This window comes from Hydrocarboniphaga effusa AP103 (assembly GCF_000271305.1).
GTDB lineage: Bacteria > Pseudomonadota > Gammaproteobacteria > Nevskiales > Nevskiaceae > Hydrocarboniphaga > Hydrocarboniphaga effusa.
In genome coordinates this window covers 1195514-1251336 of sequence record NZ_AKGD01000001.1, presented here as the reverse complement: position 1 = coordinate 1251336, position 55823 = coordinate 1195514, and the positions used below count along the sequence as shown (strand labels likewise).

The 55823-nt window shown below is 64.9% G+C and carries 56 protein-coding genes and 1 tRNA gene (2 of these 57 running past the window's edge); 39 read left to right on the top strand and 18 right to left on the bottom strand.

Translation table 11 applies throughout. The annotated features are described in order from the left end of the window. From WQQ_RS05490 to WQQ_RS05465, 6 genes are all read right to left on the bottom strand, one after another. Positions 1-136: the start of an outer membrane beta-barrel protein gene (locus WQQ_RS05490; RefSeq protein WP_007184091.1), read on the bottom strand. 920 nt of this gene lie to the left of the window's left edge; only the first 136 of its 1056 coding nucleotides appear in the window; its start codon is at positions 134-136; the stop codon falls past the left edge of the window. 483 nt (positions 137-619) lie between these two features. Beyond that, positions 620-1681, bottom strand: coding sequence for a S1 family peptidase (locus tag WQQ_RS05485; protein ID WP_007184090.1), 1062 nt, complete (start codon positions 1679-1681; stop codon positions 620-622). Between the two features lie 387 nt (positions 1682-2068). Then, complete coding sequence (locus WQQ_RS24695) at positions 2069-2545, bottom strand: c-type cytochrome (RefSeq protein ID WP_007184089.1); 477 nt, start codon at positions 2543-2545, stop codon at positions 2069-2071. 256 nt (positions 2546-2801) lie between these two features. Then, a complete protein-coding gene (locus WQQ_RS05475; RefSeq protein ID WP_007184088.1) occupies positions 2802-3752 on the bottom strand; it encodes a carboxypeptidase-like regulatory domain-containing protein in 951 nt (316 codons plus the stop codon). Between the two features lie 72 nt (positions 3753-3824). After that, a complete protein-coding gene (locus tag WQQ_RS05470; RefSeq protein ID WP_007184087.1) occupies positions 3825-6146 on the bottom strand; it encodes a bifunctional acetate--CoA ligase family protein/GNAT family N-acetyltransferase in 2322 nt (773 codons plus the stop codon). A 22-nt stretch (positions 6147-6168) separates the two neighbouring features. Beyond that, entirely contained in the window at positions 6169-7092 is a 924-nt protein-coding gene (locus tag WQQ_RS05465) for a histone deacetylase family protein (protein WP_007184086.1), read from the bottom strand. Positions 7093-7448: 356 nt separating this feature from the next. On the opposite strand from WQQ_RS05465, the gene WQQ_RS05460 reads away from it, so the two are divergent. From WQQ_RS05460 to WQQ_RS05445, 4 genes are all read left to right on the top strand, one after another. Then, positions 7449-9152 (top strand): DUF1302 domain-containing protein, encoded by a 1704-nt coding sequence (locus WQQ_RS05460; RefSeq protein ID WP_202800610.1) that lies wholly within the window; start codon positions 7449-7451, stop codon positions 9150-9152. A 14-nt stretch (positions 9153-9166) separates the two neighbouring features. Beyond that, positions 9167-10522 (top strand): DUF1329 domain-containing protein, encoded by a 1356-nt coding sequence (locus WQQ_RS05455; protein ID WP_007184084.1) that lies wholly within the window; start codon positions 9167-9169, stop codon positions 10520-10522. 121 nt (positions 10523-10643) lie between these two features. After that, positions 10644-11624, top strand: a complete 981-nt coding sequence (locus tag WQQ_RS05450) for a WD40/YVTN/BNR-like repeat-containing protein (RefSeq protein ID WP_157534518.1) — start codon at positions 10644-10646, stop codon at positions 11622-11624. After that, positions 11621-14059 (top strand): efflux RND transporter permease subunit, encoded by a 2439-nt coding sequence (locus WQQ_RS05445; RefSeq protein ID WP_007184082.1) that lies wholly within the window; start codon positions 11621-11623, stop codon positions 14057-14059. The genes WQQ_RS05450 and WQQ_RS05445 overlap by 4 nt, the downstream gene beginning before the upstream one ends. Here WQQ_RS05445 and WQQ_RS24610 read toward each other — a convergent pair. Then, positions 14052-14348, bottom strand: a complete 297-nt coding sequence (locus WQQ_RS24610) for a hypothetical protein (protein ID WP_192812972.1) — start codon at positions 14346-14348, stop codon at positions 14052-14054. The genes WQQ_RS05445 and WQQ_RS24610 overlap by 8 nt on opposite strands. On the opposite strand from WQQ_RS24610, the gene WQQ_RS05435 reads away from it, so the two are divergent. Genes WQQ_RS05435 through WQQ_RS05425 form a run of 3 tightly spaced genes read left to right on the top strand, consistent with a single transcriptional unit; the run spans position 14293 to position 16434 of the window. Further along, the gene (locus tag WQQ_RS05435; protein WP_007184080.1) at positions 14293-15225 is read left to right on the top strand and encodes a catechol 2,3-dioxygenase; all 933 of its coding nucleotides are present in this window, start codon (positions 14293-14295) and stop codon (positions 15223-15225) included. The two genes, WQQ_RS24610 and WQQ_RS05435, sit on opposite strands and share 56 nt — an antisense overlap. A gap of 9 nt (positions 15226-15234) precedes the next feature. Next, positions 15235-15987: an SDR family NAD(P)-dependent oxidoreductase gene (locus tag WQQ_RS05430; RefSeq protein ID WP_007184079.1), complete on the top strand. Its 753-nt coding sequence runs from the start codon at positions 15235-15237 to the stop codon at positions 15985-15987. Between the two features lie 15 nt (positions 15988-16002). Further along, a complete protein-coding gene (locus tag WQQ_RS05425) occupies positions 16003-16434 on the top strand; it encodes a tautomerase family protein (protein WP_007184078.1) in 432 nt (143 codons plus the stop codon). Here the strand turns inward: WQQ_RS05425 and WQQ_RS05420 are convergent. Beyond that, positions 16417-18171, bottom strand: a complete 1755-nt coding sequence (locus tag WQQ_RS05420) for a sigma-54-dependent Fis family transcriptional regulator (RefSeq protein WP_007184077.1) — start codon at positions 18169-18171, stop codon at positions 16417-16419. The two genes, WQQ_RS05425 and WQQ_RS05420, sit on opposite strands and share 18 nt — an antisense overlap. A 339-nt stretch (positions 18172-18510) precedes the next feature. Here WQQ_RS05420 and WQQ_RS05415 point away from each other — a divergent pair, with 339 nt between their 5' ends. The 6 genes from WQQ_RS05415 to WQQ_RS05390 are packed head-to-tail and all read left to right on the top strand — an operon-like array spanning position 18511 to position 23200. After that, complete coding sequence (locus WQQ_RS05415; protein ID WP_007184076.1) at positions 18511-18780, top strand: phenol hydroxylase subunit; 270 nt, start codon at positions 18511-18513, stop codon at positions 18778-18780. Positions 18781-18821: 41 nt separating this feature from the next. After that, positions 18822-19817 carry an aromatic/alkene monooxygenase hydroxylase subunit beta gene (locus WQQ_RS05410; RefSeq protein WP_007184075.1) on the top strand — a complete coding sequence of 332 codons (996 nt, stop codon included), beginning with the start codon at positions 18822-18824 and terminating at the stop codon, positions 19815-19817. Positions 19818-19825: 8 nt separating this feature from the next. Then, positions 19826-20110, top strand: a complete 285-nt coding sequence (locus WQQ_RS05405; RefSeq protein ID WP_007184074.1) for an MmoB/DmpM family protein — start codon at positions 19826-19828, stop codon at positions 20108-20110. Between the two features lie 39 nt (positions 20111-20149). Continuing rightward, positions 20150-21748, top strand: a complete 1599-nt coding sequence (locus WQQ_RS05400) for a YHS domain-containing protein (RefSeq protein WP_007184073.1) — start codon at positions 20150-20152, stop codon at positions 21746-21748. A 28-nt stretch (positions 21749-21776) separates the two neighbouring features. Beyond that, positions 21777-22136: a phenol hydroxylase subunit P4 gene (locus WQQ_RS05395; RefSeq protein WP_007184072.1), complete on the top strand. Its 360-nt coding sequence runs from the start codon at positions 21777-21779 to the stop codon at positions 22134-22136. Positions 22137-22138: 2 nt separating this feature from the next. Beyond that, positions 22139-23200, top strand: a complete 1062-nt coding sequence (locus WQQ_RS05390; RefSeq protein WP_007184071.1) for an NADH:ubiquinone reductase (Na(+)-transporting) subunit F — start codon at positions 22139-22141, stop codon at positions 23198-23200. 7 nt (positions 23201-23207) lie between these two features. Here WQQ_RS05390 and WQQ_RS05385 read toward each other — a convergent pair whose 3' ends face one another. Next, complete coding sequence (locus tag WQQ_RS05385; protein WP_007184070.1) at positions 23208-24119, bottom strand: LysR family transcriptional regulator; 912 nt, start codon at positions 24117-24119, stop codon at positions 23208-23210. A gap of 153 nt (positions 24120-24272) precedes the next feature. Here WQQ_RS05385 and WQQ_RS05380 point away from each other — a divergent pair, with 153 nt between their 5' ends. The 8 genes from WQQ_RS05380 to dmpG are packed head-to-tail and all read left to right on the top strand — an operon-like array spanning position 24273 to position 30419. After that, positions 24273-24617, top strand: coding sequence for a 2Fe-2S iron-sulfur cluster-binding protein (locus WQQ_RS05380; protein ID WP_007184069.1), 345 nt, complete (start codon positions 24273-24275; stop codon positions 24615-24617). After that, positions 24614-25054 carry a GlcG/HbpS family heme-binding protein gene (locus WQQ_RS05375; protein ID WP_007184068.1) on the top strand — a complete coding sequence of 147 codons (441 nt, stop codon included), beginning with the start codon at positions 24614-24616 and terminating at the stop codon, positions 25052-25054. Before WQQ_RS05380 ends, WQQ_RS05375 begins: the two co-directional genes overlap by 4 nt. Beyond that, positions 25051-26535: a 2-hydroxymuconic semialdehyde dehydrogenase gene (locus tag WQQ_RS05370; protein ID WP_007184067.1), complete on the top strand. Its 1485-nt coding sequence runs from the start codon at positions 25051-25053 to the stop codon at positions 26533-26535. Before WQQ_RS05375 ends, WQQ_RS05370 begins: the two co-directional genes overlap by 4 nt. Before the next feature lie 11 nt (positions 26536-26546). Further along, a complete protein-coding gene (gene dmpE / locus WQQ_RS05365) occupies positions 26547-27341 on the top strand; it encodes a 2-oxopent-4-enoate hydratase (protein WP_040453600.1) in 795 nt (264 codons plus the stop codon). Further along, a complete protein-coding gene (gene dmpH / locus WQQ_RS05360; RefSeq protein WP_007184065.1) occupies positions 27338-28126 on the top strand; it encodes a 2-oxo-3-hexenedioate decarboxylase in 789 nt (262 codons plus the stop codon). The genes dmpE and dmpH overlap by 4 nt, the downstream gene beginning before the upstream one ends. Positions 28127-28186: 60 nt before the next feature. Continuing rightward, a complete protein-coding gene (locus tag WQQ_RS05355; protein ID WP_007184064.1) occupies positions 28187-28435 on the top strand; it encodes a tautomerase family protein in 249 nt (82 codons plus the stop codon). Beyond that, on the top strand, positions 28432-29343 hold the full coding sequence (locus WQQ_RS05350; protein WP_007184063.1) for an acetaldehyde dehydrogenase (acetylating): 912 nt from the start codon (positions 28432-28434) through the stop codon (positions 29341-29343). Before WQQ_RS05355 ends, WQQ_RS05350 begins: the two co-directional genes overlap by 4 nt. Beyond that, positions 29343-30419 carry a 4-hydroxy-2-oxovalerate aldolase gene (gene dmpG / locus WQQ_RS05345; RefSeq protein WP_007184062.1) on the top strand — a complete coding sequence of 359 codons (1077 nt, stop codon included), beginning with the start codon at positions 29343-29345 and terminating at the stop codon, positions 30417-30419. The genes WQQ_RS05350 and dmpG overlap by 1 nt, the downstream gene beginning before the upstream one ends. A 14-nt stretch (positions 30420-30433) precedes the next feature. Here dmpG and WQQ_RS05340 read toward each other — a convergent pair whose 3' ends face one another. The 5 genes from WQQ_RS05340 to WQQ_RS05320 form a co-directional block, all read right to left on the bottom strand. Beyond that, entirely contained in the window at positions 30434-31123 is a 690-nt protein-coding gene (locus WQQ_RS05340) for a Crp/Fnr family transcriptional regulator (RefSeq protein WP_192812948.1), read from the bottom strand. Between the two features lie 128 nt (positions 31124-31251). After that, positions 31252-31884 (bottom strand): response regulator transcription factor, encoded by a 633-nt coding sequence (locus tag WQQ_RS05335; protein ID WP_237715014.1) that lies wholly within the window; start codon positions 31882-31884, stop codon positions 31252-31254. A 62-nt stretch (positions 31885-31946) separates the two neighbouring features. Then, positions 31947-33320 (bottom strand): oxygen-independent coproporphyrinogen III oxidase, encoded by a 1374-nt coding sequence (gene hemN, locus WQQ_RS05330; protein ID WP_007184058.1) that lies wholly within the window; start codon positions 33318-33320, stop codon positions 31947-31949. Next, the gene (locus tag WQQ_RS05325) at positions 33317-33667 is read right to left on the bottom strand and encodes a TraR/DksA family transcriptional regulator (RefSeq protein ID WP_007184057.1); all 351 of its coding nucleotides are present in this window, start codon (positions 33665-33667) and stop codon (positions 33317-33319) included. Before WQQ_RS05325 ends, hemN begins: the two co-directional genes overlap by 4 nt. 87 nt (positions 33668-33754) lie before the next feature. After that, entirely contained in the window at positions 33755-34780 is a 1026-nt protein-coding gene (locus tag WQQ_RS05320) for a 2-hydroxyacid dehydrogenase (RefSeq protein WP_007184056.1), read from the bottom strand. A gap of 249 nt (positions 34781-35029) precedes the next feature. Between WQQ_RS05320 and WQQ_RS05315 the strand changes: the two genes are divergently transcribed. From WQQ_RS05315 to WQQ_RS05305, 3 genes are all read left to right on the top strand, one after another. Beyond that, complete coding sequence (locus WQQ_RS05315; RefSeq protein ID WP_007184055.1) at positions 35030-35647, top strand: OmpW/AlkL family protein; 618 nt, start codon at positions 35030-35032, stop codon at positions 35645-35647. An 87-nt stretch (positions 35648-35734) separates the two neighbouring features. Beyond that, positions 35735-36826: a fatty acid desaturase gene (locus WQQ_RS05310; protein WP_007184054.1), complete on the top strand. Its 1092-nt coding sequence runs from the start codon at positions 35735-35737 to the stop codon at positions 36824-36826. Between the two features lie 82 nt (positions 36827-36908). After that, positions 36909-39080, top strand: coding sequence for a putative bifunctional diguanylate cyclase/phosphodiesterase (locus WQQ_RS05305; RefSeq protein ID WP_237715049.1), 2172 nt, complete (start codon positions 36909-36911; stop codon positions 39078-39080). A 51-nt stretch (positions 39081-39131) separates the two neighbouring features. Here WQQ_RS05305 and WQQ_RS24235 read toward each other — a convergent pair whose 3' ends face one another. Next, positions 39132-40289 carry a two-component system sensor histidine kinase NtrB gene (locus WQQ_RS24235; RefSeq protein WP_040453053.1) on the bottom strand — a complete coding sequence of 386 codons (1158 nt, stop codon included), beginning with the start codon at positions 40287-40289 and terminating at the stop codon, positions 39132-39134. A 127-nt stretch (positions 40290-40416) separates the two neighbouring features. Here WQQ_RS24235 and ccoN point away from each other — a divergent pair, with 127 nt between their 5' ends. The 11 genes from ccoN (at position 40417) to WQQ_RS05260 (ending at position 48599) form a co-directional block, all read left to right on the top strand. Continuing rightward, positions 40417-41862: a cytochrome-c oxidase, cbb3-type subunit I gene (gene ccoN, locus WQQ_RS05295; protein ID WP_007184051.1), complete on the top strand. Its 1446-nt coding sequence runs from the start codon at positions 40417-40419 to the stop codon at positions 41860-41862. Then, positions 41859-42533, top strand: a complete 675-nt coding sequence (ccoO, locus tag WQQ_RS05290) for a cytochrome-c oxidase, cbb3-type subunit II (RefSeq protein WP_007184050.1) — start codon at positions 41859-41861, stop codon at positions 42531-42533. The genes ccoN and ccoO overlap by 4 nt, the downstream gene beginning before the upstream one ends. Continuing rightward, on the top strand, positions 42530-42694 hold the full coding sequence (locus tag WQQ_RS23585; RefSeq protein ID WP_007184049.1) for a CcoQ/FixQ family Cbb3-type cytochrome c oxidase assembly chaperone: 165 nt from the start codon (positions 42530-42532) through the stop codon (positions 42692-42694). The genes ccoO and WQQ_RS23585 overlap by 4 nt, the downstream gene beginning before the upstream one ends. Further along, a complete protein-coding gene (gene ccoP / locus WQQ_RS05285) occupies positions 42691-43602 on the top strand; it encodes a cytochrome-c oxidase, cbb3-type subunit III (protein ID WP_007184048.1) in 912 nt (303 codons plus the stop codon). Before WQQ_RS23585 ends, ccoP begins: the two co-directional genes overlap by 4 nt. Beyond that, entirely contained in the window at positions 43599-43841 is a 243-nt protein-coding gene (locus WQQ_RS05280) for a hypothetical protein (RefSeq protein WP_007184047.1), read from the top strand. The genes ccoP and WQQ_RS05280 overlap by 4 nt, the downstream gene beginning before the upstream one ends. After that, positions 43838-45226 (top strand): cytochrome c oxidase accessory protein CcoG, encoded by a 1389-nt coding sequence (gene ccoG, locus WQQ_RS05275; protein WP_007184046.1) that lies wholly within the window; start codon positions 43838-43840, stop codon positions 45224-45226. The genes WQQ_RS05280 and ccoG overlap by 4 nt, the downstream gene beginning before the upstream one ends. After that, positions 45223-45387: a hypothetical protein gene (locus WQQ_RS24230; protein ID WP_007184045.1), complete on the top strand. Its 165-nt coding sequence runs from the start codon at positions 45223-45225 to the stop codon at positions 45385-45387. Before ccoG ends, WQQ_RS24230 begins: the two co-directional genes overlap by 4 nt. A gap of 2 nt (positions 45388-45389) precedes the next feature. Continuing rightward, positions 45390-47585 (top strand): heavy metal translocating P-type ATPase, encoded by a 2196-nt coding sequence (locus WQQ_RS05270; protein WP_007184044.1) that lies wholly within the window; start codon positions 45390-45392, stop codon positions 47583-47585. Then, positions 47582-47722, top strand: coding sequence for a cbb3-type cytochrome oxidase assembly protein (locus WQQ_RS23580; RefSeq protein ID WP_007184043.1), 141 nt, complete (start codon positions 47582-47584; stop codon positions 47720-47722). Before WQQ_RS05270 ends, WQQ_RS23580 begins: the two co-directional genes overlap by 4 nt. A gap of 7 nt (positions 47723-47729) precedes the next feature. Next, complete coding sequence (locus WQQ_RS05265; RefSeq protein WP_050997575.1) at positions 47730-48398, top strand: urease accessory protein UreH domain-containing protein; 669 nt, start codon at positions 47730-47732, stop codon at positions 48396-48398. Positions 48399-48522: 124 nt separating this feature from the next. Continuing rightward, positions 48523-48599, top strand: a tRNA-Arg gene (locus WQQ_RS05260). 214 nt (positions 48600-48813) lie between these two features. Here the strand turns inward: WQQ_RS05260 and WQQ_RS05255 are convergent. Continuing rightward, on the bottom strand, positions 48814-50346 hold the full coding sequence (locus tag WQQ_RS05255) for an IS3 family transposase (RefSeq protein WP_040453051.1): 1533 nt from the start codon (positions 50344-50346) through the stop codon (positions 48814-48816). A 26-nt stretch (positions 50347-50372) separates the two neighbouring features. Beyond that, positions 50373-51017 carry a TetR/AcrR family transcriptional regulator gene (locus WQQ_RS05250; RefSeq protein WP_050997574.1) on the bottom strand — a complete coding sequence of 215 codons (645 nt, stop codon included), beginning with the start codon at positions 51015-51017 and terminating at the stop codon, positions 50373-50375. Between the two features lie 48 nt (positions 51018-51065). Between WQQ_RS05250 and WQQ_RS05245 the strand changes: the two genes are divergently transcribed. Beyond that, positions 51066-51899 carry an oxidoreductase gene (locus WQQ_RS05245; protein ID WP_007184039.1) on the top strand — a complete coding sequence of 278 codons (834 nt, stop codon included), beginning with the start codon at positions 51066-51068 and terminating at the stop codon, positions 51897-51899. 110 nt (positions 51900-52009) lie between these two features. On the opposite strand, the gene WQQ_RS25395 is transcribed toward WQQ_RS05245, so the two are convergent. After that, positions 52010-52363, bottom strand: coding sequence for a hypothetical protein (locus WQQ_RS25395; protein ID WP_007184038.1), 354 nt, complete (start codon positions 52361-52363; stop codon positions 52010-52012). A gap of 187 nt (positions 52364-52550) precedes the next feature. Between WQQ_RS25395 and WQQ_RS05235 the strand changes: the two genes are divergently transcribed. The 3 genes from WQQ_RS05235 to WQQ_RS05225 form a co-directional block, all read left to right on the top strand. Further along, positions 52551-52964 carry a DUF2946 family protein gene (locus WQQ_RS05235; RefSeq protein ID WP_341916806.1) on the top strand — a complete coding sequence of 138 codons (414 nt, stop codon included), beginning with the start codon at positions 52551-52553 and terminating at the stop codon, positions 52962-52964. Positions 52965-53305: 341 nt separating this feature from the next. Further along, complete coding sequence (locus WQQ_RS05230; protein ID WP_007184037.1) at positions 53306-55540, top strand: TonB-dependent receptor; 2235 nt, start codon at positions 53306-53308, stop codon at positions 55538-55540. 3 nt (positions 55541-55543) lie between these two features. Beyond that, a protein-coding gene (locus WQQ_RS05225; RefSeq protein WP_007184036.1) for a PepSY-associated TM helix domain-containing protein crosses the window boundary here: on the top strand, positions 55544-55823 show its 5' end (the start). Its footprint extends 1133 nt past the window's final position; 280 of the gene's 1413 nt are visible here — the first part of the coding sequence; its start codon is at positions 55544-55546; its stop codon lies off the right edge, out of view.

Here is a 55823-nt window from a genome sequence, read left to right as displayed (position 1 = left end):
CGTTGAAGTTGTAGATGTAAGAGCCGCTGACCCAGCCGCTGGCTTCGACGTTGGAAGCGAGCTCAGCCAGCGTCGCAGCGGAAGCGGACGTGCAACCGAACGCCGCGGCAGCGGCGACAAAAAGTTTCAACTTCATTCGAATCACTCTCCTTTGAGATGAAGCGGCTGCAACCTTGCAAGCCGCTCCGAAAGCGCAGACCGCACAGCGAAGCACGAGGTAAATCTCGACCCTGTTTTCTCCCTGAGGACTCGTGCCGACTGGAGGTGCGGAACTCCAGGCAGATGGCATTGCTCACTGAGCAAAAATTTTGGAAATGACCGTACGCAAGGCCGGTGCCAATGTCGTCATGAGCCGCTGTCAGTGTCAGCTACCGGTGCGCTAAGTCTCTATTCGGATTGAAGTAAATCGGCGTAAAAAACGCGTAAACGAAGCCGCGGGAGGTCCTCGATCGGGACCGTTGGGGAGCCGCGCGCCGACATCGTCGGGCGAAGCCGGCCGGAGTGTTTGGGCGAAGGAGGAAAAACGAAAAAGGCGGATCGGATTCACGTTCGTCGAACGCGATCCGACCCGCCTGAGAGGCCCCGGCGGCTGTGTGCCGGGGCGGTACCGCGTGTGGCTTTACTTGCCGAGTGCGCTGCGCACGTCGCCGAAGGTGCTTCTGATCACCGACTCCTCGCTGCGCGAGACGTTGTGCCGGCCTTCACCGGCGGTCGCCACGACCTGGTTGGTATCGAGGTCGGCCACGGTGACCTTGAAGTCGCCGAAGCGCGGATGCTTGTCGGCGAAGGTCGTGTAGTCAACCGTCGCGACCAGGCGCGGCTTGTCCTGGCTGCCGTCGGCGACCACGCCGCTCTTGACCTTGGCGACCGCGCGGGCGGCCTGCTCCATCGACCCGGAGCGATCGAAGCTCAGCTCGCCGAAAGTGTCGGCGCTGACCGTGCGCACGTAGTCGGTGAGCTGTTCGCCGCGCAGGGCCAGATGATGCGCATCGGCGTCGCGACCGCGGGCCGACGCCTTCTGCACCATGCCGATCACCGCGCCGTCGGCGTTCAGCAGCGGGGCGCCGCTGCTGCCGAGGCGACGATCCGACGAGAACTGCACGTGGCGGTCGCTGCCGTCGTGGCTGGCCAGGGCGCTGACCATGCCCTTGCTCAGGCGGGCGCTCTCGGCGCGCGTGCCGGCATGCCCGACCGTATAAATGTCCGAACCGAGCGACAGCGCCGCTTCGCGGCTGAAGCTCAGCGGAGCGACCGCGAGCGGAGTGTCGGTGCGTAGCTTGAGCATGGCCAGATCGTTCTTCGCGTCCTGGTCGACGAGGTCAGCCTCGTAACGCGCGCCGTCGAGCCACACGGTGGCCGTCTTCTGGCCTTCGAGCACATGTGCGGCGGTCAGCAGGTGGCCGGTCTTGGAAACCAGGAAGCCAGTGCCCTCGGCCTTGCCGAGAAAGCGCTGTTCGTTCACGGCGTGGACTTGGTAGCCCATGTCCTTGAACTCGCGGACCACGCGCGGAAATACGTTGCGCGGGTCTTTGTTGGGCTGCACCAGATAGATCTCTTCATAAGCCGGGGCGCTGTTCTGCCGAGGTTCGGCGGCGGTGGCCGGGAGAGTGGCGCTGAGGCCGCCGGCGGCCAGTGCGAGCAGCCAGGCTGAGGCGGCAAACGGCTTGAGTTTCGTTTTCATGGCAGTTTTCCTCTTTGACTTGTTTGTTTGCCAATGCACATTTTTGGTGCATTGGCAAGAGACATTATGCCTTGATTTTGGGCTTCATAACCGTGCTTTTCTAATAATAATGGTGCAACAAGCGGGGTGTGAATGCATTTAACTGTTTATAAAAAGATTATTTTTCCATGAAAGCACTTATTTTGGGCCCTAATTTGGAATTTCAATCTATCTATATTGGTGCAATGGAAGCGATTCCAAGCCTCGTCCCGTAAATTTTCCGATTGACCGGGTCAGAAAACGAAAGAGCCTGACGAGGGCTCGCACCCTGGTCAGGCTCTTTCCGAACAATGATGCCGGAGTGGGCCGGATCGCCTCGGTCGGACTCCGCCGCCCGTTTTTTTTGGATTATTTGCCGATCAGCACCGAGACAGCGGCCTTGATCTCGTCGTCGGACAGATCCGGATCACCGCCGCGCGGCGGCATTGCATTCTTGCCGTTGATCGCCGCGGCGATCAGGCCGTCCAGTCCGCCTTCGGTGCCCAGGCGCTTGTTCCATTCGGCAGCGTCGCCGATCTTCGGCGCGTTGAGCACGCCGCTGGCGTGGCAGGCCCCGCAAACCTTGGCCACCACCTGATCACCGCTCATCGGGGCACGGGCCGGCTTGTCGGCCGAGAGTTTCTTGAGTTCTTCGTCGCTGGTGATCGCCTGCGTGACCGGTTTGACGCGTTCGGCCAGGGCGGCAGCCTGCTCGCCGGCGTGCTCGTCATGATGGGGAGCGAGGAGCCGCGCCACGAAGCCGATGAACAGGGCGATGGCAGTCAGAATGCCCAGCACAACGCTGAAATTGACGAAGAAGACTTTGTCGTGGTTCTTGTGTTCCAACTTAAAAGCTCCCAGAGCAAGTGCATCAAAAAAATGCGGCGCGCAGTATAAACGCCCGGCATGACCGCGCCAGATTTACCGCTCCGGAGAAACCCTGTTGAAGCAAGGGCCTGCGTGCTGGCTCCACGGGGCAGAGCGCGACGACCGGGCTTGCAAAAGTGGCGCTGTCGCGAGGAAGTCGAAGCTTCGGATTCACCGCTCGCAGGCGGTCTCGTCGGGCGCGGCAGCGACTTTACCGCATCATCCGTCGTGACGACTACGGTTTTCCCTTCCAGAGGAACGAAACACGAGCGCTCTTTCCGGCGGCGACGCGGGCCTCGGCGGATTTTTCCTCGTCCTGGAAGCGGGCGCTGACGCGGTAGCGGCCCGGCGGAAGATCGGCCAGCAGGTAAGGACCGGAGGAAATCACGTCGAGCACGACGCCTCCGTTGGCGTCCGTCACGGTGACCGGGACCGACGACAGATAGACGTTGCGGCCGTCCTGCGTGCCGGCGAGCGTCACCGACAGCGAGTAGCGCGAGGCCGCAGCCTTCATCGCAGCCGATTCGTCCGAGCCGATGCCGCCGCTCAAATACGGAATGCCGCCCTGGGTGTTGATCGGCGGCAACGCGCCGCTGGCCGCGGAAGCCGCCGCCGGCAGCACGGCAGTGGCCACCGTCGTCGCGGCCGCTCCCGTTCCCGTGCTGGTGCCGGTGGCGAGGCCGGCTCCGGCCGACAGGCCGATGGCGGGGCTCGTCGTGCTCGCGGCCGCGCCGGCTTGGGGCTGCGCATTCGCCCTGGGCCACAGCAGCGAAAGACGCTGCGGTTTGCCGGCGGTGATGCTGGCCGAAGTCTTCTTCTCTTCGCCGGCATAGCGGGCGCTGATCTCGTAGCGGCCGGCCGGCAGCTCGACGAGCAGATAAGGCCCCGACGTCGTCACCTCGAGCACGGTGTGGCCGGCGGCGTCGCGGATCGTCACCGGGACCGACGACAGGTAAACGTCGCGCCCTTCGGATTTCCCGGCCAGGGTCAGCGTGAGCGAGTACGCATCGCGCGCCGCCTTGATCGCCTCGGATTCGTCGGAGCCGATGCCGCCGCTCAGGTAGTGAACCTCGCCCTGGGTCTGCACGGCGGGCAGCTGGGCGCCGGCCGGGTCGGCGATGGCACCCAGCGTGAGCGCCAGGGCGAGCGTGTGGCCGAGTCGGCGATGGGAGGCCAGCGTCTTCATTGCAACTCCTTTTGCGACGTCACCGTTCGATCGAAGCATGAGCGCAATCCCGTGCGCAAGCGCGCAGCGCCGCTAGGCCGCCGGCAGATCGATCACCACGCGCACCGTGTCGGGCTCCTCGTTCGAGCGGTCGACGCGAAAGCCCATGCGGCGCGCCAGCTGAAGCATCGGCTGGTTCTCGCGCAGCACATCGCCATGCACGCGCCGCAAGCCCTGGCGCCTCGCATGCGCGAGCAGCTCGTCCATGAGCCGATGGCCGAGTCCGGTGCCGGTGTGATCGTGATGCACGAGCACGGCGAACTCGGCTTCCTCTCCGTACGGATCGGAGACCAGATGCGCGACCGCGCAGAGCCTGGTGTCGTCGCCGGCGGGCAGGGCGACGAGGATGAGTTCGCGGTCGTAATCGATCTGCGTCATGCGCGCCGCCATCTCGTGCGAGAAGTAGCGGATCGAAGCGAAGAAGCGCAGCCGGATGTCCTCCGGCCGCAGGCTTTCGAGCAAGGCGACGAGCGCGGGTTCGTCTTCGGGTCGGATCGGGCGCAGCAGATAGGCATTGCCGTTGCGCACCACCGCATGCCGTTGCAGCTGCTCCGGATATGGCGCGAGCACGAGACGGCTGCGCGCATCCGACGGCAGATTGCTGTCGAGTTCGACGCGCCCGTCGCCGAGGCGTACGAGGCCGCCGGCCTCGTTGAGGGCGAGCATCAGATGCAGCGAGACCACTTGCGGCAAATCGATGACCATCTGCGCGAGCGCGTAGAGCACGCGACGCAGCGCGTTCGCGAGCTCGGCCGACAGCGGTAGCCTCATCGACTCGATCATGCGGGTCGCCAGCAGCGCGTCGAGCGGGGCGAAGCCGTAGCCGATCGGTGAATGCAGCAGATCGCTGGTCGCCGAGACGATCAGATGGGCGCCGAGCTCGGCGTGCTGCTCGATCGAGAAATCGAAGCGCAGGCTACCCGGATCGGCGTCGGCCGGCGGCAGGCTGTAGTGATCGAGCACGCGGTCGACCGCATCCGATCTCATCGAAACCCGGGTGCCCGGTCCGGCCGTCGCGAGCACCGTATCGATCTCGAGCTGCGCATCGGCGCGGCGAAAGCGACGCCGCTCGCGCGCCGGCGGCGTTTGCATGAGCAACTCGCGGGTGCGTCCGTACAGCCAGCGGTACTGCAGCGCACGCGCCGCCTGCCCGGCGGTGACGAAAGTCGCGAGCCCCGCATCGATCGAACGCTTGCGCACCGTGACGACGGATGCGAGCCCGAGCCAGGCGGTGACCACGCGCGGGCCGAGGTTGGCGTCGATCAGCGCATCGACGTAAGGCTCGTGCGCCTCGGCCAGCGAAGGGCTTTGCACCAGCAGCAGATAGTCGATCGCCGCATCGCCCAGCAGCAGCCGCAGCATCTCGATGAGCTGTTCGGGCGTGGTGGTTCCGAGATCGACCGCGCCATCCGGAAAGCGCACGCGCGGAACCAGCTTGCGCATGCGTTCGCGCAAGCTGTCGTCGCAGCGCGCTCGCGTGAGCCCGTGGCGCAGCACCGCATCGACGCCGAGTGCGCACATGCCGGCTCCGTTGCCGAGCACCAGCACGCGTGCTTCGCTGCTCGTCGGCAGCCGCGCCATCGCAGTCAGCGCATCGAACAGGCCATCGAGCGTCTGGCATTCGACCAGCCCCGCGCGCGCGAACGCGGCGCTGCGCACCGGATCGGGACCGGACAGGTCCGCGTATCCGCCGACCCGGCTCTGCAGCACGACGACGGGCTTCAGGCGTGCACAGGCCCGCGCGGCCGACATGAACTTGCGTGCGCTGCGCAGCCTGCCGACTTGCAGGATCACCGCACGCGTGCGCGGATCGAGCGCGGCCAGATCGAGAAAATCGGCGATGTCCGCATCCGCTTCGGCGCCGGTGGTGACCGCCCACGAAAAGCCGATGCCGCGCCCGACGGCCCAATCGATCGCGGCGGTCGCGATCGAACCGGACTGCGTGATCAGCGCCAGGCCGCCCGTATGCACATCGGTCGGAAACGCGCCGGCGCGGATGCCGCTGGAGTGAAGATGCCCCGCCGTGCGCGGGCCGATGAAGCGCAGGCGATGCGGTCGCGAGGCTTGCAGCAGCTCGGGCGCGATGGTCTCGTTGCTGATCCAGAGCACGCCGCGGCAACCATTGGCGCCGAGCGTATCGACAAGCCTGGCATCGAGCAGGCGCGGCTCGAACACCACCGCGATCGCGCCATTGATCGGCGCCTCGGCAATCTCGCGCCGGCTGCGCACGATGCGGCATTCGCGCGCGGTTTCCTGCAGCTGATCGAGGCAGCTGACCTGCAGCGGCTCCTGAGGATCGCCGATCACCAGCGCGCGCCGGCAGGCGAGTAGCGGTTCGAGGTTCTGAATGCTCATGCCGAGCCTGGACCCAGCGTGATCAGGCGCCGACGAAAGGTCTCACGAAGGCTTCGACACAGCGCGCGAGCGCATGCGTGTCGTATCCGCCTTCGAGCATCGCGATCACGCGGCCGGGACAATGGCGCGATGCCACGGCCAGTATCTGCTGCGCGGTCCAGTAGTAATCGTCGTCGGTGAGTTCGAGGCTCGCGAGCGGATCGCGCACGTGCGCGTCGAAGCCGGCAGAAACCAGGATCATCTGCGGTTTGAACGCCTCGAGCGACGGGATCCAGCGATGCGTGATCGCATGGCGATACTCCGCGCTGCCGTCGCCGGCCGCCAGCGGTGCATCGACGATTTCGGTGTCTTCGGGGTTGCCGGCCCAGTACGGATACAGCGGATGCTCGTAAGTCGAGCACAGCAGCACGCGCTCGTCGTTGCGGAAGATGTCGGCGGTACCGTTGCCGTAGTGCACGTCGAAATCGAGGATGGCGACACGCGACAGCCCGCGCGCGAGCGCTTCGCCCGCAGCGACCGCGATGTTGTTGAAGAAGCAGAAGCCCATCGCACGCGCACGCTCGGCGTGATGTCCGGGTGGGCGCACCGCGCAGAACACGAAGCTCGCGCGCTTGCTCATCACCAGATCGACCGCGCGCACTCCGGCACCGGCCGCATGCAGCGCGGCGACGGCGGTATGTGGGTTCATCATCGTATCCGGGTCGATGCGCACGTAGCCCTGCGTCGGCTTCGTGCGCAGCACCGATTCGACGTGTTCTGCCGTGTGGACGCGCAACAGCGCCTCGGTGCTCGCCTCGGGTGCATCGTCACGATCGAGAAACAGATCGAGCCCGATTGCACGCAGCCGGTCTTCGATCGCCCAAAGCCGGGCCGGAGCCTCGGGATGGCCTTCGCCCATTTCGTGCTGGGCGCAGCTCGGATGGCTGATCCAGTAGGTCGGCGACATCGTGCTCTCCGCTCGCAGGTCTCGACGGGCACCGGGAAAGGCGTCGTCGCAACCCCACTATAACCGCAAAGATGTCCGCACCAACCGCAGCGCGGTGGAGTGCGAGGCCTCCGGGTCGCAGACCGGATCGCACGCGGCCGCGCGCCGACTCTTGAGCAGGCTCGCAGGCCGGTACGTATGCGAGTCCGGTATCGCTCCGCTATCCAATCAGTATTAGACGGTATCAATGTCTCCTCATACCGTTGCTCGCGACCAGCAGGCTGTTCAGGCCGCGCAGTCTCCAAAGAAAAGCTTCGGTTTGAGCCGGGGCGGCGCCGCCCAGCGGCAGAAAACCACAAGTGTGGAGGAGAGCAATGATGGACCGTGAGTACAGGCACGCGCCGAGAGTTGTGACCGCGGCGGCGACGCTGCTGATGGGTTTTCTGCAGTCCGGGATCGTGGCCGCTGCCGATATCGAGACCGGCATCGAAGGGCTCAAGCTGCGCTGGGACAATACGATCAAGTACACCGCTGCGTTCCGGCTCGAGGATCCGAGCCAGAAAGTGGCGGCCTCGACGGCGAATCCGAACGTCGATTTCGGCGATCTCAATTTCGACGGCGGGCTGATCAACAATCGTCTCGACCTGCTGTCCGAGCTCGAGCTCTCCTACAAGCGAGCGATCGGCGTCCGTGTTTCGGGCGCGGGCTGGTACGACAACGTCTATCGCAGGGACGATTTCGATTTTCCGAACGAGGCGCCGTATTCCTCGCTGCCGAACCGGCAGCAGGCGCTGACCGGCGGAGCCAACGATGAACTCGCCTCGTCGGCCCGCGACGTGATGGGACGCAAAGCCGAGTTCTTCGACGCCTTCGTCTACGGCAATCTCGACTTCGCCGATGGCATGAAGCTCAGCGCGCGCGCCGGCCGCTTCACGCTGGTCTACGGCGAGACGCTGTTTCTCGGTGCCAACGGCATCGCAGCCGCGCAAGGGCCGATCGATCTGATCAAGCTCTATTCGATTCCGAATTCGCAGTTCAAGGAGATCGCGCTGCCGGTCGGCCAGGTGTCGAGCAATCTGCAGATCAATTCAAACCTGTCGTTCGGTGCGTACTACCAGTTCGACTGGCGTGGCCTGCGCCTGCCGGCTTCGGGCAGCTACTTCAGCCCGGCCGATTTCGTCGGTGCCGGTGCCGATCTGCTGTTGACGCCGACCGGCGGCGCCGCGAACCGCATCGCGAACCGGAGTGGCCGCGATCACGGCCAGTTCGGTGGACGCATCAAGTTCCGCATTCCGGGTAGCGACATCGACTACGGCCTGTATGCGGCCCAGTACGACGAAAAGTCGCCGATCCCGGTGCTCAATGCCACCGATGCCGATGGTCTCTACGGCGGCGGAACCTACTATCTCGCCTATGCGCGCGACATCACCGTCTACGGGGCGAGCTTGTCCACCGTCATCGGCGAAACCAATGTCGCGGGCGAAATTTCGACTCGTCGCAACACGCCGCTGCATCCCTTGGGTGATCTGGTCATCAGCTTCGATCCGACGCTCGACAACGATCGCAACACGCCCTATGCGCTCGGCAACACGCTGCACTTGAACCTGTCGGCGATCAGCGTCTATCCGGGCTCGTTCGCCTGGGACGGCGCCAGCGTGATCGGTGAGTTCGCCTGGAACCGCCTGCTCAGCGTCGATCGCAACCCGACCAACCCGGCGTATCCGGACGGTGTGCTCAACACCACTCATACGCGCAATGCGAGCTTCGTCCGCGTGCTGTTCCAGCCCGAGTATTTCCAGGTGCTGCCGAATATCGACCTGCAGATTCCGATCGGCATCGGCTACGGCATCGATGGCCGCTCCGCAGTGATCCAGATCTCGCCCGAGCACGGCGGCGACATCAGTGTCGGCATCAGTGCCGACTACAAGAGAGTCTGGAAGGCCGGCCTGCAGCTGACGCACTACTACGGCTCGGCCGGGCCCGCGCCCTCGATCAAAGCCGGCGAGACGACTTTTGCCAGTTACGACCAGTACTACGCGGATCGCGACTTCGTGAGCTTGTCGATCCGGCGCAGCTTCTAAGAGGAGATTCGAAAATGAAATCCACCAAACTTGCGCCGCTGGCGGTCATGGCCTGCTCGCTGTTCTCGGCCCAGTCGGGCCACGCGGCGGTCAGTGCTCAGGAAGCCGAGGCACTGAAAGCTACGCTGACGCCGCTGGGCGGCGAGAAAGCCGGTAACAAAGACGGCTCGATTCCCGAGTGGAAGGGCGGCCAGACATCGGCGCTGGGCGGCGCGAAGATGGGCGACGTTCCGACCACGATCTTCGCCGACGAAAAGCCCTTGCTGAAGATCGACGCGAAGAATTTCCCGAGCCATGCGGACCGGCTCAGCGACGGAACGCAGGCCCTGCTGAAGAAGTACCCGGACAGCTTCCGCGTGGACGTCTACCCGACGCACCGTACGGCTGCGGCTCCGCAGTACGTCTATGACAACACCTATAAAAACGCGACGCGCTGCCAGACGGTGGCCGGCGGAGCCTCGGTGCAGAACTGCTACGGCGGCATTCCGTTTCCGATTCCGAAGGACGGCTCCGAAGTCATCTGGAATTACCAGTTGCGCCTCGAAGCCGAATCGACCGAGCTCGGCTTCAAGAATCTGGTCGGCACGGCGGATGGTCAGCGCACGCTGGCGACGCGCAACGACGAATCGTTCCAGTATCCGTACTACTACAAGGACGGTTCGCCGGAATCCTGGTCGGGCGAGTACTTCATCCAGCGCTTCAGCACCACCGCGCCGCCGTTCAAGGCAGGAGAATCGCTGGTGATTCGCGACAGCATCAATCCCAAGAGCTATCGCCAGGCCTGGCAGTATCTGGTCGGCCAGCGCCGTGTCCGTCGCGCTCCGACGGTGGCCTACGACACGCCGGACTTCGTCGCCTCGGGCGCGAACTACTTCGACGAAGTGCAGGGCTTTCTCGGCGCGGTCGATCGCTACGACTGGAAGCTGATCGGAAAGAAGGAGCTGTACGTTCCGTACAACACCAACGCACTCGTCACGGCAAAGGTCGACGAGGCTTACTCGAAGTTCCACCTGAATCCGGACAAGCTGCGCTGGGAGCTGCACCGTGTCTGGGTGGTCGAAGCCACCGTCGCCTCGGGCAAGCGTCATGCGGTACCCAAGCGCCGCTTCTACTTCGATGAAGACAGCTGGGTGCTGTTGCTGATGGACGGCTACGATGCCGAAGGCAAGCTCTGGCGCACGACGCAGATGACGCCGTTCGTAATGCCGTCCTTGCCGGGCGTGCTCGTCAAGCCCGCGACCATCTTCAACCTGCAGGCCAACACCTACAGCACGGTGCAGGCGCTCAACGAAGAGTATTACCGCATCGTGCCGCGCAAGCCGGAAACCTACTTCACCGGCGACGCGGTCGCCGACGAAGCGGCGCGCTGAGGCCGGGGCCATGAGGCGCCATCTCCTGCTGCGACCTGTGGCTCTACTGTTGGCTGCGATAGCGCCCGCCGCGATCGCGACCGCAGCGACGACGACCGACCCTCTGGGTCGACCAGCCGAGATGGCGCGACACCCCGAAACCGGTGTGCTGCTCGCGGTGACACGCGCCGGCGGCCGGTTGGTGGCCGCGGGTGAGCGCGGCATCGTGCTGCTGTCCGACGACAATGGCGCTTCATGGCGTCAGGCCCGCGTCCCGGCGAGCGTCACGCTGACGGCGCTGTCGTTCCCGACGCCGGAAACCGGTTGGGCCGTCGGGCACGCAGGGCTGATCCTGCGCAGCGACGATGGCGGCGAAAGCTGGTCGCGCGTGCTCGACGGCAAGGACACCGCAGCCTTGGAACTCGCGGCGGCCAAGGCCGCCGCGTCCGCCGATCCTGCGGCGCAGAGACGCTTGCGCGACGCCACCCAGGCGCTCGATGCGGCACTCGACAACCCCTTGCTCGACGTGGGCTTCCTCACGCCCGAACACGGCTTCGTGATCGGAGCTTACGGTGCGATCTTCGAGACGCGCGATGCCGGCCGGCATTGGCAGTCGCGTCGCGATGCGCTCGACAATCCACGCGGCAAGCATCTGTATCGCCTGTACGCCGCCGCGGACCGGCTCTACATCGCGGGAGAGCAGGGTGCCCTGTTCGAATCGAGCGACGAGGGCGACCATTTTCAAGCGCTGGCGACTCCGTATCGCGGCACTTACTTCGGCGTCGCCACACAGGCCGATGCCGGACTGATCGCTTATGGCCTGCGCGGAAACGCGCTGCAATCGAGCGACACTGGTGCATCGTGGCAGGCACTCGACCTCGGCCAGCCGATCACGGTGACCGCATCCGCGAGCTTGCCGGACCGCTCGCTGGTTCTCGTCGACGAAGCCGGACGAGTGCTTCGGCGCGCTGCAGGCGGAGCCGTGTTCCAGGCGCTGAAGACGCCGCAATCGTTTTCGTTCACGAGCGTCGCCGTCGCGGCGGACGGTGGCCTCGTGCTGGCCGGCATCCGCGGACTGACGCGCATCGCGCCCCCGATTCTCGAAACCGCCTCGACGCCATGAACCATCATTCCGCTGCAACCGAGCCGGTGATTCGCAGGCTCGAAGATTTCGATGCGCAATCGGGCTCGGTCGCCGAGCGCGCGCTGTTCAATCATCGGCTGCCGATTCTGCTGATCTGCGCGATCGTCACCGTAGTGCTCGCCTACTTTTCGTTCGGCCTGCGACTCAATGCGGCCTACGAGAAGATGCTGCCGACTTCGCATCCCTTCATCCAGAACTATCTCGCGCACAAGAGCCAGCTGGGCGGGCTCGGCAACACCCTGCGCATCGCGGTCGAGACTACCGACGGCACGATCTTCGATGCCGGTTATCTCGATGTGCTGCGCAAGATCAACGACGAAGTCTTCCTGTATCCGGAAGTCGATCGGCCGTACATGAAGAGCCTGTGGAGCCCGGCCGTGCGCTGGACCGGCGTGACCGAGGACGGACTCGACGGCGGACCGGTGGTGCCGGACGACTACGACGGCTCGCCGCAGGCGATCGAACAGGTGCGCATCAACACCGAGCGCTCCGGGGAGATCGGCCTGCTGGTGGCGCCGAATTATCGATCGAGCGTCGTGCTCGTTCCCTTGCAGGACATGATCGCCGAAACCGGCGAAAGCATCGACTACGCCAAGCTGGCCCAGCGCGTCGAAGCCCTGCGTGACAAGTACCAGTCCGAACACGTTCGCATCCACGTCAACGGCTTCGCCAAGGTGGTCGGCGATCTGATCGACGGCATGCGCCAGGTGCTGCTGTTCTTCGCCTTCGCGGTGGCGGTCTGCACTGCGGTGCTGTACGGCTACACCCGCTGCGCACGCAGCACCGCGCTGGTCATGCTGTGCTCGATGATCGCGGTGGTCTGGCTGCTCGGCTTGCTGCCGATGCTCGGCTTCGAGCTCGATCCGTATTCGATGCTGGTGCCGTTCCTGGTCTTCGCGATCGGCATGAGCCATGGCGCGCAGAAGATGAACGGCATCATGCAGGACATCGGCCGCGGCACCCACCGGCTGGTCGCGGCGCGCTATACCTTCCGCCGCCTGTTCGTCGCCGGCCTGACCGCGCTGCTCGCGGACGCCGTCGGATTCGGCGTGCTCATGATCATCAAGATCGAAGTGATTCAGGATCTGGCGATCACCGCCAGCATCGGCGTTGCGCTGCTGATCTTCACCAACCTGGTGCTGCTGCCGATCCTGCTGTCGTACACGGGAGTCAGCGACACCGCAGCCGCGCGCAGCCTGCGATCGGAGGCCGGTGTTTCGGATCAGGCCAAGCATCGCTTCTGGGCGTTTCTCGATCGTTTCACCACACGCAAATGGGCTTCGATCGCGATCTTCGCCTCGCTGTTGCTCGGGGGCGCCGGCTTTGCGGTCAGCACGCACCTGAAGATCGGCGACACCAGCGCCGGAGCGCCGGAACTGCGCGCCGATTCGCGCTACAACCTCGACAATGCCTTCATCGCGCAGAACTACGCGGCGAGCAGCGATACCTTCGTCACCATGGTGACGACCCCGCAGTTCGAATGCGCGCTCTATGGCACGCTGACGCAGGTCGACGCACTCGAGTACCGCCTGCAGCAGTTGCCCGGCGTCGAAGGGACCCAGTCGCTCGCGGCGCTCAGCAAGCGCGCTTCGGCGGGCCTCAACGAAGGCAGCCTCAAGTGGTACGAGATCCCACGCAGCCAGGACATGCTCAACGCGGTCGTCACGCGGGCGCCGCGCGAGCTGTTCAACCAGAACTGCGATCTGCTGACGGTCTACGCCTACCTGCGGGATCACAAGGCCGACACGCTCGACAGCGTCGTCTCGACGGTCGCGAAATTCGCGCAGGAGCAGAACAGCGAAACCGTGCGGTTCCTGCCGGCGGCGGGCAACGCGGGCATCGAAGCGGCGACCAATATCGTCGTGCGCCGGGCCAATCTGCAGATGCTCGCGCTGGTCTACGTCGCCGTCATCGTGCTCGCTTTCGTCACTTTCCGTTCCTGGCGTGCGGTGCTCTGCGCGGTGCTGCCCCTCATGCTGACCTCGGTGCTCTGCGAGGCACTGATGGTCGGCTTGAACATCGGCGTGAAGGTGGCGACGTTGCCGGTCATCGCACTAGGCGTCGGCATCGGCGTCGACTACGCGCTCTACGTGCTGACCGTGACGCTGGCCGGCCTGCGCAGGGGCCTGAGTTTGTCGCAAGCCTATTACGAGGCCTTGCAGTTCACCGGCCGTGTCGTCGTGCTGACGGGCATCACGCTCGGGATCGCCGTCGCCACCTGGGCCTGGTCGCCGATCAAGTTCCAGGCCGACATGGGCATCCTGCTCGCCTTCATGTTCGTCTGGAACATGCTCGGTGCGCTGATCCTGCTGCCGGCATTGGGCCACTTCCTGCTCAAGCCGGCCCGGCGCGATGAAGCTGCCCTGGAAGGCGCCGGCAGCTTCGTTGCCGGAGGCGGGCGGATCATCAATTGATCGATCCGCGACCCGGCGATCCGCGAAGCGATTCGATCAATTGGTCGAGATGCCGCGGCGCAGCATTTCGAGTTTCGATGAAGCGGTCCGAAAAACGCTTCTGGATCAACTGGATGAAGAGGGTAATCCGGCAATGGAACCGATGGCATGAGCGCTGCTTGATGGCGTTCACCGAGCGGTTCATCGGATCACAACGACGGCTCTTCGAAGAGCCCTGACTGGAGGAAGAAACAATGGCGATGCGTGGCGTATTGCGGATGGCTGAAGTCGCGATCCGGGTGATGGACATGAAGGCTGCGCGGCTGCATTACGGCGAGCGCATGGGCCTGCACGAAGTCATGCAGGACGACAAAGGCCAAGTCTATTACAAGGCCTGGGATGAGCACGATCATCACTGCCTGGTCCTGCGCGAAGCCGATGCCCCCGGCCTCGACTACGTGGCGATGAAGGTCTACGACGATCGCACGCTGACCGAACTCGAATCCAAGGTTCGCGACTTCGGGCTCGATGTCCGCCGCATCGAGGCGGGCTTCTACCCCAAGAGCGGGCGTCGCATCGAGTTCACGCTGGCGAGCGGCCACACCATGCAGCTCTACGCGGAAAAGGAGCAGATCGGCAACACGCTGGGCCAGCTGAATCCGGGCACGACTCCGGACGAAGGCGTGATTCGCGGCTTCAACATCAACCGCCTCGATCATGCGCTGCTCGGCGGAACCAACATCGACCAGAACGTCGAGCTGTTCACCAAGGTCTTCGACTTCGACTTGTCCGAACGCATCATCGATCATGAAAGCGGAATCTCGCTCGCGGTGTTCCTGACCTGCTCGACCAAGCCGCACGACATCGCCTTCGTGCTGCAGCCCGAGCCGAATCGCTTCCATCACGTCTCGTTCCTGCTCGAATCCGCGCACGACGTCATCAAGGCGGCGGACAAGATCGGCAAGTACCGCATTCCGGTCGACGTCGGTCCGAACCGTCACGGTGTGACGCGCGGTGCGACGATTTACTTCTTCGATCCGTCGGGAAACCGCAACGAAGTGTTCGCCGAAGGCTACGTGCACTATCCGGATACGCCGACGATCATCTGGGACACGACCGATCTCGGCGGCGCGACTTTCGCGCAGGACAACATCGTGCGCGAAAGCTTCCTGACCGTGCTGACCTGAGGCGCGCTCGTGAACGCAGCGGAAATCGCCGTCGTCGTCGGCAGCACCGGCGCGATGGGGCAGGTCATTGTGCGCCGTCTGGCGCAGCGTGGGCTCAAGGTCGTTGCGGTTGCTCGTTCGGAGAACTCGCTCGCCTCGCTCGTCGCCGAAGCTCCCGGAACCGTCGCCTGCGCGGCGGACATCGCCACGGACAGCGCCATCGAGGCGATAGCCGCGCATCTCGACCGGCCCGTCCGCATGGTCGTGCACGGTCCTGGTGTCGCGACCGCAGGCGGCGTTCGCGATGCTCCGACCCAAGCCGTCATCGATGCGGTGAACATCAAGGTGGGCGGCATGCTGCGGCTGGTGCGTTCGGTCGATCGTCGGCTGGCGCGCCATTCGAGGCTCGTCGCGATCGGCGGTCACTACGGCTTCGAGCCGACGGCTTATGCGGCCACCGCGGGTGTCGCCAATGCGGCGCTCGCCAATCTGATGCGCCAGTTGTCGTGGGCCTACGGGGAGCGCGGCATCACCGCGCATCTGATTGCGCCGGGGCCTGCGGATACCGAGCGCTTGCGTCGGGTCGCCGAATCCCGGGCGGCGCTGGCCGGGGCTGGCGTCGATTCGATCTACGCCGAGATGAAGCGCGAATCCGCGATCGGGGCATTCACCTCGGTCGAGCAGATCGCATGGGCGGTCGAGCTGCTGCTGGCCGAAGAGGCCGACGCGTTTGCGGGCAGCACCTTGTTCATGGACGCTGGGCGGCGCAGGGGCCTGCCCTGAGATCGGAGAGCGCCAATGCCCATCCTCACGATTCATCTGGCCGACGGTCGCTACAGCGATGAGCAATGCGAGCGCCTGCTGGCCGCGACGAGCCGCTTCTATGCCCAAAGCCTGAAAAGCCCGATCGAGCGCGTGCGCGTGTTCATCGAGGCTTACGCGGCCAGGCGCATCGCCGTCGGCGGCGTATCGGTGCAGGCGGGTGCGGACGATGCGCCGTACTTCCACTTCCTGGTGCTCGAAGGGCGTTCGGTCGAGGAGCGGCAGCACTTGCTCGTCGGATTCACCGATCTGATCGTCGACATCCTCGGCGTCAGGCGCGAGCGCGTGCGTGGTGGCTGCTGGCCCATTTCGCCCGAGAACTGGGCGATCGGCGGCGTGCCGGCATCGGTGCTGCGCGCGGCCGAAGTCGCCGCACGCCGCGCCGACGCTTCAAACGCCGCCGTCTGAGCCCTCGCCTCTGCGCACCTTCTGGCGATAGGCCAGCTGCGGGCGCGTCATGCCAAGTGTGCGTGCGGCGGCGGACAGATTGCCGCCCGAGAGCTGCAGGGCCTTGTCGATCAGGGCTTCCTCGATATCGTCGAGCGTCGTGGTATCGCGATCGTCGACGATGCCGGCGAGCAGCTGGGTCACCTTGCGATGCACGCGGCTCGCATCGGCTTCGGCCGCCGGTGCGGCGCCCGCCGTCGTCGGCATGCGGCCCAATGCGCCGCCGGCTCCGACGGCCAGATAGCGTTGCTCCACGCGCTCTCCGCCGCCGAACAAATGCACCGAATCGATCGCGCCATCGTCCGGCGCCATGATCACCCCGCGCTCGACCACGTTCTCGAGCTCGCGAATATTGCCGGGCCAGTCGTAGCTCAGCATCGCGTCGATCGCGCGTGCGGTAAACCCGAGCACCTTGCGTTCGTGCAGGGCGCAGAACTTGCGCAGAAAGTGATTCATGAAGACCGGGATGTCTTCCAGACGCTCGCGCAGCGGCGGCACCATGATCGGGAACACGTTGAGGCGAAAGAACAGGTCGGCGCGGAAGCGTCCGGCGCGTACTTCTTCCTGAAGATCGAGATTGGTTGCGGCGACCACGCGGACGTCGACCTTGATCGTGCGATGCCCGCCCACTCGTTCGATCTCGCGCTCTTGCAAGGCCCGCAGCAGCTTGCCTTGCGAGGTGGCACTCAGAATGCCGATTTCGTCGAGAAACAGGGTCCCGCCCGAGGCGCGCTCGAAGCGTCCCGGCCGGCTGTGCGAGGCGCCCGTGAACGCGCCGCGTTCGACGCCGAACAGTTCGGATTCGATCAGGCTCTCGGGAATCGCGGCGCAGTTGATGGCGACGAAAGGCCCTTCGGACCGCTTGCTGATGCGATGCAGGCTGCGCGCGAGCACTTCCTTGCCGACGCCGCTTTCACCGAGAAACAGCACGGTGGCCTGGGTGTTGGCGACGCGCCGCAGCTTATGGCAGACCGAGTTGAATCCGGCCGATACGCCGACGACGTCGTCGCTGCCGAGCAGCGGCGCGCTGCTTGCCGCGACGCCGTCGGTCAGCTGGTCCGCACGCAATGAATTGAGTTCGGTTTCCGCATCCGACCATTCCTCGGCCGGCTTGCCGACGATGCGGCAGCAGTCCGCGCCCTGCGCCTTGCACTGCACTTCCTTGAACAGAATCGGCCGGCCCATGTAACGGCTCGTGAAGCCCGATGCGTAGCCGATCTGCATCCAGCAGACGGGTTCGGCTTCGAGCCCGTAGAGACGAATGTGCTCCTCGGCTTCGGCCGAGCCGTGCCAGAGATACTCGCCGTAAAACTGGCCGTTCTCCTCGTCGACGTGCGTGCGGACCGGCGTGACCGTGCCGATGCCTTCCAGCATGTGCAGCTGCGGGCCGACGAGCACCGTATCGACCGGCTCCGAGCCCTTGCGCAGGCGCCGCGCGAGCTCGGCGTCATGCGTTCCGGAGTTGTAACCCATGCGCGAGAGCAGGCCGCGCGCTCGCTCGGTGCCGAGGCTCTCGATCAGCTCGTGGCGCAGGACGCCGAAGCCGGAGGCGTGCCACAGCAGCATGCGCTGATCGTCCAGCCAGATGTGGCCGTCGTCAGGTGAAAAATGGATGCGTGAAACCAGATCCGTGTTGTCCGGCATCGCGCCGGTGGACTTGTCCGACGCCTGAGCGGGTTCTTTTTTCGTTTGGGCCATGGAATGCACCTGTCTCCTGCGCCGGAGCATAAAGCAAGCACCCGGCGTCCGCCCGCCTGAAAGCCTGTTGCGATGCAGCGCAAGCATTTCATGCAACCCAGTCAGCCGGGACCGACGCGGAATTTGATCAGTTGATCGATCGCACCATCGGCCGTGACGGAACGAGCACATGAGATACGCGCTGCAAGATCGATAAATCCTAGCGTGCTCAATCCGATGCGTGTGTGTCGAAGCCGGGTGTTCGAGCCTGGCATGTCTGCTGCCATGTAGACCCGCGAAAAAGCGAGCCGCGCATCAGCGGCCCAGTCTGCGAGTTGGTCGTGAGGAGCGGCGTTTCCGATGAATCCAAGCCCAAGCAAGGCCCTGTTCGGCGAAGTCGACACGAACGTACGTTTCGTCAGGCGTCAGCGGACCAACGAGCATGGATACGTCGAATTTTCGTTCGGCATCGGCTCGGCCGATCTGATGGTCGAGCTCGTGCTCAGCGAAGCCGACTTCGCCGAATTCTGCGCCACCAACCGCTGTATCGAACTCACGCCAGAGCAGGCGCTCGCAGTCGAACTCGAGCAAGCCAAATGGCGTTACGGCAGGCCCGGACTTACCGAATAGCGCTTCCCGAACAGAACTTCATCTTCAAGAGGAGAACTTGCATGGCGGTCGAGATCAGGACCAATGGCGTCAAGCCGGTCCGCAACACGTTCGCGCATCTGGCCCGTCGCTTCGGCGACAAGCCGGCGACGCGCTACCAGGAGATTGCCTACGACGTGCAGCCCGAGGTGAACCTGCACTACAAGCCGCTGTGGGATCCGGACGGCGAAATCTACGATCGCCGTCGCACCGCAGTTGCGATGCGCGACTGGTATGCGCTCAAGGACCCGCGGCAGTTCTATTACGGCAGTTACACGACGACGCGCGCCAAGCAGCAGGACGCGCTCGATCGCCAGCTCGATTTCGCGGAGAAGCGCGAGCTGCTGCGTTTGCTGCCCGAAGACCTTCGCGAGTCCATCGTGTTCGCGCTGGTTCCGCTGCGACACTACGAGTGGGGGGCGAACATGAGCAATTGCCATGTGGCGGCCTACGGGTACGGCACGGCCATCACCCAGGCGGCGATCATGGTCACCACCGATCGGCTCGGCATGGCCCAGCATCTGTCGCGCATCGGCCTGCTGCTCGACGGCAATTCCGGCGATTCGCTGAGCCGCGGACGCTCGCTGTGGATGCACGATCCGCTCTGGCAGGGGTTGCGTGCCCAGGTCGAGGCGCTGTTCGTCACGCGCGACTGGTTCGAAGTGCTGGTGGCGCAGAATCTCGCGGCCGACGGCGTCGTCTATCCGCTTTTCTATCAGCAGTTCGACAAGCGGATCGCCGCGCGCAGCGGATCGGCCTTGTCCGCGCTGACCGATTACCTGCTGCGCTGGTATGAGGAAACCGCGAAGTGGGTCGACGCCACGATCAAGACCGCAGCGGCCGAAAGCCCGGAGAATCGCGATCTCATCAGCCAGTGGTTCCGCCAGTGGCGGGATCGCATGGCGGACGCCGTGAAGCCCTTGTCGCAGTCGCTGCTCGGCGATGCGGCGGACGAAGCGCTGTCGACGGTGCTCGCGCAGCTCGATGCGCGCGCGACCAAGCTCGGCCTGACGGTCTGAGTCTGGCCATGACCCGATCCACACAGCCGGTCTTCATCGCCCTGCAGGCCAACAACGACACGCTCGCGATCATCGAGGCGATACGCGAGGACAACCCGAACGCACAGGTCAACGAATACCCGGCGATGGTCAAGATCGACTGTCCCGGGCGCCTCGTGATTCGTCGCGAATCGATCGAGGAGCGTATGGGGCGCAGCTTCGATCTGCGCGAGATGCAGATCAATCTGATCTCGCTCGCGGGCGAGGTCGACGAGTCCGAAGACGAATTCATTCTCGAGTGGAAGACCGCCTGAGCGGTCGTTCCCTCAAACGCACAGAACAGGAGAACCATCATGGCCGCCGACGGTGACCGCAAGCCCGCCAAGAAGCTCAACCTCAAAGAGAACTACGCACTGCTGACGCGTGGCCTGGGTTGGGAGCCTAGCTATCAGAAGAAAGAAGACATCTTCCGCAACGTCGATTTCGAAGGCATCAGGATTCACGACTGGGACAAGTGGGAAGACCCGTTCCGGCTGACGATGGATGCCTACTGGAAGTACCAGGGCGAAAAGGAGCGCAAGCTCTACGCGATCATCGACGCCTTTCAGCAGAACAACGGCCAGTTCAACGTGACCGACGCGCGCTACGTGCAGGCGCTCAAGGTGTTCCTGAACGGCATCGTCGGGCTCGAATACGCCTCGCATCGCGGCTTCAACATTCTCGGGCGCGAGTTCCCGGGCGTGGGACCGCGCATCGCGGCGCAGATGCAGGCGATCGACGAACTGCGGCATGCGACCACGCAGATTCACGCGATCAGCCACTACAACCGCTACTTCGAAGGGATGGCCGACTTCCCGCAGCAGTTCGATCGGGCCTGGTATCTGTCGATCCCGAAATCGTTCTTCGAAGACGCGGTCTCCAGCGGTCCGTTCGAATTCATCGTCGCCATCAGCTTCGCGTTCGAGTACGTGCTGACCAATCTGGCCTTCATGCCGTGGATGTCCGGGGCTGCGTTCAACGGTGACATGTCGACGGTATCGTTCGGCTTCTCGGCTCAGTCCGACGAAGCGCGGCACATGACGCTCGGCATCGAGGTGATCAAGTTCCTGCTCGAACAGGACCCGGCCAACGTGCCGCTCGTGCAGAAATGGATCGACAAGTGGTTCTGGCGCGGCTACCGCTTGCTGGCGCTGCTCGCGACGATGATGGACTACATGCTGCCCAAGCGCGTGATGTCCTGGTCCGAAGCCTGGACGATCTACTACGAGGAAAATGGTGGAGCCCTGTTTGCCGACCTTGCACGCTACGGCATCAGGCCGCCGAAGTATGCCGAGGTCACGGTCAAGGAAAAGAGTCGCGTCAGCCACGAAATGTGGAGCGTGTTCTATACGGTCCGTGACGCGCTCGGCTTCCCGGTCTGGCTGCCGTCGAAAGAGGAGATGGACTGGTTCTCGGAGAAGTATCCGGACACGTTCGACCGTTACTATCGTCCGCGCTTCGAGTACTGGCGCGAGCTCGAAGACAAGGGCACGCCGTTTCGCAGCAACACGCTGCCGAAGCTCTGCCAGGTCTGCCAATGGCCTTGCCTGTACACCGAGCCGGACGATGCGAGCGAGTTCGTGCATCGGCAGGGCGAGTATCAGGGCGAGATCTTCCACTTCTGTTCGGACGGCTGCAGCGACATCTTTCACGACGAGCCCGAGAAATACGTGCATGCCTGGCTCCCGGTGCATCAGATCTACCAGGGCAACTGCTTCAAGGAAGGTGTCGATCCGACGTCGCCGGATTTCAATCCGATGGCCGCTGCGCTCGAGTACATGGGCATCAAGCCCGGTGTCGACGGTGGTTTGATTCGCGATCACGTCGATGCCAGGCGCTGGGAGGAATGGACCGCTCGCCCGGCGAACCTGCACGAAGGCGCGATCACCGGCGCCGTCCGCAAGACCACTTAAGAACATCGGCCCAGATCAGGAGAAGACGATGCCAGTCAAGGCGATCAAGCCGGGTTACCACGGCGAATACAAGGACGGGGTAGAGAATTTCCACGGCCAGCAGTTGCTCAACATCAGCTGGGACAAGCACATCATGTTCGGCTTTCCGGTGTGCATTCCGGTGCCGCCGCAACTGCCGTTCGGTGCCCTGATCGAGAAGGTGCTGCCGGGCATCTACGGCGCGCATCCGGATTTCGCGAAGATCGACTGGAGCACGGTGCAGTGGTCGACGGCCAAGGGTGCGTTCGTGCCCGAGCCCGAGCGCTCGCTCGCCGAGCACGGTCTGCGGCACAAGGAGCAGATTCGCTTTCGGACGCCGGGCCTCGACGGTCACAACGGGGCCGGCTGAAGATGAGCTATCAACTGACGATAGAGCCGCTCGGGCAGACGCTCGAGATCGAGGACGACCAGACCATTCTCGACGCGGCCCTGCGTGCCGGCATCTGGTTGCCGCATGCCTGCTGCCATGGCCTTTGTGCGACCTGCAAGGTGCAGGTGCGCGAAGGCGATGTCGATCACGGCGACGCGTCTCCGTTCGCGCTGATGGATTTCGAGCGTGACGAAGGCAAGACGCTGGCGTGCTGCGCCAGACCGCAGTCGGATATCGTCATCGAGGCCGACATCGACGAGGAGCCCGATGCCGAAGTGATTCCGGTGCGCGACTTCGGAGGCACCGTGACGCGTGTCGAATCGCTGACACCGACGATCAAGGCGGTGTTCATCCGCCTCGAAGAGCCGATGCATTTTCAGGCGGGCCAGTATGTGAACCTGAGCATTCCGCTGCCGGGCGGAACCATCACGCGGGCGTTCTCGCTCGCCAATCCGCCGTCGTCGGGCAACGAGGTCGAACTCAACATCCGCATCGTCCCGGGCGGAGCGGGCACCGGCTGGATCCACGAGTCGCTGACGGCCGGCTGCAGGCTGACGCTGGCCGGACCTTACGGTCGCTTCTTCGTACGCAAGTCGGCCGAACAGCCGATGCTGTTCATGGCCGGGGGCTCCGGGCTATCGAGCCCGCGCAGCATGATCGTCGACCTGCTCGAAGGCGGGGTTACGCAGCCGATCACGCTGGTCTACGGTCAACGCTCTCGCAACGAGCTGTACTACCACGAGCAGTTTCTGGAGCTGGCCGGGCGGCATCCGAATTTCCGCTACGTTCCGGCGCTGTCGCACGAGCCCGAAGACAGCGATTGGGACGGCTTTCGCGGCTTCGTGCACGAGGCGGCGCGAGCGTGTTTCGACGGCGATTTCCGCGGCCAGAAGGCTTACCTGTGCGGCCCTCCGTTGATGATCGACGCCTGCATCACCACCCTCATGCAGGGCCGGCTCTATGAACGCGATATCTACAACGAGAAGTTCATCTCGGCCGCCGATGCGCAGCAGGCCAGGAGCCCGCTGTTCCGCAACATCTGAGGCGCGCTCAGCGCTTCTGCGAGCGCTTGTGATTCCTCGCCACGGCGAGAAAAGCCTGCAGCAGCGGCGATTCGTCGTCGGAGCGACGGATCATGCAGAGTTCGATGTTCGCGCGATCCTTCTCGCGCAGCGGAACGTAGACCACGCCGGGCAGACTCAGGTTGCAGGCCGAGTCGACGACGATGCTGATCCCGGCGCCTGCGGAAACCAGGGCGACGGCGGTCACCACGTCGTCGACCTCCTGCACGATGGTCGGGGTGAGCTCATGATCGAAGAACATGCGCTGCAGCTGATCGATGAAGCCGCCGCGCGGATTGCGCGGATACAGCACCAGCGGCTGGCCCTGCAATTCGCCGAAGGCCACGCTGCTGCGTTCGGCGAACGGATGCGTGGCCAGCACCGCGACGTGCAGGCGCTCGGTCAGGATCGACTCCCATTCGAGATCGATCTCCTCGCCGAAGAAGCGATTGAAGCCGACCGTGAGCCTGCGCTCCTGCAGTGCCTTGATCTGCCCGGCACGATCGAGGTTGTGCAGCACGATCTGCACCTGCGGGTACTGCTTGCGAAAGCTCTGGATGATGCGCGGCACCACGTCCAGCGCGGCCGAGCCGAACACGCCGACATCCAGGCGCCCGAGTTCGCCGAGGCCGGCGAGCCGCATGCGGTCGAGGGCTTGCTCGGTGAGCGTGAGAATGTTGCGCGCGTCCTCGTAGAAGAGGCGGCCCGCGGGCGTCAGATCGATCCCGCGTGGCTGGCGGACGAACAGCTGCGTGCCGAGCAGCTCTTCGAGCTGCTGCACCTGCCGTGTCAGCGGCGGCTGCGAGATGTGCAGGCGCTCGGAAGCCGCGCGAAAACTGCGGCTTTCGGCGATCACCACGAAGTAACGCAGGTGACGGATTTCGATCGCGTTGAGGTTCATCGCCGGCTCCTGCAGTGCGAAGTCGAATGATACTCCGGCGGTATCGAAATGGGGCGATAAAGGTATTAGACCGTATCGCTTGCCGGTCGTACTGTGACCTTGAGATGAAATAGCGCCGAGTCCAGGCGTGCGGCACACGGAGGAGTCGGGAAGATGCGCTTCAAAGTCACGATGCACGATGACGGCAGCACGTTCGCCTGCGAACGGGAGCAGCCGGTGTTGAGCGCGATGCTGGCCTCGGGCTGCAGGTCCGTGCAGGTCGGCTGTCGCAGCGGAGGCTGCGGAGTCTGTCGGGTTCAGATCGTCGAAGGGCAATGGGAAGCCGGTGCGATGAGCCGCGCCCAGGTCGACGCCGACGCCCGGCGCGCCGGGTATTCGCTGGCCTGTCGTTTGTATCCGCGCAGTGATCTGCGCCTGCGTGCAGTGGGCCGGCTCGTTTCGGCCATCGTCGGCGGACGCTCGGCTTCGGCGCCCGACTCGCGCGGAGCCGGTCGATGAGCGCCCCCCTGTTCGTGCGGGAAGCGGTGATCACGCACGGGGCCGCATTGCGCGTGCTCGCGGCGACGGTTGCACATGCGGAGAAGCTCGGCATTCGGATCAACGTTGCCGTGGTGGACAGCGCGGGGCGGCTCGCCGGCTTCGTGCGCATGCCGGGCTCTTTCGGCATGTCGATCGAGATGGCCTGCAAGAAGGCGCGCTGCGCCGCGGGCCTCGGCGCCGAGCCCGAGATCGTCGAGCAGATCGTGGTCCACGAAGCCCCGCGTGTGGGCGAAGGATTGATGTTGCATCCGGATTTCACGCTGATTCGAGGCGGCCTGCCGCTACGCATCGAGGGCGAGCTGATCGGTGCGGTCGGCGTATCCGGCGGAAGTGAAGACCAGGACGTCGCCTGTGCGCAGGCCGGCGTCGCAGCGATTACAGGAGATGCAGCATGAGCAGTGAACGGTCCACAGCGGTCCGCGACTTCCGCCACTTCATCGGCGGCGAGTTCATCGCCAGCGAAAGTGGCAAGACCTTTGAGAAGCGCCGTCCGACCGACAATGCGCTGGTGGGTCACATTCACGAAGGTGGCCAGGCCGAAGTCGATGCGGCCGTGCGCGCGGCCCGTGATGCGATGCAGGGGCCGTGGAGCAGGATGACGGTCGAGCAGCGCACCGCGCTGCTGTACAAGGTGGCCGACGAAATCACGCGCCGCTTCGACGATTTCGTCGCCGCCGAAATGGCCGACACCGGTCAGCCGAGGAGCATGATGGAGCATGCCTTCATCCCGCGCGGCGCGGCCAACTTCAAGATCTTCGCCGACGTGGTCAAGAACGTCGCCACCGAATCGTTCCAGACGCCGACGCCCGATGGTGCCGGTGCGCTGAACTACGCGATTCGCGTGCCCAAGGGCGTGATCGGCGTGATCTGCCCGTGGAACGCGCCGCTGCTGCTGATGACCTGGAAGGTCGCGCCGGCCCTGGCCTGCGGCAACGCCGTCATCGTCAAGCCTTCGGAGGAGACCCCCGGCACCGCGACCCTGCTCGGCGAAGTGATGAATGCAGTCGGCATTCCGAAGGGGGTCTACAACGTCGTGCATGGACTCGGCCCGAACTCGGCCGGAGAGTTCCTCACGCGTCATTCGGGCGTTTCGGCGATCACCTTCACGGGTGAAACCCGCACCGGGGCGGCGATCATGAAGGCCGGCGCCGATGGCATTCGCGACGTGTCGTTCGAACTCGGCGGAAAGAACGCCGGCCTGGTGTTCGCGGACTGCGATTTCGACGCGGCGATCGAGGGCAGCATGCGTTCGGTCTTCCTCAATTGCGGACAGGTCTGTCTCGGCACCGAGCGCCTGTACGTCGAGCGCCCCATCTTCGATCGCTTCGTTGCGACGCTGAAGGAACGCGCGGAAGCCTTGAAGCCCGGGCATCCGGAAGATCGCGCGACCACGCTCGGCCCGCTGATCAGCCAGGAGCATCGACAGAAAGTGCTCTCGTACTACGAGAAAGCGCGTGCCGAAGGGGCCACCGTGGTCACCGGGGGCGGCATTCCCGAAATGTCCGGCGACCTCGGGCAAGGCTCCTGGGTGCAGCCGACGATCTGGACCGGCCTGCCCGAGACGGCATCGGTGGTGCGCGAAGAAATCTTCGGGCCCTGCTGCCACATCACGCCGTTCGACAGCGAAGACGAGGCGGTGCGCCTGGCCAACGATACCCAGTACGGTCTGTCGACTGCGATCTGGACCCGCGATCTGTCGCGCGCGCATCGCGTCGCGGCCCGCATCGACGTCGGCATCACCTGGGTGAACTCCTGGTTCCTGCGCGATCTGCGCACGCCGTTCGGTGGATCCAAGCAATCCGGCATCGGCCGCGAAGGCGGCGTGCACTCGCTGGAGTTCTACACCGAGCTGCGCAACATCTGCGTGAAGCTTTGACCGCCATGACCCTGAACCCCGACCTCATCCGTCGCTATGGCGACGAGCTTTTCGACGCCTTCGTCGATCGCCGAACGGTTTCACCTCTGACTTCGCGCGAAGCCGGCCTCACCGTCGAAGACGCCTATCGTATCCAGCAGCGGATGATCGCCAGACGTCTCGAACGCGGCGAGACCATCGTCGGCAAGAAGATCGGCGTCACCAGCAAGGCGGTGCAGGAGCTCATCGGTGTCGATCAGCCCGATTTCGGACAGCTGACTTCGGCGATGGCGTTCGAGGAAGGTGAAGCGGTTTCGCTGGCCGGGCTGATCCAGCCGCGCGCGGAAGCCGAGATCGCTTTCGTGCTCAAGCGCGATCTGAACGGCCCGGGCATCACCGCGACCGATGTGCTGCGTGCCACCGACTACGTGGCGCCCTGCTTCGAGATCGTCGATTCGCGCATCACCGACTGGAAGATCCGCATTCAGGACACGGTGGCGGACAACGCGTCCTGCGGTGTCTATCTGCTCGGCAAGACCAAGGCTTCGCCGAGCAAGCTCGATCTGAATCTCGCCGGCATGGTGCTCGAGCGCAATGGCGAGCTGTTCAGCACCGCGGCCGGCGCGGCGGTGCAGGGCGGCCCGGTGAATGCCGTGGTCTGGCTCGCGAATACGCTCGGTGCGCTCGGCATTCCGTTTCGTGCGGGCGAGGTCATTCTGTCGGGATCGCAATCGACGCTGGTGCCAGTCGTGGCGGGCGATTCGCTCAACTGCATCGTCGGCGGACTCGGCTCCTGTTCGATCGACTTCACGGGAGCGGAAGCATGAGCCTGTCCGACGCCATCATTTCCGGGCTCGCGACGCGCGTTCTGCAGGCGCAGGATCACGCGCACACCATCACCAAGCTCACGGACGAATATCCGCAGATGAGCATCGCGGACGCGTACCGCGTACAGGACGAGTTGCGCCGTCGCTGGCTCGCGCGCGGTGAGCGCATGGTCGGGCTCAAGGCCGGGCTCACGTCGAAGGCCAAGATGCTGCAGATGGGCGTCGAGGTGCCGAGCTTCGGCATTCTGAGCAACGCGATGGCGAGGCCCGAGAACGGCGCCATCGCCATCCGCGAGCTCGTGCACCCACGCGTCGAGGCCGAGATCGCCTTCGTGCTCGACAAGCCGCTGCGCGGAAAGCACTGCACGATCGAGCAGGTGATCGATGCGACGGCCTTCGTGATTCCGGCGGTCGAAGTCATCGATTCGCGCTACGAGAAGTTCAAGTTCGACCTCGTCAGCGTGATCGCCGACAACGGCTCGTCCTCACGCTACGTCACCGGTGGCCGTCCGCTCGATCCGCGCGAACTCGATCTGCGCACGATCGGTGTCGTGATCGAACGCAACGGCGAGATCCAGGCCACCGGCGCGAGCGCCGCAGTGCTCAATCATCCGGCCAACGCCATTCTGATGCTGCTCGATCATCTCGCCGATCGCGACGAGGAGCTGGCGGCCGGCAGCTTCGTGATGACCGGAGGCATTACCGAAGCCATTCCGGTGAAGGAGGGCGACAGCATCGTCGCGCGCTTCCAGGACATGGGAAGCGTGAGCCTACGCTTCGCTTGAGCGTCGCGCGCAAGCGCCTCTGGCGCATCCGTCCAGATCAGAACAGCCGACAGGTCCAGCATGCCGATCATCGAATTCCATTTGCTCGAAGGCCGAACCATCGAGCAGAAGCGCCGTCTCTGCAACGCCGTCACCGACACCGTCGTCGAGGTGCTCGGCGTGCGTCGTGAACAGGTGCGCATCCTCATCCACAACCTGCCGCCCGAGAACTTCTCGATCGCCGGCGTGACCGCAGCCGATCGCGCGGCCGCTGCCGGCCCGACCGAGAAGATCGCGGTGACCACCAACGACGAAGGAATCTCCTCATGAGCAAGATCAAATGCGCGATCATCGGGCCCGGCAACATCGGCACCGATCTGATCTACAAGCTGCGCCGCAGCAGCGTGCTCGAGCCGGTCTGGATGGTTGGTATCGATCCGGCGTCCGAAGGCCTGGCTCGCGCTCGCGAGTTCGGACTGAAGACGACGGCAGACGGTGTTGACGGCCTGCTGCCGCATGTGAAGAGCGACGGCGTGCAGGTCGCCTTCGATGCGACCTCGGCCTATGTGCATGCCGAGAACTCGCGCAAGCTCAACGAGCTCGGCGTGCTGATGATCGATCTGACGCCCGCCGCGATCGGCCCGCTGTGCGTGCCGCCGGTCAATCTCGCCGGGCTTGCCGAAAAGCGCGTCATGAACGTCAACATGATCTCCTGCGCGGGCCAGGCGACCATTCCGATCGTCAATGCGGTGAGCCGCATCCAGAGCGTGGGTTACGCCGAGATCGTCGCGAGCCTGTCGTCGCGCTCGATCGGCCCCGGTACGCGAGCGAATCTCGACGAGTTCACGTACACGACGTCGAACGCGATCTGCAAGGTCGGTGGCGCTGCGCGTGGCAAGGCGCTCGCGATCATCAATCCGGCCGATCCGCCGATGATCATGCGCAACACCATCTACTGTCTGACCGACGAAGAGCCCGATCAGGCCAGGATCACCGCTTCGATCCTCGAGATGATCGAACAGGTTCGGAAGTACGTTCCGGGCTATCGGCTCGTCAATGGCCCGGTGTTCGACGGCAAGCGCGTCGCCACCTTCATGGAAGTTGCCGGTCTCGGCGACTACCTGCCGAAGTACGCGGGCAATCTCGACATCATGACCGCCGCCGCGACACGCACGGCCGAGCTGTTCGCCGAGCAATGGCTGTCCGCCGAAGTTTCCAAGATCAGGGAGGTTGCGTGATGAGCGGTTTACTCGACGAAGCGGGCTCGCTGAAGGGCCGCAAGATCACCGTGCACGACATGAGCCTGCGCGACGGCATGCATGCCAAGCGCGAGCAGATCACCATCGACCAGATGGTGAGCGTCGCCAGCGCGCTCGACGACGCGGGTGTTCCGTTGATCCAGGTTTCGCATGGTGCCGGTCTTGGCGGGAATTCGCTGCAGCACGGTTTTGCCCTGCACAGCAACGTGGAATATTGGGACGCGGTCATTCCCAGGCTCAAGCTCACCAAGGTATCGGTGCTGCTGATCCCGGGCCTGGGCACGATGAAGGAGTTGCAGGAAGCCCATGAGCACGGCGTGCGCAGCGTTCACGTGGCCACCCATTGCACGGAGGCGGACACCTCGCCGCAACATATCGCCTACGCGCGCAAGCTCGGCCTCGATACGACCGGGTTTCTGATGATGGCCCATCTCAACGATGCCGAAGGCCTCGCCAGGCAGGGCAAGCTCATGGAGAGCTACGGGGCGCAGACGGTCTACATCACCGACTCGGCGGGCTACATGCTGCCGTCGGACGTGAAGGCCCGTGTGCGGGCCTTGCGCGAGGCGTTGAAACCGGAAACCGAAGTCGGCTTTCACGGCCATCACAATCTCGGCATGGGGATCGCCAACTCGATCGCGGCGATCGAGGCGGGAGCGACGCGCATCGACGCATCGGTCGGTGGCCTGGGCGCGGGCGCAGGCAATACGCCGCTCGAAGTGTTCGTCGCGGTCTGCGATCGCATGGGCATCGAGACCGGCTGCGATCTTTTCAAGCTCATGGACCTGACCGAAGAGCTCATCTTCCCGATGATGGAGCACATCGTCCGTGTCGACCGCGCGTCGCTGACCCTGGGTTTCGCGGGGGTCTACTCGACCTTCCTGCTGCATGCCAACCGTGCCGGAGCGAAGTACGGCGTGCCGGCTCGCGACATCCTCGTCGAACTCGGCCGCAAGAAGATGATCGGCGGGCAGGAGGACATGATCGAAGACACCGCGATGACGATGGCCAGGGAACGCGGCCTGCCGCAGGCGGCTCGCCGGGATGCGGCCTAGCGCGGGCCGCAGCTTCAGGCCACCGTGCGCAGCGCCTCGGTATTGAGGATTTCGCAGCGCGTGCCTCGGCTGCGCAAGATCTCCCGGCCCTGCAGGCGGGTGAACACGCGCGAGACCGTTTCGGTGGCCAGGTCGAGGTGACGCGCGAGATCGGTGCGCGACATCGGCAACTCGATCGCGGCGGAATGGGTCGCATCGGCTTCGATGCGCGAGAGCAGGAACGAGGCGACGCGCCGATCGGCAGTGTAGCGCTCGCGGTCGAGCAGCCGATGCAGGCGCGAGAACTCGCGATCCAGCGCAATGAGCAGGCGGTCGCGGAAGCGCACCGACTCGGCCATGCGCGTGCGCACCGCATTGAGCGGCAGGCGGCAGATCCAGGTGCGGCTGATGGCCTTGGCGCCGGTGCGGTGCACACCGCCGCAGACCGCGTCGAGTCCGGCGACGTCGTTGGCGAGCGCAAAGCTCCGAATCTGCTCTTCGCCTTCGGCCGAATCGACGTAAGTCTTGATGGCGCCGCTGCGGACCACGTACAGCGAATCGCCGGCGTCGCCCGAGCGGAACAGATGTTCGCCCTTGTCGATCACCGTTCGCGTCACCGTCGGCGGGTTCGCGCAGCCCTCGACGAGGGCGGCACCGAGGCAATGAGCACCGCGTGCGCAGTCGCGGCAGGGAGAAGTGGCGGCAGTGGGGCCAGAAGAGTTCATGCTCATGTCGGTCGGCAAGCGTTGGCGGGCTTGCACACAGTCTGCGTCGGCAGCGGCGGGCGGACTATTCGGAGCTTAGGCAGCGCGACTTCGGAAAGTACGTATCGGCGCCGCCGCCGATGGGATGACTAGTTGCGCCGCATTTCGAGTACGGATTCGACGAGTTGCGCGAGCGAGGCCGCCTCCATCTTCTCCATCACGCGCGCCCGGTGCAGTTCGACGGTGCGCTCGCTGATGCCGAGTTCGGCTGCGATGACCTTGTTGAGCCGCCCTTGAACGAGGTGCTCGAGCACTTCGCGTTCGCGCGCGGACAGGCGCTCGTGACGCTCGCGCAGCAACGCGAGCTGCCGGCGTTGGCCCCGGTTGTCCGCATCGAGCGTGAGCGCCTCGTTGATGCGATCGAGCAGTATCTGGTCGTTGAAGGGCTTTTGCACGAAGTCGAAGGCTCCGCGTTTCATCGCGCGCACCGCCATCGGCACGTCGCCGTGGCCGGTCAGCAGGATGACCGGCAGCTCGATGCCGCGCGCGATCAACTGCTCGTGCAGGTCGAGCCCGCTCATGCCCGGCATGCGCACGTCGAGCAGCAGGCAGCCGATCCAGCCCGGCTGCACCGCTTCGAGCAACTCCTTGGGACTTGCGAACACCTGCGCCCGCAGCCCGCAGGACGCCATCAGCATGCGCAGCGCCGAACGCACGGCCTCGTCGTCGTCCACGATGTAGACGGTGCCCGAGGTCGGCATCAGCGGAGGATAGCGAGACAAAGGTTCGGCATCGGCCAAGGATGCCACAGGCCCTGGCGTTTCGGACTGCACGGACATGATGTTCAGGCCGGTGGGCGGGGGGTATGGCGGTCGAAGGTCATCGCGACGAGCCGCAGCAGGTGCCGGCCGTCGGCTTCGATGGCGATGCCGCGCTCGTCCGCATGCAGCCAGCGTTGCTCCGGATCGAGTTCGCGCAGGCACAGGCGCTCCTCGGCGAACAGAGCCGCCGCGTCGACCGCATGGCGTTGGCCGATCTCGGCGTAGTCGACCGCGCCCTTGCACATCACCGATTCGATCACGTCGGCGCGCAGCGCGTCTTCGGCGGTCTGTCGGTAGCCACGCGCGATGGGGAGCCGGTGATGGGCGACCGCGGCCAGATACGCGGCCAGATCGCGCTCGTTCTGCGAGAACGTGCGACCGAGCTGCGAGATCGCGCTGACGCCGAAGCCGAGCACGTCGCGCCCGCTCATCGTCGTATAGCCCTGGAAGTTGCGATGCAGTGCCTGCCGGCCCTGAGCCTGGGCGAGCGCGTCGTCGGGCAGCGCATAATGATCGAGCCCGATCGCCCGGTAGCCGCACGCGGTCAGTCGGGCATGCGCCAGATTGCGCAGGGCCAGCCGGGTTTCGAGCGCGGGCAGCGTGGCCGCATCGATCGCCCGCTGGGCCGCGAACAGCTGCGGCAGGTGCGCGTAGTGGAACACCGCGACGCGATCGGGGCGCTGGTCGACGACGAAGTCGAGCGTGCGGTCGAAGCCCTTGAGCGTCTGCTTGGGCAGGCCGTAGACGAGATCGTAGTTGAGGCTCGCGAAGCCGACCTCGCGCGCCGCTTCGGTCAGCAGCGAGACCTGCGCCGCGCTCTGCACGCGGTTGATCGCGAGCTGCACCTGATCGTCGATGTCCTGCACGCCGAACGACAGCCGGTTGAAGCCCAGGCGCCGCCATTGCGCCACGTCCGTCGGTGTCGCCATGCGCGGATCGGCTTCCATCGACAGCTCGAGCTGATCGGCCGGCGCGAGCTTGAGCCGCTTGCCGAGCTGCGAAAGCAGATCGCCGAACTGAGACGGCACCAGGCTGTTGGGCGTGCCGCCGCCGAAATGGATCTGTTCGACCCGGCGTGCCGGCCCGATCAGCGCCGCCTTGAGCCGGATTTCTTCGATCAGCGCCTCGACATAGTGCGCGATGCGATCCGGGTTGCGGCTGACGATGCGGTTGCAGCCGCAGTAGAAGCAGTTCGAGGCGCAGAACGGAACATGCAGGTACAGCGACAGCGGCTCGACGCACCGCGCCGACAGCCGCGCCGCGTTGACGTAATCCGAGATCGGAAAATCGGGCTTGAATGCGAGCGCGGTCGGGTACGAGGTGTAGCGTGGAGCGCGCAGTTCACGCGCGAGCAGGGCGTCGGGAATGCGTGCGCGTTCTTCGGTGCAGGTGCTCATGCGGGCGCCGAGTGGCTCGCGCAGGACAGGCAACTGGTCGCATAGGGCAGGGCCTTGAGCCGATCGATGCCGATGCGCTCGCCGCAGTGTTCGCAGTAGTCGCCCGCGCCCTCGGCGATGCGCTGACGCGCACGCTTGACCTGTTGCAGCTGCTCGGCCAGCGAGGCTTCGAGTTCATCGAGCACCGGTTGATTGGCGCGTTCGGACAGCGACTCGGAGTAAGCGTCTTCGAGCGGGGCATTGAGCAGCCGGTGCAGATGCACGCGCTCGATGCGATCGCGCAACTGCGCGGCCTGCATGTCGAGTTCGATGCGGCGGGAATCCCCGTCGGGATTGGGGTCTTGCATTGCGGCCTCTCGGGCGTTGATAAGTTCGGGGCAGTGTCCGGCCTCCCCTGGGACCGCACCTTGATTCAGATCAATGCGAGGGCGCTTTCACCGCGTTGCCCGCCGCACGAGGCCGAGGTCGACGCGATTCGGGCTCGTCGTCGCCCGGCCGGCGGCAAAGTCGTCGAGATTCGCGATCGTCGTGGTGGCGATCGCGGCGAGCGCCTCGCGCGTGAAGAAGGCCTGGTGGCCGGTGACGACCACGTTGGGAAAAGTCAGCAGGCGCTGGAAGACGTCGTCTGCGACGATGGTGGAGGACAGATCCTCGAAGAACAGATCGCCTTCCTGCTCGTAGACGTCGAGCCCCAGGAAGCCGACGCGCCCCTCCTTGAGCGCCGCGATGACGGCGGTAGTGTCGAGCAGGCCGCCGCGGCTCGTGTTGATGAGCATGACGCCGGGCTTCATCGTCGATAGAGCCGACGCATCGATCAGGTGATGGGTCTGCGGCGTCAGCGGACAATGCAGCGAGACGATGTCGCTTTGCGCCAGCAGCTCGGCCAGCGGGCTTTGCCGGGCGCCGAGCTGCAACAGGTCGGCGGGGACGGTGAACGCATCGTGCACGAGCACGCGGCAGCCGAAGCCGAGCATGATGCGGGCGAACACCGCGCCGATCCGTCCCACGCCGATCACGCCGACGGTCTTGCCGAACAAGTCGAAGCCTTCGAGCCCGTCGAGCCGGAAGTCGTTTTCGCGCGTGCGGTTGTAGGCCCGGTGCAGATGCCGGTTCAGGGTGAGCACGAGTCCGACCGCATGTTCGGCGACCGCGTGCGGCGAATAGGCCGGTACGCGCAGCACGCAGAGGCCCAGCCGCTGGGCCGCGTCGAGATCAACCTGGTTGTAGCCCGCGCAGCGCAGGGCGACGAGGCGGATGCCGGCCTTCGCGAGCTTTCCGAGGACGACGGCGTCGAGGCTGTCGTTGACGAAGGTGCAGACCGCGTCGAAGCCTTCGGCGAGTCTGGCCGTGTCCACGCCGAGGCGGGCTTCGAAAAATTCGAACGCGTGAGCCTGGGCCGAATTGGCTGCGCTCAGGTCGCGAATGTCGTGCCGGTGGGCGCTGTAGACGATGACGCGCATGGTACTTCCTCATGTCGGGCAGGGGCCGTCGGATTTCGTGTTGTAGCGAAGTGGTGGCGCTCTGTCATCGGCAACCCTCTGGTTTCGCGACAGCTGCGCTGCGCGTCCGCAGCGATGGCTAACGCATGCGAGCGCCTCGCGCATTGATCCGGCGCAAACCCGGTCGCGACGACTACCGACGCAGATCAAGGACCGAATGCAGCGCGGCCTTCATGCTGTGACCGCATTTCGCATTCAAGGAGAATTCAAGTGGCTGCACGAGCAAACACTGTTACGACACTGGCGCTGTGCCTGAGCACCGGCCTGGTCTCCAATGCCGCCCTCGCGCACGAGAGCGGCGAAATCACCGCCCGCGTCGGCTCGCACTACGTCGTTCCGGACAGCGACAACGGCGACGTGGTTGACGTGAAATCGGCATTCGGCCTGACGGGCGGCGTCCAGTATTTCATCTGCCCGAGTCTGGCTGTCGATCTGCTGGTCGCTGCGCCGTTCAAGCACGATATCGCGCTCAAGTCGGGCGGCGGCGATGTGGCCAGCACGCGACATCTGCCGCCGACGCTATCGCTGGTCTGGTATCCGCAGATCAGCGAAACCTTCAAGCCCTTCGTCGGTGCCGGGCTCAACTACACGCTGTTCTTCGACGAGAAGACGCGCGGAGCGCTCGCCGGAACCCGTCTCTCGCTCGACAACTCGTTCGGCGCCGCCTTCGTCGCCGGGCTCGAAGTCGCCATCGATCCGCGCTGGTCGGTCGTCGCCGACGTGCGTTATCTCGATATCGACAGCAAGGCGCGCGTCGACGGCGATTCGATCGGCACCGTGACGGTGGATCCGGTCGGCTACGGGCTGGCGCTCGCGTATCGGTTCTGAACTCTCGCGGTGGGGCATTGACCGAGGTCATTTCGGCCTGGCGCATCAGCTGCTCTGATGCGCTCGTCTCAACTCTCGAACCCCAGTATGACCGTGAGCCCCGCCACCTCTGCCCAAGAAACCGCCATCCCGCACCGCAAGCAGATTCGCGGCTGGCTGATTCCATACAGCGCCCGCAGTACGCCGCGGGCGTTCTGGCTCAGCACTTTCGATCTGCTGTTGTTCTCGCTGCTGCTGTGGGCGACGATCGTCGCGCAGCCGGCCTGGCTGAAGCTGGTGCTGGCTGCGGTGAACGGGTTCGTGATCGGCCGCTTGTTCGTGCTCGGCCACGATGCCTGCCACCAGAGCTTCACCGTGCACCGCAGGCTCAACCGCTGGCTGGGCCGCGTGCTCATGCTGCCTTCACTGACGACCTACAGTCTCTGGGACGTCGGTCATAACGTCGTCCATCACGGCTACACCAATCTCAAGGACTTCGACTTCGTCTGGCAGCCGAAGACGCTCGCCGAATACCAGGCGATGCCGCGCTGGCGCCGCGTGCTCGAGCGCGTCTACCGCAGCGGCTGGGCGCCGGGGCTCTATTACTTGGTCGAGATGTGGTGGCTGCGCCTGTATTTCCCCAGCCGCAGGCAGATGCCGACGCGACGCCGCATCTTCATGCTCGACTCGCTGCTCGTGAGTGCGGCGATGCTGGCCTGGATCGTCGGCCTGGTCATCGCGGCGCGGGCGACGCAGCAGTCGGTCGCCTGGCTGCTCGTCACCGGCTTTGTGGTTCCGCAGCTGGTCTGGAACAGCATGATCGGCTTCATCGTCTACGTGCATCACACGCATCCGGACATCGTCTGGTACCAGGACAAGCTCAGCTGGGGCCGTGCCCAGCCGTTCGTTTCGACGACGGTGCACCTGCGCTTCGACGGCTGGCTGGACTGGGGCACGCTGATCCATCACATCAACGAGCACACGGCGCATCACGTCGATATGACGATCCCGCTGTACCGGCTGCGCAAGGCCCAGCGCGTACTCGAAGAGAAGCTGCCCGGCCACATCGTGGTGCAGACTTTCTCGTGGCGCTGGTACTTCGAGACGGCGCGGCGCTGCCGGCTGTACGACTATGCGCTCGGCCGCTGGATCGACTACGACGGACGGCCCACCGGAACCCCTTCGTTACAACAGACGTGACCCGCCCCGCATTGACACCGATCAATGCGGGCGAGCGTGGGGCGGATTCCAATCGCCGATGTTCTTCGACGCGGTCTTGACGATGCCAGCTCATCCGCAGCCGCCCGCCTCTTCGCCTCCGCCGGATGAAGCAAGCTCCGGCCTCGATCTCGCGCAAACCCGCTCGCTGCTGCGCGTGATCGTCGAGGCGATGCCGAACGCGGTGGTACTCGTCGATGCGGCGGGCAGCATCCAGATCGCCAACTCGCGGGCCCTGCGCCTGTTCGGCTACCAAGTCGGCGAACTTGATGGCCTCGATCTCGACCGGCTGTTGCCCGAGCGCTTCCGCAGCGGACACGCGAGCGCCCGCTCGGTCTTCATGCGGCATCCCGGCACGCGCGAAATGGGCGCCGGCCGCGAACTGTTCGGCCTGCGCAAGGACGGCGTGGAGATTCCGATCGAAGTCGGTCTCGACGTGCTGCGCACACCGCCGCTGACCTTCGTGCTCGCCTCGGTCTACGACGCCACCGAGCGCCGCGAAGCCTTGCGCACCGCCGACCAGGCCACCGCGCTCGCGCAGTCCATCATCGACGGCGCGCCGTTCGCGATCGTCGCCACCGATCTCGACGGCAGGATTCTCGAAGTGAGCCCGGCCGCCACGTCGATGCTCGGACAGGCGCGTGCCGATCTGATCGGACGCAAGCCGTACTCGCTGCGCCGGAGTGCGCACAGCCGCGCAGTGCGCACGATCGCCTTCGACGGCAAGGCCGCTCCGCGCCGGGCCGACTGCTGCCGCGAAGTGCGCAAACGGGTCGACGACGGCGATATCGACCAGCGCGAATGGACGCTGCGCAAGTCCGATGGCCAGCAGCTGCCGATCGACCTGGCGATCAGCGGCCTGCGCCATCGCGACGGCCGCCTCGCCGGTTTCATCGGCATCGCCACCGACATCAGCGAGCGCAAGCGCGTCCAGGCCGCGATGCGCCACATGGCCGAGCACGATGCGCTGACCGGCCTGCCGAACCGCATGCTCATGCGCGACCGGCTGTCGGGGGCGATCGCGCGGGCACGTCGCACGGGCACGCAGGTCGGCGTGCTGCTGATCGACCTCGATCACTTCAAGCACGTCAACGATTCGCTCGGCCATCACGTCGGCGACCGCCTGCTGGTGGTGGCCGCGCGCAGACTCAGCCAGTCGGTGCGGGCCTACGACACCGTTGCCCGCATGGGCGGTGACGAGTTCGTGATCGTGTTGCCCGACCTGGCGGCCCGCCGGGATGCGGTCGAGATCGCCGCCAAGCTCGTCGAGCACCTGTCGGTACCGATGGAGGTCGACGGTCATGCCTTGCCGGTGTCGCCGAGCATCGGGGTCTGCCTGTTTCCGGACGACGGTGACGACGCCGATCTGCTGATCATGAATGCGGACACCGCGATGTACGTGGCCAAGGAAGCCGGCCGTCGGCGAGCGGTGGAGTTCACGCCGCAGATGGCGACCGCCGCGTCGGAGCGCTGGGCGCTCGAACGTGCGCTGCGACTGGCGCTGGAGGTGCACAGCTTCCGCATTCATTACCAGCCGCAGGTCTGCCTGCGGACACGGCGCGTGGTCGGCGCCGAGGCGCTGCTGCGCTGGCCGCAGGACGAGTGCAGCTATCTGTCGCCCACGCATTTCATTCCGGTTGCCGAGCAGACCGGGCTGATCGCGGCGATCGGCGAATGGGTGATGCGCACGGCCTGCGCCGAGATCGGATCGATACGCCATCAGCTGCCGCCGGATTTCCGGCTGTCGGTGAACCTGTCTCCGCGCCAGCTGACGCTCAGCAAGCTGCCTGCGCTGGTCGCCGAATCGCTCGCGCTGTCGGGGCTGGCCGCTGAGCAGCTCGAGCTCGAGATCACCGAGACCTCGCTGCTGCAGGACGACATCGTCCATCTGATCGAGGATCTGCGCGCAACCGGCGTCGGCATCGCGATCGACGATTTCGGTACCGGCTTCTCATCGCTCTCGCGGGTCACGCGATTGCCGATCGACTGCCTCAAGATCGATCGCAGTTTCGTGCGCGACATCGACCGCGACCCGAGCCAGGCGGCGGTCATGGCCGCGATCGTCGCGATCGGTCACCGGCTCGGCATCCGCACGATCGCCGAAGGCATCGAAACCCAGGCGCAACTGCAGGCGACCGCGATGCAGGGCTGCGGTTGCGGCCAGGGGTTCTGGTTTTCGAGGGCGGTGCCGGCATCGCAGCTCGTGCAGACGATCGCGCGCATCGAAGAGACCTGATTCAGGTTTCGCCACCCCGCACCATGCGGAAAAACGCCGGCAAGGGGCCGCTCAGCGCGGCTGGCGCAACGGCAGGACGAAGCTGAAGCGGGCGCCGCCTTTGGGCATGGGCTCGGCCTCGATGTGGCCGTCGTGCGATTCGATGATCGAGCGGCAGATCGCCAGTCCCTGACCGATGCCGTCGGGCTTGGTGGTGAAGTAGGGCTCGAACAGTTGATCGGTCTGCAGCCCGCCGAAACCCGGACCGTTGTCCCACACGCTGAAGCGCACCGCATCGCGTTCGCGCCAGCGTGAAGCCGAGGTTCCGAGTCTCAGTCGATTGGGCAGGCCGGGGCACAGCTGCATCGCCTCGATCGCATTGCGCACGAGGTTGAACACCACCTGTTCGATCTGCACGCGGTCCATCTGCACGTCGGGCAAGTCGTCAGCGAGCTGGAGCTCGATTTCGACCTGGCTACTGCGGATCTCGTGCGAGAGCAGCCAGAGCACGTCGCGCACGACCGAGTTGAGGCTGCCGTGGACGAAGGCCATTTCGCCCTTCTGCACGAAGCTGCGCAGCCGCGTGATCACCTCGGCCGCCCGCTCGCCCTGACGCGCGATCTGCTGCAGCGAATCCTGCAGCAGCTCCACGTCCGCACGTCCGCTCGCGATCAGGCGCAGACAGGCGGATGCCTGCGTGATGATGGCGGTCAGCGGCTGGTTCACCTCGTGGGCGAGGCCGGTCGCCATTTCGCCGAGCGCGGCCAGGCGTGCGGTATGCGCGAGATCGTTGAGCCTGCGCCGGGCTTCGGTCTCGATCGCCTTGCGCTGCGAAATGTCGCGCGTGATGCCGGTGAACAGGCGACGCCCGGGCAGGTGCACCTCGCCGACCGCGAGATCCATCGGAAACGTCGAGCCGTTCTTGCGCAGGCCTTCGACTTCACGGCCGATACCGATGATCTTGGCCTCGTGCGTCGACAGGTAGCGGCCGATGTAACGGTCGTGCTGGCTGCGGTAGGGCTCGGGCATCAGCGAGCTGATGTTCCTGCCGATGACCTCGTGAGCCGCGTAACCGAACATGCGTTCGGCCGCGCGGTTGAAGCTCTCGATGATGCCGCCGTCGCTGATCGTGATGATGCCGTCGACCGCGGTATCGAGTATCGCCCGATAGCGTTCGAGCGATTCGGCGAGTGCGAGGGCAGTGGCTTCCGACAAGGGGGCGGGACTCATGTCCGCAGCATGCCACAGCAGCCCCCTTCCGGGCCGATTCCGCTCCCAAGGCGATTGACCGGGATCAATGTCGCTGCGGCTCGCGGGCACGACACTGCCGCCGTCCTGAAACCAGCCGGAAATCCGCATGTCGTCTCCTTCAACAAGTACCGTCATCGACTATGACGACGAGGTGGTGCGGCGCTTCGCGCTCACCACCGTTCTGTGGGGCATCGTCGGCATGAGCGTGGGCGTGTTCATCGCCGCGCAATTGCTGTGGCCCGCGCTCAACTTCGATATCCCGTGGCTCACGTACTCGCGGCTGCGGCCCCTGCACACCAACGCGGTGATCTTCGCGTTCGGCGGCTCGGCGCTGTTCGCGACGAGCTACTACGTGGTGCAGCGCACCTGCCATGCGAAGCTGTTCCTGCCCAGGCTCGCGATGTTCACGTTCTGGGGCTGGCAGGCGGTCATCGTGGCGGCGGCGATCACCTTGCCGCTCGGTATCACGCAGTCCAAGGAATACGCCGAACTCGAATGGCCGATCGACCTGCTGATCGCCATCGTCTGGGTCAGTTACGCGATCGTGTTCTTCGGCACCATCGTCAAGCGCAAGGTGGACCACATCTACGTGGCGAACTGGTTCTTCGGCGCCTTCATCCTGACGGTGGCGGTGCTGCACATCGTCAACAACATCTCGATTCCGTTCTCGCCCACGCAGAGCTACTCGGTCTACGCCGGAACCGTCGATGCGATGGTGCAATGGTGGTACGGGCACAACGCGGTGGGCTTCTTCCTGACCGCGGGCTTCCTCGGCATGATGTACTACTTCATCCCGAAGCAGGTCGGTAAGCCGATCTACAGCTATCGCCTGTCGATCGTGCACTTCTGGGCGCTGATCTCCACCTACATGTGGGCCGGCCCGCATCACCTGCAGTACACCGCGCTGCCGGATTGGGTGCAGAGCCTCGGCATGGTGTTTTCGCTGATCCTGCTGGCGCCGAGCTGGGGCGGCATGATCAACGGCGTGATGACGCTGTCGGGCGCCTGGGACAAGCTGCGCACCGATCCGATCATCAAGTTCCTGATCGTCTCGCTGTCGTTCTACGGCATGAGCACCTTCGAAGGCCCGATGATGGCGATCAAGACCGTCAACGCGCTCTCGCACTACACCGACTGGACCATCGGCCACGTGCATTCCGGTGCGCTCGGCTGGGTCGGTCTGATCACCATGGGTTCGCTCTACGTGCTGATTCCGCGCCTCTACGGCAAGCGCGAGATGCATTCGATTCCGGCGATCAACCTGCACTTCTGGCTCGCCACGATCGGCATCGTGCTCTACATCGTCTCGATGTGGATCGCGGGTGTCATGCAAGGCCTGATGTGGCGCTCGGTCAACGCCGACGGAACGCTGACCTACAGCTTCGTCGAATCGCTGGTCGCCACCTATCCGTACTACGCGGGACGCCTGCTCGGCGGCCTGATCTACCTGAGCGGCATGCTGGTGATGGCCTGGAACGTCTACAAGACCGTGCAGCCCGAGCGAGTCACCGCCACGTCCTCCGACGCAGCACTGACGGGAGCCGCCTCATGAGCCAGGCACACGAAAAAGTCGAACGCAACATCGGTCTCATGGCGGTGCTGATCGCAGCGGTCATCAGCGTCGGCGGTTTCGTCGAGATCGTGCCGATGATGGTCAACGTGCAGATGGAAAAGCCGGCCGAGGGCGTCAAGCCGCTCACCGCGCTGCAGGCCGCGGGCCGCGAGGTCTACCTGCGCGAAGGTTGCTACGGCTGCCACTCGCAGCAGGTGCGCTCGCTGTATGAGGAGACGCTGCGCTACGGCCCGTATTCGACGGCCGGCGAATCGGTCTACGAGCATCCGTTCCAGTGGGGATCGAAGCGCACCGGGCCGGATCTGTCGCGCGTCGGCGGTCGCTACAGCGATCAATGGCATCGCCTGCATCTGCGCAATCCGCGCGACGTGGTGCCCGAGTCGAACATGCCCGGTTATCCGTGGCTCGCCGAGCAGTCGTTCACCGGCGAACAGGTGCAGGCCATGATGACGGCACTCAGGCGCGTCGGGGTTCCGTATCGGGAGCAGGACATCGCCGACGCACCCGCCGCGATCAAGGGCAAGACCAAGCTCGATGCGCTGATCGCCTACCTGCAAAGCCTCAAGGCTTCGCCGCGCGCAGCGCCGAGCGAAACTCCGGTTGCGGCGGCGCAATCCACTGAAACTCACACTGCGGAGGCCGCGCCATGACGCCGCTCCACGATGGCTTGCTGCAGGGCCTCATCACCGTGCTCGCGTTCACGAGTTTCGTGGGCATTTGCTACTACGCATACTCGCCCTGCAGGCGCAAGGCTTTCGAGGCGGCGGCCAACAGCCCGCTCGCCGACGAAGGCAAGGGAGAACCCTCATGAGCCAGACCTGGCATCTCATCGTCGTCGCGCTCGTGCTGTTCAACATCGCGGCCTGTATCGCACTGCTGATCTGGACTTCGAGGCGGCGTGCGGACGAGCCTGCGGAAGGCGCCGAAACCGGGCACGTATGGGACGGCGATCTGCGCGAGTACAACAATCCGCTGCCGCGCTGGTGGCTCAACCTGTTCGTGCTCAGCGTGATCTTCAGCATCGGCTATCTGGTGCTGTATCCGGGGCTCGGCAACCTGCCGGGCCGGCTCGGCTGGACCTCTTCTGCGCAGGCCGACAGTGCGCTCGCCGAAGTCGAAGCCAGGCGTGCGGCGATCTTCGCCACGTTCAAGGATCGCAGCGTGGAATCCCTGCAAGCCGACGCGGGCGCCGTGCAGCAAGGCGCCAAGCTGTTCGAGTCGAACTGCGCGGGTTGCCATGGGACCGACGCGCGCGGAGCCAAGGGCTTCCCGAACCTGCGCGATCGCGACTGGCTCTACGGCGGCTCGGCCGAGCAGGTGCTCGCCTCGATCACCAATGGACGCAACGGACAGATGCCCTCGTTCTATTCGAGCCTCGAGGAAGGCGAAGTGCGCTCGCTGGTCGCCTTCGTGCGCGGCTGGCATCGCGGTGGCATCGACTCGGTCGAGGAGGCGGCCGGACGTCGCAAGTTCGGCATCACCTGTGCGGCCTGCCACGGTGCCGACGGCAAGGGCAATACGATGCTTGGCGCGCCGAATCTGAGCGACAACACCTGGCTTCATGGTTCGAGCGAGGACGACGTCAAGCAGACCATTCTGTTCGGGCGCAACAGCCAGATGCCGGCTTTCGGCGGAACGCTCGACGAGACTCAGCGCCGCCTGCTCGCCGCTTATGTGCTGAGCCTGTCGCAATCGCGGCAGGAGTCGGACCCGCAATGAGTACCGCCGATCGGCGCAACGAGTGGACGCCGCGCCAGCGCTTCGTGGCGGCGGCCATCTGGATGGGGTTCCTGTCCGCTGTCCTGTCGACCCTGCTGCTGCTTTCGCAGGCGCCGAGCCTGCACGTCGACGGCCGACTGAGCCTCGATCTGCTCGGGCGCTGGTTCCTGCTGAGCTGGCTGCTCGCGCTGATTCCGATCGCGATGGCGATGAAGCTCGTCCACCGGAGTGCGTCATGAGTGGTCCACTGCCGAAGCTGACGCCCGAGCAGCCCCCGCGCTCGCTCTACGAATCGGCAGCCAAGCTCTATCCGCGCATGGCGCACGGCCGCTATGCGCGGCTTCGACTGCTCGCGATGTTCGCGTTGCTGGGCCTGTACTACCTGCTGCCCTGGCTGCAATGGAAGGGCCAGCCACTGGTGTTGCTCGATCTGCCGGCGCGTCGCTTCCATCTGTTCGGAACCACGCTGTTTCCGCAGGATCTTGTGCTGCTATCGGCGCTGCTCGCGGTCGCCGCGCTCACGCTGTTTCTGTTCACCACGCTCGCGGGCCGGGTCTGGTGCGGTTACGCCTGCCCGCAAACGGTGTGGACGCAGGCCTTCCTGTGGATCGAGCGCGCGATCGAGGGCGAGCGCCATCAGCGCCAGAAGCTCGATCGGGCGCCCTGGGGGGCACGCAAGATCGCGATCCGCGGCGCGCGTCACGCCGCCTGGATCGCCTTCGCCGCTTGGACCGGCCTGAGCTTCGTCGGCTACTTCGTGCCGATGCGTGAACTCGCGAGCGACGCGCTGCACTTCTCGCTAGGCGGCTGGCCTCTGTTCTGGACCTTGTTCTACGGCTTTACGACCTGGGGCAATGCGGGCTTCATGCGCGAGCAGGTCTGCAAGTACATGTGCCCTTATGCGCGCTTCCAATCCGCGATGTTCGATCGCGACACGCTGATCGTCGCCTACGACGAGCGCCGCGGCGAGCCGCGCAAGCTGATCGCGAAGTCCAGCGGCAAGCCCGCAGGCGATTGCATCGATTGCACGCTTTGCGTACAGGTGTGCCCGGTCGGCATCGATATCCGCAAGGGCCTGCAGTACGAATGCATCGCCTGCGCGGCTTGCGTCGATGCCTGCGACGAGGTCATGCACCGACAGCAGAAGCCGCTCGGGCTGATCCGCTACACGAGCGAGCGCCGCGATCAAGGCGGCCGATTCCGCCTGCTGCGTCCACGCTCGATCGCCTATGGCGCGGTCTGGCTCGCCTTGCTCGCGGGCTTCGCGACGCTGCTGCTGCTGCGCTCGCCGCTCGAACTCGACGTGCTGCGCGATCGTCGTCAGCTGTATCGCGAGCTTGACGACGGACGCATCGTCAATCTCTACACCATCAAGCTCACCAACAAGGATGCGAACGCGCACGAATTCGCCGTCGAGGCGGTGGCGGCCGACGGCACCCAGGTCGAGCTCAGTCCGCGCAGCATGCGCGTCGCGGCCACCGAGACCGGATCGGCGCTGGTGGCCGCGCTGCTGCCACACGACAAGGCGGGCGGCGTGCAGACCTTGCAGTTCACCGTGCGCGCCGTCGACGACGCGTCGCTGTCGCGCGAGCACGACGCGCGATTCATCGGAGCCACGCCATGAAGTCCCGCCGCCTTTCGCTGGAACTCGTGCTCGTCTGCCTGCTGCCGTCAGCCGCCGTGGTCGGCTGCGCGATCACGCTGTGGCTCGCGCTGCGCCTGCCGACGCACGAGGTCGCGGCGGTGGATCGCTTCGGCCATGCGGTGCTGCGGAGCGAGCGCTGAACATGAACGCGACGACGCTCGCGCTCGGCAGGGGCGAGCCGCTCGTGCAGCGCCCTGAGCGCGAGTTGCTGCTGCGGATCGAGGGCATGCACTGCGCCAGCTGCGTCCGCGCGATCGAGCAGGCGCTCGCGCCGCTCGTGCATTCGGTGCGTGTCGACCTGTCCGCCGGCGTCGCCGAAGTGAGTTGGGACGAGCGTCTCGCACAGGCCGGTGACCTGGTTGCCGCGATCGAGCGCGCGGGCTTCAAGGCCAGGCTCGCGATCGCGGCGAGCGATGAGGCGTCCGCCGCGGCCGATGCGCTTGCAGAAAGCCGCCGTGGCCTGCTGCGCCTCGGTGTCGCGGGCCTGCTCGGCATGCAGGTGATGATGCTGGCCGGCACGCGCTACTGGATCACCACGCCGATCGAGCCCGCGCTGTTGCTGCTCATGCGCTACGCCGAATGGGCGCTGACGACGCCGGTGCTGCTGTATTCGTGCATGCCGTTCTTTCGCGGCGCCTGGCTTGCGCTGCGCCAGCGCAGCCTGAGCATGGACTTGCCGGTGAGCCTCGCGTTGCTGCTGGCCTATGCGGCGAGCTGCGCGAACGTGTGGTTGCAGCGTGGCGATGTCTACTTCGATTCGGTGACGATGTTCGCGTTCCTGCTGCTGCTGGCGCGCTGGCTCGAAGGCCGCGGGCGCGCGATCGCGCAGCGGCGTCTGCGCGAACTGGTGGCGGTGCAGCCGAGCACGGCGATGCGCGAGGCGGCCGATGGCCGCTTCGAAATCGTTCAGGCCTCGGCGCTCATGGCAGGCGACAAGGTCCACGTCGCACCGGGCGAATCCGCCCCGGCCGATGGCCGTTTGCTCGATGCGAGCGCCGCGTTCGACGAATCGCTGCTGACCGGCGAAGCCTTGCCGATCGACAAGCGCTGCGGCGATACCCTGCACGCGGGTACGCCGAACTGCGGCCTGAGCCCCGCGCGCATGATCGTGGCCCGCACCGGCGAGCACACCACGCTGTCGGCGATTCAACGCCTGATGCTGCGCTCGCAGGCACAGAAGCCGAAGGTGCAGCAATGGGCCGATCGCATGGCCGGAGTCGTCGTCGCGCTGGTGCTGCTGTTCGCGGTTGCAGGAGCGCTCTGGTGGTTGCCGCGTGATGCGGCGACGGCATTCGACGTCGCGCTCGCGGTGCTCGTGGTCACCTGTCCCTGCGCGCTGTCGCTCGCAACGCCGGTTGCACTGGCGGCCGCGAGCTCGCGTCTGGCGGCGCAGGGCGTGCTCGTCGCCAATGCCGATGCGCTGCTGCGCCTGCCGCAGGTCGAGATGATCTGCTTCGACAAGACCGGCACGCTGACGACCGGGCTCATGCAGTGCGAGCGCATCGAGATCAGCGGGATCGATGCGGACGAAGCGCAGCGAGAGCGCCTGCTGCAAGTGGTCGCGGCACTCGAGCGCGGCGTGCGGCATCCGGTGGCGAGTGCGTTCGCGCAGATCGAAACCCGCCTGCATGCGGACAAGCTCGAAGTGCTGCCAGGCCGTGGCTTGCGCGGTGAGGTCGACGGCGTCGAATACGAGCTCGTCGCGCTGCCCGCCGAAGGCGATCTGACCTGGATCAGCCTGCGCGATGCCGAACGTGAGCGCGCCCGCTTCGCGCTTTCGCACCGCCTGCGGCCGGACGCGCATGGCGCGACTGCGGCCCTCATCGCGGCCGGGATGGAGCTCGAGATCCTGAGTGGTGATGCGCCCGGCGCGGTGCGCACGGTCGCCCGCGAACTCGGCATCGACCATCATCGGGCCGAGCAAACGCCTGCGAACAAGCTCGCGCGCATCCAGCAGCTGCAGGCGCAGGGCAGGGCGGTGTGCATGGTCGGTGACGGGCTCAACGATGCGCCCGTTCTCGCCGCGGCCGATGTTTCGGCATCGCTGGCCGGCGCTTCGACGCTCGCGCAGGCGCGTGCCGACCTGATCCTGACCAAGGGCGAACTGGCGGGCTTGCCACTGGCGCTCGAAGTGGGGCGCCGCACGCGTCGCATCGTCGCCGAGAACCTGGCCTGGGCGGTGGCCTACAACCTCGTCGCGATGCCGCTCGCGCTCGCCGGCGCGCTCACGCCCGGCATCGCAGCGGCCGGCATGGGCCTGAGTTCGCTGACCGTCACGCTCAATGCGCTGCGCCTGCTGCGCAGTCCATCCGCCATCGATTCGAGGAGTTCGCGATGAGCTCGCTGTTCGTGCTGATTCCGCTTGGCGTGGTGTTCGTGGCGATCGCCGCGGGCTTTTTCATCGTGAGCGTTCGCGGCGGGCAGTTCGAGCGCCTGGACGAGCTGGAGCATCGCCTGCCCGACGATTTCGTCTGAGCTTGAAATGACGACGATGCCCTGGCTAGCGAGTGGTCTGGCGCTGACGGTGCCGTCGGTGTTCATGCTCGGGCTCGCGAGCAGCCCGCATTGCGCGCTCATGTGCGGCCCGTGGCTGCTGCTCGGCATGCCGAGCCTGCGTTCGCAGCTGATGCTGCAACTCGGTCGCCTGAGCGCTTACGCGCTGCTCGGCCTGCTCGCGGGAGGCGGTGCGGCGCTGTTGCTGCGCCGATTCGGAGACCCGCAGCTGGCCATGGCGCTGCGCCTGCTGGCCGCTCTGTTGCTGCTCGCGATGGCGATCTACAGCTGGCGGCAGATGCGGCGGCCGGCCTGCTGCCGTGGCGGGCTGCATGCGCGCCTGCAGAACACGCCGGACTGGGCGCGCGGACTGCTCATGGGACTGATGCCCTGTGCCCTGCTCTATGGCGTCATCGGCCTCGCCGCGCTGACGGCGAGCCCGTGGTCGGCCGCGGCCCTGCTGCTCGCGTTCGGCCTCGGCAGTTCGCCGCTGCTGCTGCTGGCGGGCGGGCTGCTGGGCCGCGCCCGGCTCGGTTCGACACGGCTGCGCTTGCCACAAACCCGCACCTGGCCGCTCGCGCTGAGCGCGCTGTGGTTCGCCTCATCCGTCCTGATGGCGGCCCCGACCCTGGCCTGGCTCTGCCGGCCTGGCCATTAGGCAGGTCATCAGCTGCCAAAACCCGGTAAGATGTGACCTTCGCGCCTGTAGCTCAGCTGGATAGAGTACTGCCCTCCGAAGGCACGAGTCATCCGGCGCCAAAAGCCGGTAAGATGCGGTCATTGCGCCTGTAGCTCAGCTGGATAGAGTACTGCCCTCCGAAGGCAGTGGTCGGACGTTCGAATCGTCTCAGGCGCACCAAAATCAATGACTTAGCTTTCAGGTGCCCCGCCCTTGAGCGGGGCATTTTGTTTTTGGCGTGTGTTCGGCGTCATTGCGATTGACTGCATCCTTGTTTCGGGCATAAAACTGCATTTGGGCATTAATGCCCAAGTTGTGCCCACTTTGTGCCCATCGAATGTTGGCGCTCACCGAAAACTGACCATCTGGGGATGCGGATAAAAACTTGGACTGGTTAAGAAACGATTCCAGGGCTCTTGCGATATTCGATGGGGCTGAGATTGCCCAGTGAGACTTTGATTCGTCTTTCGTTGTACCAGCGGATGTACCCATCCAGAGCGTGGATGAATTGCTCAATAGTTGTCGACTGCCAGCTACGCGAATAAAACAGTTCCGTCTTCAGCCTGCCGAAGAAGCCTTCGCACGCGGCGTTATCCGGCGAATACCCTTTACGCGACATTGAGCGGACCAGGTTGGCGCCGGAGATTCGAGTGAGCCAGCCGGGCCAGCGATAGTGGGCTCCGCGGTCGGAGTGTACGACAGGTCGTTCGCTACTTGAGGCGACGGTGTCGATGGCGGCATCCAGCATGGAGTTGACCAGATCGGCATCCGGGCGAGTGCCGATCGACCAGCTGACGACCATGCCATCGAAGCAGTCGATCATCGGTGATAGATACACCTTGCCAGCGGGGATCTGGAATTCCGTGATGTCGGTGAGCCACTTTGCATTAGGCGCCACAGCGTGGAAATCGCGATTGATGAGATTGTCCGGTGCGGGGCCGATCTCGCCGAGGTAAGAGCCGTAGCGTCGACGTTTCGGTGCCGTGGCGATCAGGCTCTCCTGCTTCATCAAACGCTGTACGACTTTCTCCGAAATGCTCACGCGCTGCCGGTTCAGCGATGCCTGCATGCGGCGATAGCCATAGCAGCGGTGGTTGTTCTCAAAAATCTCGGTGATCGTGCGGCGGAGATCGACGTAACGATCCGAGACATCGAGCCGAGCGCGATGATAGAAATAGGAGCTGCGAGGTAGGCCGACTTCCTTGAGGAGTTCAGGCAACGTGTAGGTTTGTCTCAGGGCATCAACCAGCTGCGTCTTCTCCCGGTTGCTCAGCTGCTGCCGGTCGGTGCCCATGTCTTTTTTTAGGATTTCATTCGCCTTCTTCAGCAAGTCCTGTTCGAGCTGCAGGCGTCGGATGTCGCGCTTTAGCGTTTCAATCTGACGCTCCAACGCCTTTCGATCAGAATCTTCCGGTGAGTCATTTAAGCGCTTCATCGATGCTGGAACCTCGCAGCCAAGCAGCTGGTTCTTCCAGTTGTACAGGGTCGGCCTGGATATGCCGAATTCCTGCGCCAAAGCATCTGCACTGCCTTGGCGAGTGCACAGTGCGATGACCGCTTCCTGTTTAGCTTCGGGTGGCCGGCGCGTCCGATCGGCGCGGCTAACGACGCGTACTCCAGGATGCAGTTCGACGATCCAAGCACGAAGATACGTCCGTCCTGGATATCCCAGCGCTCTGATCGTCGCAGAAAGGCAGCGCCCATGATCGATGTAGTGCTGTACAGCCGCCATCTTCTGCGCCTGCGAATACTTGGGCTGCCGCTTGGGGTAACTGCGAGCCAAATCGAGCTGACGCTCGTACTCTCGATGCCAGCCCCGCAACGAATTCCTGTTTGGATATCCCAACCGGTGAATAGTCGCAGCCACACGTTTGCCGAGCCGAATGTATAGCTCGACCGCTCGAATCCTGTCTTCGTACGAATACATGAACTACCTCCCGGTAGTCCAAGTTTTTATCCGCCCCCCCCAACACAGTCGAGCAGCGCTTTGCGAACCTCCACGCCGCAGAAGCCGAGCAACACCGCGGTCGCAGCGGAACGCGCTTGGTGGCCTAGCGCATCGTCGCGGATTTCTCCCGCCGTCCAGAACGACAGGGCGCCGCGAAAGGCGATGGCCAGCAAAGACGGCAGCGCCGCGCAGGCTTGCGTCCTGGTCGCCTTGGCAAGGCCTTCGCCTGGGCCGAGCGCTTCAGTCCAGAGTGCAGCGGATCGGCGCGCGACGATGCCGGGTTCGCCGGTCTGCGAGCCCAGCACGGCCATCACGGAACGGTTGACGACAGGCTCCCGAAGCATCACGTCGACTGCGATGTCGACCGTCGCCAGAACGCGCGTGACTGCGTTGTCCGGAAGATTGGCGGCAGTGAGTCGATCGTGCATTTCGTCGATGCGACGGGCGGAAAGCGCTTGCATGATCGCCGCCTTGCTGCCGAATTGGTTGAACGGCGTAGCGAAGCTGACGCCGGCCTCCGCCGCAAGATCCCGCATCGAAAATTCGGGCTTGCCCGTGCGGAGCAGGCGCTCGGCTGCCTCCAGCACGCGGTCCTGGGTCGTGGCTGCCGGTGCTGTCGGCGCGGAGGGTTGGAACTTGCGTGTACTCATGTGAAATTATATCTTGATATAAATACTATCGATCAAGGAAGGCCTGTCGTGCCACAGCCCAAAACTATTCTGATCACCGGCGTGAGCTCCGGCCTCGGCCGTGCGTTCGCATCCGAAGCGCTCGCGGCGGGGCACCGGGTCGTCGGTACCGTCCGACGCCCCGAGGACGCTACAGGGTTCGGTGACTCGGAGCATGCTTTCCCGCTCGTACTCGACGTCACGGACTATGGCGCGATCCCTGCCGCGGTCGAGCGAGCCGAGCGCGATTTCGGCGCGATCGATGTGCTCGTCAACAACGCCGGCTACGGGCACGAAGGCGCCGTGGAAGAATCCTCCCTGGATGATCTGCAGCGCCAATTCGCAGCCAATGTCTTTGGACCGGTCGCTTTGATCAAAGCGGTTCTGCCAGGCATGCGCGCCCGTCGTCGCGGACACATCGTCAACGTGACGTCGATGGGGGGATTCATCACCATGCCCGGCATTGCGTACTACTGCGGCAGCAAATTTGCCCTCGAAGGAATCTCGGAGTCCTTGGGCAAGGAAGTCGCGTCTTTCGGAATCCGGGTAACCGCGCTGGCACCCGGACAGTTCCGCACGAATTGGGCAGGACGATCGATGGACCGGACCCCTCGCAGCATTCCCGATTATGACGAGGTCATGGAGCCGATCCGTGCCGCACGTCTGGCCAAGAGCGGAAAACAGCCGGGCGATCCTTCCAAGGCCGCACAGGCGCTGCTGACGCTCATCGAGTCGCCGAGCCCGCCGACGCGGCTGTTCCTTGGCGAGGACGCACTCGGTCTGGTGGTCCAGAAGCTGGAGAGCATGAGAAGCGAGATCTCAGCTTGGGAAGGGGTTACGCGCTCTACGAGTTTCGCCCACTAGCGCCTGGCTGCCGGGACGCTCTGGAAGTTGATCCCCTGCGGCCATGGTTGAAGGTTGGACCGGTTACGGTTTGAACCGCCCCGGAAATCTCGGAGGCTCGCTGGTGTGCGTCACGCCGCGATGGGCAGCTCCGGGATTTGCGAAGAGCAGTGTGCCTCTGCCTCGGCGGGTGTGGTGTGCCGAGCGGTCCCATCAGCCACCGGTTGCTGTGCCAGTCGATCACTGCAGCGTTGTCCATTCGCCCTCTTCGCCGCTGCGCCAGGATGGGCGCGGTGAGTCACTGCGGCCTCGTAGAGCCCGTCGGCGGTTTCGGCCAGCGCCTTGTCGTAACTGTCACCGACGCTGCCGACGGAAGGTTCCAGTCCTACATCGGCCAGGCGCTCGGTGTCGCGGATCGACCCGTATTGTCCGGAGTCAAGGAGTCGTCGCAACGCAGTTTCGTTGAGCCGTAGGTAGCAATTCATTGGATGCTTCGGCTGGCGGCTTCCATTCGAGTGTTTCCGAGGTCTGCGTTCAGCGTTGCAGCGGCCAGCGCTGATCGCGTTCACCGTCGCAGCCGGCACCGCCGACCTTGCATGCCGGTCTTCGAGCATTAACTTTCGCTGGCCCTTTCCCCCCGATAGTCGATGCTGGCAGACTATCGCCGTGAAAATGGGCTCCCGTCTGCGTGCTTTCGCCACTCTGATCAGCATCTTTGCGCTGATCGGGCAGATGTTGTTGCCCGTCGCGCACGCCGCCTCGATGGCGCGACAAAGTGGCGATCCGCTCGCTTTCGCGTTCTGCGGGGCTGTTTCGGAACGCAGCCTGCAACAGTTCCGGGCCTCCGCTCCGGCGGAGTTGCTGGCCTGGGTGAAGAAGTCGGATCGCGATGCAAAGGCCTCTCCCGGTTCGGGCTGCGATCTGTGCGCGTCCTTGCACGCCAACCCTCCGGCAGGCAGACCCGCCGTTTCGCTTTCGTTGCTCCACTTGGTGGAGTCGCCGGAGCCCTTGGCGCCGGCACTCGGTAGCGAGCCGGTAGACCTCGTCGTTCTTCCCCCGCTGCGGGCCCCTCCCTCGCGGGCCTAGCGCCGTCTCGCTCGCGACGGCCGTGCGCCGATCGTGAGTCCAGATCCCCTTCAAGAAGCCAGCTGCGGCAGCGCCGATGCGCGGGCCTGTCTGTCTGTCTGTATGTCTGCCTTTTCCGTCGAGGCAGCGGCCGATGATCGGGGAGACGGCGGGGCGGGCGGCGCTAAGTCGCCTTCGGCGATCAAAGCCCTTGCCGACAAAGCCCGCAACTGCGGACCTCGCGCTCGAGTCCTCGGGCAACGCGTGCCGATATCGCCGATCCAAGAAGCCCCGCCGTGGTGATGCCGAGTCAACGCTTCGTATACGTGACGCTGGAAAGTCAGCCTCCAAAAGAACAAACCATGATCCCTCTCAACTGCCGCAACAGCGTTCTGTTCGCCTTGCTGGCTCCGCTTTCCATCGCCTCGGCGCAGAGCGGCACCGACGCCGGCTCCGTGGTCGACATCGAAGTGGCCGCCACGAACTCCGAAAAGCAAGCGGAGTCGAAGGAAAGACCATCGGAGCCCACGCTCGACACCGTCATCGTCAGCGGCCGTCGCGTCGAAGCCGAACCGATCACCGAAGTCACCGGCCGACTGGGCCTCAGTGATCGCGAAACGCCGGCCCTCGTCGAGGTGGTGACGCAGGAGGATTTCCAGGTTCAAGGCTTGCGCACCGCGATCGAAGCGCTCAACGCGGCGCCGGGCGTGGCGTCCGGAAATCTGCCGGGCTCGGTCGGCTCGGTGTCGATGCGGGGTTTTCATCGTGCGGTGAACTATCTCTACGACGGCGTGCGGATCAGCAATTCCGACGCGGGCATGCGTAATTGGGATGCCTGGACCTTCGAGCGCATCGAAGTGATCAAGGGGCCGGCGTCGGTGACCTCCGGCGAAGGTGCGCTGGCGGGTGCCATCAACTTCGTGCCTCGGCGCCCGACGCTGGGCCAGTCCTTCGGCGAAGCGGCCGTGAGCTACGGAAGTCAGGACACGATGCGGCTGGCGGGCGATCTCAATCGCGCTTTCGGCGATACCGCGGCCGTGCGGGGCGACATCGCCTATTCCAAGTCCGCCGGCTGGATCGACGACACCGATTCACGCACTTTCGCGGCTACGCTGTCGACCCTGATCAAGCCCAGCGATCGCTTCGCGGTCACGCTCTCGGCGGACTACTTCGAAGACCGATTCTCCTCGGCTTACTACGGCACGCCGCTGGTCGCGGCCGGTCATGCGCGCAAGCCCTCCAGCCTGGTGTCCGGTTCCGCGGGCCTGGTGCTCGACGAGGCGATCCGCGACAGCAACTACGACGTCGAGGACGGCCTGATGGATTCGGATTCGCTCTGGCTGCGCGCACGCGCGGAGTATCGGCTGACCGATGCCTGGCGCATCGTCAGCGATTCGAGCTGGTACGACGCGCAACGGTCGTATCGCGATTCGGACGACTACAGTTTCAACGCGGACAGCGGGCAATTCGATCGACTGACCAGCCTGATCACGCACGATCATCAGGTCTGGAACCAGCGGCTGCATACGGCCTTCGACGGCCAACTGGGCGGACACAGAAACCGCTTCACCGTCGGCGTAGAGTTCAGCGGAACCGATTTCTTCACCCGGCGTCGCTTCGGCCAGACGACATCCGTCGATCCCTACGACCCCGATCGCGGCTACTTCCCCGCCGACACCGCCGAGAACTTCGGTACGCGCCAGAACGTCAATGCCGATGTCAGCTCGCGCTCGGTCTTCGTCGAAGATGCCTTCAACCTGACCGACAAGCTGCTGCTGGTAGCGGGGGCTCGCTTCGACGACATCTCGCTGGATCGCAAGGTCTTGAACGTAACCGCCGGCACGATCACGACTTACGGCCAGGATTACGACCCGCTGTCCTGGCGCGTCGGCGCCGTCTACGACCTGCTGCCGAGAACGCAGCTGTTCACGCAGTACACGCGTGCCGCGACTCCTGTCAGCGGCCTGCTGTTCCTGAGCGCGGCGAATGCCCGGTTCGACATCAGCATGGGCGACTCTTACGAAGCGGGCGTCAAGACCTCCGCGTTCGATGAGCGCGTCCAGATCACGGCATCGGTTTTCCACATCAGGCAGGACGACATTCTGACGCGCGATCCGGACGATCCGACCGTCACGGTGCAGGGCGGGAGCCAAAGTTCGAAGGGCGCCGAGCTGTCGCTCGAATGGGCGCTCACCAACGAAGTGAGTGCGACTCTGGGCGCGACGGTGCTCAAGGCCGAGTTCGATACGCTGATCGAATCCGGAGGCGCCGATCGCTCGGGCAATCGTCCGCCCAATGTTCCGGAGCAATTGGTCGATCTCGTCATGACGTACTCGCCGGAGTCGCTGCCGCTGAGCTTTACCGGCATCGTGCGGCACAACGGCAATTTCTATACGTCCAACGCCAATACGGTGAAAGTCGATGGCTACACCGTGCTCGATGCGGCGGTGGCCTGGAAGGCGCCGTTCGGCACCGTCACGCTGCGCGGACGCAATCTCACCGACGAACTCTATGCGGACTGGTCGGGCTACTCCTCGTACCTGATCTTCCTGGGCGCGCCGCGCAGCGCCGAGCTGTCGCTGACGGTGCCGTTCTAAGCCATGGACGCCGCCGACACCGCCCCTGCCAGGCGCCTCTACGCCACCATCTGGCGATGGCATTTCTATGCCGGGCTGTTCGCCGCGCCTTTCCTGCTGATCCTGTCGATCACGGGCGCGATCTACCTGTTCAACGATGAGTTGAACGATCTGATCTATCCCGAGCTTCGGTTCGCTTCATCGGCAGCCCCATCGCAGCCCTTGAGCCGCCTGATCGGCAGTGCGCAGGCGCGCTATCCGGGCAGTGTGATCACGCGTATCGACTTGCCTACGGAGCCGGGGC

Bases quoted from the DNA above. Each gene is read 5' to 3' on its own strand.
- WQQ_RS05485 (WP_007184090.1), bottom strand. From the start codon at position 1,681: ATGAAAACGAAACTCAAGCCGTTTGCCGCCTCAGCCTGGCTGCTCGCA.
- WQQ_RS05475 (WP_007184088.1), bottom strand. From the start codon at position 3,752: ATGAAGACGCTGGCCTCCCATCGCCGACTCGGCCACACGCTCGCCCTG.
- WQQ_RS05470 (WP_007184087.1), bottom strand. From the start codon at position 6,146: ATGAGCATTCAGAACCTCGAACCGCTACTCGCCTGCCGGCGCGCGCTG.
- WQQ_RS05465 (WP_007184086.1), bottom strand. From the start codon at position 7,092: ATGTCGCCGACCTACTGGATCAGCCATCCGAGCTGCGCCCAGCACGAA.
- WQQ_RS05460 (WP_202800610.1), top strand. From the start codon at position 7,449: ATGGACCGTGAGTACAGGCACGCGCCGAGAGTTGTGACCGCGGCGGCG.
- WQQ_RS05455 (WP_007184084.1), top strand. From the start codon at position 9,167: ATGAAATCCACCAAACTTGCGCCGCTGGCGGTCATGGCCTGCTCGCTG.
- WQQ_RS05450 (WP_157534518.1), top strand. From the start codon at position 10,644: ATGGCGCGACACCCCGAAACCGGTGTGCTGCTCGCGGTGACACGCGCC.
- WQQ_RS05445 (WP_007184082.1), top strand. From the start codon at position 11,621: ATGAACCATCATTCCGCTGCAACCGAGCCGGTGATTCGCAGGCTCGAA.
- WQQ_RS05435 (WP_007184080.1), top strand. From the start codon at position 14,293: ATGGCGATGCGTGGCGTATTGCGGATGGCTGAAGTCGCGATCCGGGTG.
- WQQ_RS24610 (WP_192812972.1), bottom strand. From the start codon at position 14,348: ATGTCCATCACCCGGATCGCGACTTCAGCCATCCGCAATACGCCACGC.
- WQQ_RS05425 (WP_007184078.1), top strand. From the start codon at position 16,003: ATGCCCATCCTCACGATTCATCTGGCCGACGGTCGCTACAGCGATGAG.
- WQQ_RS05420 (WP_007184077.1), bottom strand. From the start codon at position 18,171: ATGGCCCAAACGAAAAAAGAACCCGCTCAGGCGTCGGACAAGTCCACC.
- WQQ_RS05415 (WP_007184076.1), top strand. From the start codon at position 18,511: ATGAATCCAAGCCCAAGCAAGGCCCTGTTCGGCGAAGTCGACACGAAC.
- WQQ_RS05410 (WP_007184075.1), top strand. From the start codon at position 18,822: ATGGCGGTCGAGATCAGGACCAATGGCGTCAAGCCGGTCCGCAACACG.
- WQQ_RS05405 (WP_007184074.1), top strand. From the start codon at position 19,826: ATGACCCGATCCACACAGCCGGTCTTCATCGCCCTGCAGGCCAACAAC.
- WQQ_RS05400 (WP_007184073.1), top strand. From the start codon at position 20,150: ATGGCCGCCGACGGTGACCGCAAGCCCGCCAAGAAGCTCAACCTCAAA.
- WQQ_RS05395 (WP_007184072.1), top strand. From the start codon at position 21,777: ATGCCAGTCAAGGCGATCAAGCCGGGTTACCACGGCGAATACAAGGAC.
- WQQ_RS05390 (WP_007184071.1), top strand. From the start codon at position 22,139: ATGAGCTATCAACTGACGATAGAGCCGCTCGGGCAGACGCTCGAGATC.
- WQQ_RS05385 (WP_007184070.1), bottom strand. From the start codon at position 24,119: ATGAACCTCAACGCGATCGAAATCCGTCACCTGCGTTACTTCGTGGTG.
- WQQ_RS05380 (WP_007184069.1), top strand. From the start codon at position 24,273: ATGCGCTTCAAAGTCACGATGCACGATGACGGCAGCACGTTCGCCTGC.
- WQQ_RS05375 (WP_007184068.1), top strand. From the start codon at position 24,614: ATGAGCGCCCCCCTGTTCGTGCGGGAAGCGGTGATCACGCACGGGGCC.
- WQQ_RS05370 (WP_007184067.1), top strand. From the start codon at position 25,051: ATGAGCAGTGAACGGTCCACAGCGGTCCGCGACTTCCGCCACTTCATC.
- dmpH (WP_007184065.1), top strand. From the start codon at position 27,338: ATGAGCCTGTCCGACGCCATCATTTCCGGGCTCGCGACGCGCGTTCTG.
- WQQ_RS05355 (WP_007184064.1), top strand. From the start codon at position 28,187: ATGCCGATCATCGAATTCCATTTGCTCGAAGGCCGAACCATCGAGCAG.
- WQQ_RS05350 (WP_007184063.1), top strand. From the start codon at position 28,432: ATGAGCAAGATCAAATGCGCGATCATCGGGCCCGGCAACATCGGCACC.
- dmpG (WP_007184062.1), top strand. From the start codon at position 29,343: ATGAGCGGTTTACTCGACGAAGCGGGCTCGCTGAAGGGCCGCAAGATC.
- WQQ_RS05340 (WP_192812948.1), bottom strand. From the start codon at position 31,123: ATGAACTCTTCTGGCCCCACTGCCGCCACTTCTCCCTGCCGCGACTGC.
- hemN (WP_007184058.1), bottom strand. From the start codon at position 33,320: ATGAGCACCTGCACCGAAGAACGCGCACGCATTCCCGACGCCCTGCTC.
- WQQ_RS05325 (WP_007184057.1), bottom strand. From the start codon at position 33,667: ATGCAAGACCCCAATCCCGACGGGGATTCCCGCCGCATCGAACTCGAC.
- WQQ_RS05320 (WP_007184056.1), bottom strand. From the start codon at position 34,780: ATGCGCGTCATCGTCTACAGCGCCCACCGGCACGACATTCGCGACCTG.
- WQQ_RS05310 (WP_007184054.1), top strand. From the start codon at position 35,735: ATGACCGTGAGCCCCGCCACCTCTGCCCAAGAAACCGCCATCCCGCAC.
- WQQ_RS05305 (WP_237715049.1), top strand. From the start codon at position 36,909: ATGCCAGCTCATCCGCAGCCGCCCGCCTCTTCGCCTCCGCCGGATGAA.
- WQQ_RS24235 (WP_040453053.1), bottom strand. From the start codon at position 40,289: ATGAGTCCCGCCCCCTTGTCGGAAGCCACTGCCCTCGCACTCGCCGAA.
- ccoN (WP_007184051.1), top strand. From the start codon at position 40,417: ATGTCGTCTCCTTCAACAAGTACCGTCATCGACTATGACGACGAGGTG.
- ccoO (WP_007184050.1), top strand. From the start codon at position 41,859: ATGAGCCAGGCACACGAAAAAGTCGAACGCAACATCGGTCTCATGGCG.
- WQQ_RS23585 (WP_007184049.1), top strand. From the start codon at position 42,530: ATGACGCCGCTCCACGATGGCTTGCTGCAGGGCCTCATCACCGTGCTC.
- ccoP (WP_007184048.1), top strand. From the start codon at position 42,691: ATGAGCCAGACCTGGCATCTCATCGTCGTCGCGCTCGTGCTGTTCAAC.
- WQQ_RS05280 (WP_007184047.1), top strand. From the start codon at position 43,599: ATGAGTACCGCCGATCGGCGCAACGAGTGGACGCCGCGCCAGCGCTTC.
- ccoG (WP_007184046.1), top strand. From the start codon at position 43,838: ATGAGTGGTCCACTGCCGAAGCTGACGCCCGAGCAGCCCCCGCGCTCG.
- WQQ_RS24230 (WP_007184045.1), top strand. From the start codon at position 45,223: ATGAAGTCCCGCCGCCTTTCGCTGGAACTCGTGCTCGTCTGCCTGCTG.
- WQQ_RS05270 (WP_007184044.1), top strand. From the start codon at position 45,390: ATGAACGCGACGACGCTCGCGCTCGGCAGGGGCGAGCCGCTCGTGCAG.
- WQQ_RS23580 (WP_007184043.1), top strand. From the start codon at position 47,582: ATGAGCTCGCTGTTCGTGCTGATTCCGCTTGGCGTGGTGTTCGTGGCG.
- WQQ_RS05265 (WP_050997575.1), top strand. From the start codon at position 47,730: ATGACGACGATGCCCTGGCTAGCGAGTGGTCTGGCGCTGACGGTGCCG.
- WQQ_RS05255 (WP_040453051.1), bottom strand. From the start codon at position 50,346: ATGTATTCGTACGAAGACAGGATTCGAGCGGTCGAGCTATACATTCGG.
- WQQ_RS05250 (WP_050997574.1), bottom strand. From the start codon at position 51,017: ATGAGTACACGCAAGTTCCAACCCTCCGCGCCGACAGCACCGGCAGCC.
- WQQ_RS25395 (WP_007184038.1), bottom strand. From the start codon at position 52,363: ATGAATTGCTACCTACGGCTCAACGAAACTGCGTTGCGACGACTCCTT.
- WQQ_RS05235 (WP_341916806.1), top strand. From the start codon at position 52,551: ATGGGCTCCCGTCTGCGTGCTTTCGCCACTCTGATCAGCATCTTTGCG.
- WQQ_RS05230 (WP_007184037.1), top strand. From the start codon at position 53,306: ATGATCCCTCTCAACTGCCGCAACAGCGTTCTGTTCGCCTTGCTGGCT.